Source organism: Floricoccus penangensis (assembly GCF_001832885.1).
Classification (GTDB): domain Bacteria; phylum Bacillota; class Bacilli; order Lactobacillales; family Streptococcaceae; genus Floricoccus; species Floricoccus penangensis.
In genome coordinates this window covers 1-57,671 of record NZ_MKIQ01000030.1, presented here as the reverse complement: position 1 = coordinate 57,671, position 57,671 = coordinate 1, and the positions used below count along the sequence as shown (strand labels likewise).

The 57,671-nt window shown below is 33.1% G+C and carries 60 protein-coding genes (1 of these 60 running past the window's edge); 56 read left to right on the top strand and 4 right to left on the bottom strand.

Annotated features, from left to right (window positions below):
* The 11 genes from BG262_RS09430 to BG262_RS09380 all read left to right on the top strand — a co-directional run.
* Window positions 1-150 carry the 3' end of a VOC family protein gene (locus BG262_RS09430; RefSeq protein ID WP_070788647.1) on the top strand. 318 nt of this gene lie to the left of the window's left edge, so the window shows 150 of its 468 coding nt (coding positions 319-468); the start codon falls outside the window, past its left edge; its stop codon occupies window positions 148-150.
* A gap of 266 nt (window positions 151-416) precedes the next feature.
* Window positions 417-761: a DUF2200 domain-containing protein gene (locus BG262_RS09425; RefSeq protein ID WP_070788655.1), complete on the top strand. Its 345-nt coding sequence runs from the start codon at window positions 417-419 to the stop codon at window positions 759-761.
* Window positions 762-917: 156 nt separating this feature from the next.
* The gene (locus BG262_RS09420) at window positions 918-1,892 is read left to right on the top strand and encodes a glycosyltransferase family 2 protein (RefSeq protein ID WP_070788646.1); all 975 of its coding nucleotides are present in this window, start codon (window positions 918-920) and stop codon (window positions 1,890-1,892) included.
* Window positions 1,882-3,426, top strand: coding sequence for a glycosyltransferase family protein (locus BG262_RS09415; protein ID WP_070788645.1), 1,545 nt, complete (start codon window positions 1,882-1,884; stop codon window positions 3,424-3,426). The genes BG262_RS09420 and BG262_RS09415 overlap by 11 nt, the downstream gene beginning before the upstream one ends.
* A 207-nt stretch (window positions 3,427-3,633) precedes the next feature.
* Window positions 3,634-4,236: a helix-turn-helix domain-containing protein gene (locus BG262_RS09410; protein ID WP_070788644.1), complete on the top strand. Its 603-nt coding sequence runs from the start codon at window positions 3,634-3,636 to the stop codon at window positions 4,234-4,236.
* A 226-nt stretch (window positions 4,237-4,462) separates the two neighbouring features.
* Window positions 4,463-5,059: a helix-turn-helix transcriptional regulator gene (locus BG262_RS09405; protein ID WP_070788643.1), complete on the top strand. Its 597-nt coding sequence runs from the start codon at window positions 4,463-4,465 to the stop codon at window positions 5,057-5,059.
* 268 nt (window positions 5,060-5,327) lie between these two features.
* Entirely contained in the window at window positions 5,328-5,804 is a 477-nt protein-coding gene (locus BG262_RS09400; protein ID WP_158006668.1) for a hypothetical protein, read from the top strand.
* An 8-nt stretch (window positions 5,805-5,812) separates the two neighbouring features.
* The gene (locus BG262_RS09395; RefSeq protein WP_070788641.1) at window positions 5,813-6,022 is read left to right on the top strand and encodes a helix-turn-helix domain-containing protein; all 210 of its coding nucleotides are present in this window, start codon (window positions 5,813-5,815) and stop codon (window positions 6,020-6,022) included.
* 39 nt (window positions 6,023-6,061) lie between these two features.
* Entirely contained in the window at window positions 6,062-6,637 is a 576-nt protein-coding gene (locus tag BG262_RS09390) for a histidine phosphatase family protein (protein ID WP_070788640.1), read from the top strand.
* A 103-nt stretch (window positions 6,638-6,740) separates the two neighbouring features.
* Window positions 6,741-7,100 carry a DUF1304 domain-containing protein gene (locus BG262_RS09385; RefSeq protein ID WP_070788639.1) on the top strand — a complete coding sequence of 120 codons (360 nt, stop codon included), beginning with the start codon at window positions 6,741-6,743 and terminating at the stop codon, window positions 7,098-7,100.
* Window positions 7,101-7,350: 250 nt separating this feature from the next.
* Window positions 7,351-7,548 (top strand): hypothetical protein, encoded by a 198-nt coding sequence (locus BG262_RS09380; protein WP_070788638.1) that lies wholly within the window; start codon window positions 7,351-7,353, stop codon window positions 7,546-7,548.
* A gap of 21 nt (window positions 7,549-7,569) precedes the next feature.
* Here the strand turns inward: BG262_RS09380 and BG262_RS09375 are convergent, their stop codons facing one another.
* A complete protein-coding gene (locus BG262_RS09375; protein ID WP_070788637.1) occupies window positions 7,570-7,944 on the bottom strand; it encodes a nucleotide pyrophosphohydrolase in 375 nt (124 codons plus the stop codon).
* Between the two features lie 341 nt (window positions 7,945-8,285).
* On the opposite strand from BG262_RS09375, the gene BG262_RS09370 reads away from it, so the two are divergent.
* From BG262_RS09370 to BG262_RS09340, 7 genes are all read left to right on the top strand, one after another.
* Entirely contained in the window at window positions 8,286-9,521 is a 1,236-nt protein-coding gene (locus BG262_RS09370; RefSeq protein ID WP_070788636.1) for a quaternary amine ABC transporter ATP-binding protein, read from the top strand.
* Window positions 9,514-11,235 carry an ABC transporter permease/substrate binding protein gene (locus tag BG262_RS09365; RefSeq protein WP_070788635.1) on the top strand — a complete coding sequence of 574 codons (1,722 nt, stop codon included), beginning with the start codon at window positions 9,514-9,516 and terminating at the stop codon, window positions 11,233-11,235. The genes BG262_RS09370 and BG262_RS09365 overlap by 8 nt, the downstream gene beginning before the upstream one ends.
* Before the next feature lie 146 nt (window positions 11,236-11,381).
* Window positions 11,382-12,407 carry an alpha/beta hydrolase gene (locus BG262_RS09360; RefSeq protein ID WP_070788634.1) on the top strand — a complete coding sequence of 342 codons (1,026 nt, stop codon included), beginning with the start codon at window positions 11,382-11,384 and terminating at the stop codon, window positions 12,405-12,407.
* 178 nt (window positions 12,408-12,585) lie between these two features.
* Entirely contained in the window at window positions 12,586-12,942 is a 357-nt protein-coding gene (locus BG262_RS09355) for a DUF1622 domain-containing protein (protein ID WP_070788633.1), read from the top strand.
* 515 nt (window positions 12,943-13,457) lie between these two features.
* Window positions 13,458-14,732 (top strand): O-acetylhomoserine aminocarboxypropyltransferase/cysteine synthase family protein, encoded by a 1,275-nt coding sequence (locus BG262_RS09350; RefSeq protein WP_070788632.1) that lies wholly within the window; start codon window positions 13,458-13,460, stop codon window positions 14,730-14,732.
* Window positions 14,733-14,745: 13 nt separating this feature from the next.
* The gene (solA, locus tag BG262_RS09345; RefSeq protein ID WP_070788631.1) at window positions 14,746-15,900 is read left to right on the top strand and encodes an N-methyl-L-tryptophan oxidase; all 1,155 of its coding nucleotides are present in this window, start codon (window positions 14,746-14,748) and stop codon (window positions 15,898-15,900) included.
* A gap of 59 nt (window positions 15,901-15,959) precedes the next feature.
* Complete coding sequence (locus tag BG262_RS09340; RefSeq protein WP_070788630.1) at window positions 15,960-16,856, top strand: homoserine O-succinyltransferase; 897 nt, start codon at window positions 15,960-15,962, stop codon at window positions 16,854-16,856.
* Window positions 16,857-16,977: 121 nt separating this feature from the next.
* Here BG262_RS09340 and BG262_RS09335 read toward each other — a convergent pair whose 3' ends face one another.
* Complete coding sequence (locus BG262_RS09335) at window positions 16,978-17,901, bottom strand: LysR family transcriptional regulator (RefSeq protein WP_070788629.1); 924 nt, start codon at window positions 17,899-17,901, stop codon at window positions 16,978-16,980.
* Between the two features lie 165 nt (window positions 17,902-18,066).
* Between BG262_RS09335 and metE the strand changes: the two genes are divergently transcribed.
* Both metE and metF read left to right on the top strand, forming a co-directional pair.
* Entirely contained in the window at window positions 18,067-20,313 is a 2,247-nt protein-coding gene (metE, locus tag BG262_RS09330; RefSeq protein WP_070788628.1) for a 5-methyltetrahydropteroyltriglutamate--homocysteine S-methyltransferase, read from the top strand.
* Window position 20,314: 1 nt separating this feature from the next.
* Entirely contained in the window at window positions 20,315-21,232 is a 918-nt protein-coding gene (gene metF / locus BG262_RS09325) for a methylenetetrahydrofolate reductase [NAD(P)H] (RefSeq protein ID WP_083312972.1), read from the top strand.
* A gap of 59 nt (window positions 21,233-21,291) precedes the next feature.
* Here metF and bioB read toward each other — a convergent pair whose 3' ends face one another.
* Entirely contained in the window at window positions 21,292-22,275 is a 984-nt protein-coding gene (bioB, locus tag BG262_RS09320; RefSeq protein WP_070788627.1) for a biotin synthase BioB, read from the bottom strand.
* Window positions 22,276-22,464: 189 nt separating this feature from the next.
* On the opposite strand from bioB, the gene BG262_RS09315 reads away from it, so the two are divergent.
* The 21 genes from BG262_RS09315 to BG262_RS09215 all read left to right on the top strand — a co-directional run bounded on the left by BG262_RS09315 (window position 22,465) and on the right by BG262_RS09215 (window position 41,847).
* Window positions 22,465-22,932 (top strand): DUF3013 family protein, encoded by a 468-nt coding sequence (locus tag BG262_RS09315; protein ID WP_070788626.1) that lies wholly within the window; start codon window positions 22,465-22,467, stop codon window positions 22,930-22,932.
* 16 nt (window positions 22,933-22,948) lie between these two features.
* Window positions 22,949-23,905, top strand: coding sequence for a 50S ribosomal protein L11 methyltransferase (gene prmA / locus BG262_RS09310; RefSeq protein ID WP_070788625.1), 957 nt, complete (start codon window positions 22,949-22,951; stop codon window positions 23,903-23,905).
* A gap of 3 nt (window positions 23,906-23,908) precedes the next feature.
* Window positions 23,909-24,661: a 16S rRNA (uracil(1498)-N(3))-methyltransferase gene (locus BG262_RS09305; RefSeq protein ID WP_070788624.1), complete on the top strand. Its 753-nt coding sequence runs from the start codon at window positions 23,909-23,911 to the stop codon at window positions 24,659-24,661.
* Between the two features lie 257 nt (window positions 24,662-24,918).
* Entirely contained in the window at window positions 24,919-27,141 is a 2,223-nt protein-coding gene (locus tag BG262_RS09300) for a RelA/SpoT family protein (RefSeq protein WP_070788623.1), read from the top strand.
* On the top strand, window positions 27,142-27,594 hold the full coding sequence (gene dtd, locus BG262_RS09295; protein WP_070788622.1) for a D-aminoacyl-tRNA deacylase: 453 nt from the start codon (window positions 27,142-27,144) through the stop codon (window positions 27,592-27,594).
* A 124-nt stretch (window positions 27,595-27,718) separates the two neighbouring features.
* On the top strand, window positions 27,719-28,501 hold the full coding sequence (locus BG262_RS09290) for a TMEM175 family protein (RefSeq protein ID WP_070788621.1): 783 nt from the start codon (window positions 27,719-27,721) through the stop codon (window positions 28,499-28,501).
* Window positions 28,502-28,592: 91 nt separating this feature from the next.
* Entirely contained in the window at window positions 28,593-29,021 is a 429-nt protein-coding gene (gene tagD / locus BG262_RS09285; RefSeq protein ID WP_070788620.1) for a glycerol-3-phosphate cytidylyltransferase, read from the top strand.
* A gap of 172 nt (window positions 29,022-29,193) precedes the next feature.
* Window positions 29,194-30,372 carry an ABC transporter substrate-binding protein gene (locus BG262_RS09280; protein WP_070788619.1) on the top strand — a complete coding sequence of 393 codons (1,179 nt, stop codon included), beginning with the start codon at window positions 29,194-29,196 and terminating at the stop codon, window positions 30,370-30,372.
* A 27-nt stretch (window positions 30,373-30,399) separates the two neighbouring features.
* Window positions 30,400-31,281 carry a branched-chain amino acid ABC transporter permease gene (locus BG262_RS09275; RefSeq protein ID WP_070788618.1) on the top strand — a complete coding sequence of 294 codons (882 nt, stop codon included), beginning with the start codon at window positions 30,400-30,402 and terminating at the stop codon, window positions 31,279-31,281.
* A 1-nt stretch (window position 31,282) separates the two neighbouring features.
* Entirely contained in the window at window positions 31,283-32,236 is a 954-nt protein-coding gene (locus BG262_RS09270; RefSeq protein WP_070788617.1) for a branched-chain amino acid ABC transporter permease, read from the top strand.
* Entirely contained in the window at window positions 32,237-33,001 is a 765-nt protein-coding gene (locus BG262_RS09265) for an ABC transporter ATP-binding protein (RefSeq protein WP_070788616.1), read from the top strand.
* Window positions 33,001-33,705, top strand: a complete 705-nt coding sequence (locus tag BG262_RS09260) for an ABC transporter ATP-binding protein (protein WP_070788615.1) — start codon at window positions 33,001-33,003, stop codon at window positions 33,703-33,705. Before BG262_RS09265 ends, BG262_RS09260 begins: the two co-directional genes overlap by 1 nt.
* A gap of 87 nt (window positions 33,706-33,792) precedes the next feature.
* Window positions 33,793-34,452 carry a CBS domain-containing protein gene (locus BG262_RS09255; protein ID WP_070788614.1) on the top strand — a complete coding sequence of 220 codons (660 nt, stop codon included), beginning with the start codon at window positions 33,793-33,795 and terminating at the stop codon, window positions 34,450-34,452.
* A 393-nt stretch (window positions 34,453-34,845) separates the two neighbouring features.
* Entirely contained in the window at window positions 34,846-35,259 is a 414-nt protein-coding gene (gene rpsL / locus BG262_RS09250) for a 30S ribosomal protein S12 (RefSeq protein ID WP_070788613.1), read from the top strand.
* A 145-nt stretch (window positions 35,260-35,404) separates the two neighbouring features.
* Window positions 35,405-35,875, top strand: coding sequence for a 30S ribosomal protein S7 (gene rpsG / locus BG262_RS09245; protein ID WP_070788612.1), 471 nt, complete (start codon window positions 35,405-35,407; stop codon window positions 35,873-35,875).
* 229 nt (window positions 35,876-36,104) lie between these two features.
* Window positions 36,105-38,231, top strand: a complete 2,127-nt coding sequence (gene fusA, locus BG262_RS09240; protein WP_070788611.1) for an elongation factor G — start codon at window positions 36,105-36,107, stop codon at window positions 38,229-38,231.
* A 107-nt stretch (window positions 38,232-38,338) separates the two neighbouring features.
* A complete protein-coding gene (gene purR, locus BG262_RS09235; protein ID WP_070788610.1) occupies window positions 38,339-39,154 on the top strand; it encodes a pur operon repressor in 816 nt (271 codons plus the stop codon).
* A gap of 141 nt (window positions 39,155-39,295) precedes the next feature.
* Entirely contained in the window at window positions 39,296-39,949 is a 654-nt protein-coding gene (locus tag BG262_RS09230; protein ID WP_070788609.1) for a phosphatase PAP2 family protein, read from the top strand.
* Complete coding sequence (gene mnmL, locus BG262_RS09225; protein WP_070788608.1) at window positions 39,946-40,869, top strand: tRNA modification radical SAM protein MnmL/YtqA; 924 nt, start codon at window positions 39,946-39,948, stop codon at window positions 40,867-40,869. Before BG262_RS09230 ends, mnmL begins: the two co-directional genes overlap by 4 nt.
* Before the next feature lie 7 nt (window positions 40,870-40,876).
* Complete coding sequence (gene mnmM, locus BG262_RS09220; RefSeq protein WP_070788607.1) at window positions 40,877-41,419, top strand: tRNA 5-(aminomethyl)-2-thiouridylate-methyltransferase MnmM; 543 nt, start codon at window positions 40,877-40,879, stop codon at window positions 41,417-41,419.
* A gap of 11 nt (window positions 41,420-41,430) precedes the next feature.
* Window positions 41,431-41,847, top strand: a complete 417-nt coding sequence (locus tag BG262_RS09215) for a hypothetical protein (RefSeq protein ID WP_070788606.1) — start codon at window positions 41,431-41,433, stop codon at window positions 41,845-41,847.
* Window positions 41,848-41,889: 42 nt separating this feature from the next.
* Here the strand turns inward: BG262_RS09215 and mscL are convergent, their stop codons facing one another.
* On the bottom strand, window positions 41,890-42,270 hold the full coding sequence (gene mscL, locus BG262_RS09210) for a large conductance mechanosensitive channel protein MscL (RefSeq protein WP_070788654.1): 381 nt from the start codon (window positions 42,268-42,270) through the stop codon (window positions 41,890-41,892).
* Window positions 42,271-42,534: 264 nt separating this feature from the next.
* On the opposite strand from mscL, the gene BG262_RS09205 reads away from it, so the two are divergent.
* From BG262_RS09205 to BG262_RS10620, 15 genes are all read left to right on the top strand, one after another.
* On the top strand, window positions 42,535-43,629 hold the full coding sequence (locus BG262_RS09205; protein ID WP_070788605.1) for a hypothetical protein: 1,095 nt from the start codon (window positions 42,535-42,537) through the stop codon (window positions 43,627-43,629).
* 27 nt (window positions 43,630-43,656) lie between these two features.
* Window positions 43,657-44,571: an LCP family glycopolymer transferase gene (locus BG262_RS09200; protein ID WP_070788604.1), complete on the top strand. Its 915-nt coding sequence runs from the start codon at window positions 43,657-43,659 to the stop codon at window positions 44,569-44,571.
* A 24-nt stretch (window positions 44,572-44,595) separates the two neighbouring features.
* Window positions 44,596-45,426, top strand: a complete 831-nt coding sequence (locus BG262_RS09195; protein ID WP_070788603.1) for a YveK family protein — start codon at window positions 44,596-44,598, stop codon at window positions 45,424-45,426.
* A 12-nt stretch (window positions 45,427-45,438) separates the two neighbouring features.
* On the top strand, window positions 45,439-46,140 hold the full coding sequence (locus tag BG262_RS09190; RefSeq protein ID WP_070788602.1) for a CpsD/CapB family tyrosine-protein kinase: 702 nt from the start codon (window positions 45,439-45,441) through the stop codon (window positions 46,138-46,140).
* Between the two features lie 19 nt (window positions 46,141-46,159).
* On the top strand, window positions 46,160-46,936 hold the full coding sequence (locus BG262_RS09185; protein WP_070788601.1) for a tyrosine-protein phosphatase: 777 nt from the start codon (window positions 46,160-46,162) through the stop codon (window positions 46,934-46,936).
* A gap of 16 nt (window positions 46,937-46,952) precedes the next feature.
* The gene (locus tag BG262_RS09180) at window positions 46,953-47,651 is read left to right on the top strand and encodes a sugar transferase (protein WP_070788600.1); all 699 of its coding nucleotides are present in this window, start codon (window positions 46,953-46,955) and stop codon (window positions 47,649-47,651) included.
* A gap of 23 nt (window positions 47,652-47,674) precedes the next feature.
* Complete coding sequence (cps2T, locus tag BG262_RS09175; protein ID WP_070788599.1) at window positions 47,675-48,850, top strand: beta 1-4 rhamnosyltransferase Cps2T; 1,176 nt, start codon at window positions 47,675-47,677, stop codon at window positions 48,848-48,850.
* Window positions 48,840-49,673 carry a LicD family protein gene (locus tag BG262_RS09170; RefSeq protein ID WP_070788598.1) on the top strand — a complete coding sequence of 278 codons (834 nt, stop codon included), beginning with the start codon at window positions 48,840-48,842 and terminating at the stop codon, window positions 49,671-49,673. Before cps2T ends, BG262_RS09170 begins: the two co-directional genes overlap by 11 nt.
* Window positions 49,666-50,634 (top strand): glycosyltransferase, encoded by a 969-nt coding sequence (locus BG262_RS09165; protein WP_070788597.1) that lies wholly within the window; start codon window positions 49,666-49,668, stop codon window positions 50,632-50,634. The genes BG262_RS09170 and BG262_RS09165 overlap by 8 nt, the downstream gene beginning before the upstream one ends.
* A gap of 70 nt (window positions 50,635-50,704) precedes the next feature.
* On the top strand, window positions 50,705-51,718 hold the full coding sequence (locus tag BG262_RS09160; RefSeq protein WP_070788596.1) for a glycosyltransferase family 2 protein: 1,014 nt from the start codon (window positions 50,705-50,707) through the stop codon (window positions 51,716-51,718).
* On the top strand, window positions 51,715-52,800 hold the full coding sequence (locus tag BG262_RS09155) for a glycosyltransferase (RefSeq protein ID WP_070788595.1): 1,086 nt from the start codon (window positions 51,715-51,717) through the stop codon (window positions 52,798-52,800). Before BG262_RS09160 ends, BG262_RS09155 begins: the two co-directional genes overlap by 4 nt.
* A 37-nt stretch (window positions 52,801-52,837) precedes the next feature.
* Window positions 52,838-53,713 (top strand): glycosyltransferase family 2 protein, encoded by an 876-nt coding sequence (locus tag BG262_RS09150; protein ID WP_070788594.1) that lies wholly within the window; start codon window positions 52,838-52,840, stop codon window positions 53,711-53,713.
* 27 nt (window positions 53,714-53,740) lie between these two features.
* Window positions 53,741-54,979 carry a hypothetical protein gene (locus BG262_RS09145; RefSeq protein WP_070788593.1) on the top strand — a complete coding sequence of 413 codons (1,239 nt, stop codon included), beginning with the start codon at window positions 53,741-53,743 and terminating at the stop codon, window positions 54,977-54,979.
* A complete protein-coding gene (locus BG262_RS09140; protein ID WP_070788592.1) occupies window positions 54,976-56,403 on the top strand; it encodes a flippase in 1,428 nt (475 codons plus the stop codon). Before BG262_RS09145 ends, BG262_RS09140 begins: the two co-directional genes overlap by 4 nt.
* 112 nt (window positions 56,404-56,515) lie before the next feature.
* A partial coding sequence (locus BG262_RS10620) for a CHAP domain-containing protein (protein ID WP_143602681.1) occupies window positions 56,516-57,671 on the top strand: 1,156 nt, incomplete at its 3' end.

Here is a 57,671-nt window from a genome sequence, read left to right as displayed (position 1 = left end):
CGGGATTCAGGACAGGTAACAGTAACGATGCCATTTCAAGAACAGTTCTGGGGTGGAAAAATGGGAGCTTTTACCGATAAGTACGGTATGAAATGGACACTTCATCTAGCACCACAAAATCCTCTAAGAGCAGCTGTTGAGGAAGGGTAATGCAAGAGAATTATCAAAAACTACTTGATGGTTTATCAAAGCCAGCAAGGAATGCACTACTTGACAAGAACATTGACAGTTTTGTAAAGCTAAAAAAATTTACAGAGAAAGATATTTTAGCCATACACGGTATTGGTCCTAAAACAATCCCGCTACTTGAAGAGTATCTAGTAAAACCAGATAATAAATATGAAAAAAGTAAGACTGTATCAAAAAAATCTACATCTAAATCAACCAACCCTAAAACTGATAGACAAATTGCTAACATGAATAAGCTCTACAAAATGTCTTTTGCAAGTATCTATCTTCTTTATCTAGAAAAAGCAGAAAAAAAAGGACGTACTCGTGAAGAAGTAAATCAAGTTATCGAGTGGTTAACGGGTTACAGTAAAAAGCAGCTTGATAAGCAAGTTGAGTCCCTATGTTCATTGGAAGCATTCTTTAACAAGGCACCTCAAATTAATCCTAACGCGGATAAAATTACAGGAGTAATTTGTGGCTGTAGGGTTGAAGATATTGATGAACCTCTTATGCAGAAAATACGCTATATGGATAAATTAATTGACGAACTTGCCAAAGGAAAGTCAATGGATAAAATATTAAGAACTTAAGTTGCTTAACATATATAATTTATATTTAAGACAAGGTACCTTAATTGATATCTTGTCTTTTAATTGTGATACAATTAATAATTATATTAGTAATTTAGTTTATTAAAATTTGATTTATTGTATAATACAAAATAGGTAAAGAAAAAGGAGGCTTTTATGAAAAAGAACTTAAGTATTATTTTACCTTGTTACAATGAAGAAGAGGTTCTTCCTATTTCTTCAGAAAAGATTATGGGCGTTTTATTAGATCTCATTAATAAAGGGAAAATTTCTAATGATAGTAATATTGTTTTTGTTGATGATGGGAGTTCAGATAAAACATGGACACTTATTGAACGTCTAGTCGATTCAGACTCAAATCATTATAACGGAATCAAACTTTCAAGGAATTTTGGCCATCAAAATGCTCTTATGGCAGGTATGACTTCACAAGTCGATAAAGCAGATATGATCATTACAATTGATGCAGATTTACAAGATGATATTGCTGTGATTGAAGATATGGTGGACGCATATAATAAAGGCTATGATGTTGTTTATGGCGTTAGAAATAACCGGGATTCTGATACAGCTTTCAAAAGGAAAACAGCAGAGACTTTTTATAAACTTATGAATAAAGCGGGCATTGAGATGGTTCCAAATCATGCCGATTTTAGATTGCTAAGTCAAAGAGCCGTAAATACTCTTCTCAGTTTTCCAGAAAAAAATCTTTTTTTACGTGGTTTAGTACCTTTGGTGGGATATCCGAATACCAAGGTCTATTATTCTAGAAAAAAACGAGAGGCTGGAGAATCAAAATATCCTCTAAAGAAAATGATTTCCTTTGCCAAGGAAGGATTGACATCATTTACAATTCTTCCCATTACTTTTGTGAGGAATTTAGGCTATATTGTTCTTTCAATAGGTGTAATTTATACTATATACACTCTGATCCAATGGTCAAAAGGTGCAGTCGAAAATGGTTGGTCATCAATCATTATTACTTTATGGTTATTAGGTGGATTCCAATTAATAAGTATATCTATAATTGGAGAATATATAGGAAAAATTTATTGGGAAGTTAAACATCGTCCTAGATTTATTATTGAAACAAATTTGACAGGTGAGGTTAAAGAAGATCATGAAAGATAAAGATGAAGTTTTCAAACATTTAAAAGTATTGTCGGTATTATTGCTTACATCATTCATAACAATATTCGTTGTTTCCAAGAATTCACCATTTTTCTATATGAACGACTGGGTGGATTTAAATGCATTTTTAACTATGGGAAAATCTTGGGGACACGGAGTGATTCCTTATAAAGATATATTTGAACAAAAAGGGCCAATTTTATATTTTATCTTTTTATTAGCTTCTAAATTATCCCACACAGGTTATATAGGTGTATATATTCTTGAATCGCTATTTTTTACTTTGACATCATTTATGTTATATAAAATAGGTCGATTATTTTTGGATAAGCCAAAATCATATCTTTTTGTATTTTTATCATATATTATATTGACACTGAGTCCATATTTCAAAATGGGAGGTAGTGCTGAGGAATTTTCATACCCTGCTATCTTATTAGGAATTTATTACATTTTTATATTTTCTAAAAATGGAAATAAGCTTTCTAAAACAGCCTATTTTATTGGTGGTTTTGCATTTTCCTATATTTTCTGGATAAAGTATACAATGATTGGTTCATGGTTAGGATTTTATTTAGCCATTGGCTTACTTCTCATTTGGAAAAAAGAGTTCAAGGAACTGACCAGAGCAGTTTTATTGAGTTTAGCTGGTTTTTTATCCTTATCAACCGTAATTTGTTTATATTTTTTCATAGTGGGAGGATTATCGAGCTTATATAAAGTATACTTTTATTCGAATATAGTCCTATATGGCAGTGATGTAAAGGCAAGTTTCGTAATGAAATTAGTAAATGCCTTTAAGATGTTTTATAATGAGTTGAATTCTCAGAATTTATTATTTGTTATTTTCATATTAGGATTTATTTGGTTGTTTGCACAAAAAAGAATTATTGAAAGCTTAGATGAAAAAATAATTCTTATTGTTAGTTTCTTAATGCTAATTATAACTGTGTATTACGGTGGAGCAGATCATATTTACTATATGTTGATTTTACTTCCTTTTATAAGTTTGATTCTCTTATCTCCAATATACTATATGAGCTTTGAAAAAAAAGTAGTTCCAAAACTACTTGGTATTTTTGGGGTTATCATATTTTTAATAATGACAACTAGCTATAATAGATATGATTCAAAACTTTTTCCAAACAACGCAACTGTACAACTAGGAGACTATAAGGATGGACCTGCTCAAAGTAAATTTGCAAAGATTATAAATAAGGAAAAAAATCCTACTCTGTTAAATTATGATTCTCTTGACTTAGGGTTTTTCCAATCATCTGGAATCGTTCCGACAAATTATTATTTCGAACGCCAAAACATTACTGATGAAAAATTACCAGAAATGATGCAAGATCAAAATGATGTAATTAATAATAAGAAAACAGATTTTGTGGTTTTACGAATAGCAAGATTTGCTCCAGCTGATGATAATGTTCCCGAGAATATTAGGAATAATTATGAATTAGTTAGTATGCATGACCAGAAAATTGAAGGACGGGAAGTCTGCTATCTTCTTTACAAAGCAAAAAAATAAACATTACAGGTTAAGGCTAGTGAAAACTAGCTTTTTTTATTAAATAAAACTTTAATAGTTTACATTAAATTGACACTATTTATTGCTATAATATATAAGAGAAAAAAATATAATGCAATTTATCAATTAAAATGTACTGATTATAAGAGGATTTGCTAGAAATTTTTGATTTTATGGTTATTCTAGAGGAAAGGAGGAAGTCAAAAAATGGAATTAAGCAAGAAGATAAAAGCGTATAGGACAGAAATGAATATTTCGCAGGAAGAACTTGCCGAGAAATTGCATATTTCAAGACAAACAGTTTCAAACTGGGAGACTGAACGTAGCTATCCTGACGTAAATAATCTAATTTTACTTTCTACAATTTTTGATGTAACTCTAGATCAACTAGTAAAAGGAGACATTAAAGTCATGAAAGAAAAAATTGCTCAAAAGAAATACTTAAAATATCTATGGATTATCATATTTGATATGTTAATGTGTGGTATTCTTTTAGGAATTTATGCAGCTCTTCCAAAAAGAACAACAATATGGTTCTTTTTTCTATATGCGCTATCTGTAATATCTATGGTATATTCATGGTTTAAAATTATAAAAATACAAAAGTCTGAAGATATTAAAACCTATGAGGAGATTATAGCATTTTTTGAGGGTGGAGATATAGATTCTGCACGTAAAAATAGAATCTCAGACTATCAAATTAAGTTGATTCCTGGGACAATATTTTTCAGTATACTTGGAATTGTATTGATGTTATTAGTAAGTTTTTTTGTAATTATGTTTATTAGAGGTATTAAGATTACATACTAAATATTTAAAAATCTTCAAGATTAATATTTGGAGATTTTTATTTTGTTTTAAAACTTTACACCAAGTTTACACTATTTATTGCTATAATAGAAGGTAATAAAAGCCTGATTTATTAAGATTTTTAGCTTGCCAAAATCTTTTGGCCAAGCAAATTAGTCGATTATAAAATTCTTTGCTAGAGATTTTCAATTAATTCTTTAAGCTAGGGGTATGGAGGGATATCAAAATGGAGTTAAGTAAACAGATAAAGGAGCATCGAGCTAGGCTTGAAATTTCGCAGGAGCAGTTGGCTGAAAAAATGTATGTTTCACGTCAAACTATATCTAACTGGGAAACTGAGCGAAGCTATCCGGACGTGCATAATTTACTTTTGCTTTCTGCAATTTTTGACGTAACTCTTGACCAACTTGTTAAAGGAGACGTGAAAATTATGAAAGAAAAGATTTCTAAATATAATATAAACAAAGATACAAATGGTATGCTAATTTTTAGTGTTCTAGCAGCAGTATCCACAGGTTTTCTTATTCCAATAATAAATAATTTATTTTCTTGGCCAATGCTCATTCCTATTGTCTTTTGGTTAATGGCTATGTATTATGCTATGAAGATTGAAAAGTGGAAAAAGAACGATGACATAAAAACTTATAAAGAAATAGCAGCTTTTATGGACGGTAGAGATGTTGATATAGTACGAAAACAAAGAAATAAAAAGAAAGATTTTGGGACAAAAACTTTAATTGTCATTACATTTAGTTTAGCAGTAGGAATAATAACGCTTATTGTACTTTTTATAACCCAAGGCCTTATTGATTATTTTAAATAAGAGATGAGGAGTGTTGAAACATTTGTTGTACTAATATTTTTTGAATTATTCATTGTGTTTGTATCTCAAGTGGTTGAAAGAAATAGTTAATTAAAGAAACCTGATAGTCTAAGATTATTAGGTTTTATTATATAAATATTATCGATAAACATTAAATAATTATTGTTTTCAATAAAATAATGTTATAATAAATAAAAAATGAGATATTATCATGAAAATAAAAAGATTTCAGAATTTATTATGGTTTCTAAGTTTGATATTCAAACTTATGATATTTGTCGCAATAGGAATGATTGTACTTCTTATATATGATCTAATCTTTGGTCCAATCGATGGTATGATATTCTCTACAATAAATAGTGGTTTCATATCCTTCTCAAAAACTAATGGTAATATTGATAATCAGGAAAGGATAGCGGCAGAGATAGTTACGATTATCATTGCGCTTTTAAATATTTATATTTATAACAAAGCTTCAAAATTATTTAATGGGTTAAGTGGCGGTGAAACACCTTTTAATCCGCATTTCTCAGGTAAAATACGTACTTTTGGCTACCTTTATATAGCACAATCTCTGTTAATTAAACCTCTTTATTCAATAATTTTGAGTGTCTTAATACCTAATGGTTATAAAGTTGTTATAGGTTTTGGTGAAGGACTTCTTATTGGCCTCATTTTATTAATAGCATCCGCAGTGCTTGACTACGGAACAGAGCTTCAATATATTTCAGATGAAACAGTTTAGGTGATATTATGGCTATAATTGTAAGACTTGACCGTGTTATGGCGGATAGAAAAATATCACTTAAGGAACTTTCAGAAGAAGTTGGAATAACCAACGTTAACCTATCAAAACTAAAGACAGGTAACGTGGCAGCAATTCGCTTTTCCACGCTCGAAGCAATATGTAGAGTTTTAGAATGCCAACCTGGAGATATCTTAGAATATAGCCTAGATGAGTGAATAATGGTTTCACGCGAAACAAGTTTAGAGGAGAAACGGATGATTACGACAATCTATTTTGTTAGACATGCTTTACCTGATTACAGCTCTCCTGAAGATAGGGGAATGCCATTGACAGAAGAAGGCAAGCTTGACAGTTTTTCAGTTGCCGAAAAACTCTCGAACATTGAATTTGACTACGTTATTTCAAGTCCTTATCAAAGAACGCTTGACACAATCAGACCTTTAGTTGACAAGCTAAATCTACAAATAGAAACTGATGAAAGATTAGGTGAAAGAAAACGAGGAAGTGCCTCTGATAACACACCTGATATGGTTAAAAAGCGTTGGGCTGATTTTGATTTTCATGAAGTAGGTGGAGAATCTATGAATTCACTACAGTCAAGGAATATGGAAGCATTGAATGATATCCTTGCAAATCATCAAGATCAGACTATTCTAGTATCAACTCATGGAGCAGCCCTCTCATCAATACTTAATTATTATGATCCTACATTTGACTATGAAGATTTCAATCGTATTCGATGCTTTACACCTTATATATTAAAGGCAGAATTTGATAAATCTATGAATTTAGTTGCCAAAGAAGAAATTTGGTGGATTGATAAAAATTGAAGTTAATAAATAATAGTACTTTCTTGTGATAGTTATGGGTCTATGATAGACTAATCAAGCAATGATTATTAAAGATAATCACTATTTATTGAAAGGAAATTATATGTCAATTATTTCTATTATTTTAGTTATCTTATCAGCTTTAGAATGTTTTTATATCATGTATTTAGAAACAGTTATTACAACATCTGAAAAAACTAGTTTAACTTTTGGTGTTGAAAGAGATGAGTTAGGTAGGGAGACAGTATCTTCACTACTTAAAAATCAAGGTGTTTATAATGGCTTTATTGGGTTGATCTTGCTTTTTGCTGTAACTTTTGCTCATGCTAAAGTTGAAATTTCAGCGATAATGCTTACTTATATCGTAGTTATGGCCTTATATGGTGGCTATACTGTAGATAAAAAGATTGTAATCAAGCAAGGGTTACTTCCATTTATTGCTTTGATAAGTTTATTGTTCTAAGTTAATTATAAAAATAAAAACTTCAGTCTTAAGACTGATGAATGAAAAATTTGAAGGATTATTTTGAAGGATTATAATGAATACATAGAGTTAAATATAAACTCCTTAACTTTTCTTTTTCATAAAACTCCTTAAAGCCAGTGCAAGCTGGCTTTTTTTGTATTTATTTATATAATCTATTCTTGTTTAATCTTATAAATAAATATAAAATTAATTTAGTTAAAGGAAAAAGAATAAGGAGAGCAACACTATGAAAAAGTATATACTGCCACTAATTCTCATTATTGCTTCTTGGATATGCCTTGGCTATATCGAAGAGGGCATGTTCTCACAAACAGCAACTGTAAACATTGTTATCCTTCTATTTTTGATTATAGGTTTCAGTTCATGCTATTTAGGTTATAATATAATTTGGAAAAATTTTTTTGGTCATCATGGTAAGAAATAATAGAATTGAAAAACGCTTGATTTAATTCAAACGTTTTTTCTTTAAGCTTTCTTCCATGCGGCTTTTTTCTTTCAGCTCTAAGTAACTAGCATTTCCGTTAATAAGTTCTTTAGCTGGATATCTTTTAGAATTTTTATCAAGTTTTTCTGCAATACTTTTCTTAACATCAATTCCTAAATTTGCTGCAAGCATATAAGAGTAGATTAACACATCAGAAAGTTCTTCTTCAATATTTTTCCTATTACTTTCAAGAGCTTCCGTTGAGTCAATCCACTGAAAGTTTTCTAATAGTTCAGCGGCTTCAATTGATATAGATAATGCTAAATCCTTTTCTTTATTTTCGTGATTCCAATTTCTTTCCTTACGAAATTCTTCAATCATTTTTTCTATTTTCATTTGTACACATTCTTTCCACAGATTTAGGATTAGTATATCAAAAAATATATTTTTTTCCACATGTGGATAAGTGATAATTATTGATAGATTTAGCCGAAAAATATGAAAAAATAGAAGAAATTTCAAAGAAATTTTAAACTGGTCTAGAGACAGTCTATGAGGCGGATGAGATAGTAATGAAATTTTATAATACATGAAAAATATGTGCTAAACGTTTGACAAGGCATGTATGTCCTGTATAATTAATACTTTAAGCTTACATATAACGTATAAGTATTCCTATTTGAGCTCAGACAAATATGTTATTTATTAAAATGGAATCATTATAGAGAGGATGTAAAATGAAAAACGTTAAACTTACAGTAAACAATTTAACTAAGATTTTCGGTAAGAAGCAACAACAGGCTTTGACCATGGTTAAAGAGAACAAAAGTAAGACAGATATTCTTGCTAAAACAGGAGCGACAGTCGGTGTTTACGATGCCAGCTTTGAAGTCAATGAAGGTGAAATCTTCGTCGTAATGGGACTTTCTGGTAGTGGTAAATCAACAATGATACGTCTGCTAAATCGCCTGATTGATCCAACTTCTGGAGAAATCTACATTGACGGGCAAGATATCGCAAAAATGAACAAAGAGGAGTTAAGAGAAGTTCGTAGACATAAAATTAACATGGTCTTCCAGAACTTTGGACTTTTCCCACACAAGACTATTCTTGAAAATACAGAATATGGTCTTGAAGTTAGAGGTGTCCCTAAAGAAGAAAGACAAGAACGTGCTGAACGTGCCTTGGAAAATTCTTCATTATTACCGTTTAAGGACCAATATCCTGATCAATTATCAGGTGGGATGCAACAACGTGTCGGTCTTGCACGTGCTTTGGCAAATGATCCACAAATTCTGCTTATGGATGAGGCTTTTTCTGCTCTTGACCCACTGATTCGTAGAGAAATGCAAGATGAACTTTTAGATCTACAGGCAACAGTTCAAAAGACAATTATCTTTATTACCCATGACTTAAATGAAGCCCTTCGTATTGGAGATAGAATTGCTATTATGAAGGACGGACAAATCATGCAAATTGGTACAGGGGAAGAAATTCTTACTAACCCAGCTAATGACTATGTTCGTGAATTCGTAGAAGATGTTGATAGGTCTAAAGTACTTACAGCACAAAATATCATGGTTCCTGCTTTGACAACAAATATTGAAATTGATGGACCAAACGTTGCTCTTAAGAAAATGCGTGATGAAGAAGTTAGTATGCTGCTTGCCATTGATAAGCATAGAAAACTTCGCGGTAGCCTAACAGCTGATAGTGCTGTGGAAGCTCGTCGTAATCATACACCACTTATTGATGCGATTGATAAAAATGTACGTAAGATTTCTAAAGATACTCTTGTTACAGATATCTTTAATCTTATTTATGATTCACCTGCACCACTTGCTGTTGTTGATGAAAATGACCGCTTAGTTGGTGTAGTAATCCGTGGTAGTGTTATTCAAGCTCTTGCTGATACAGGAGAAACTGATCCACAGGATGAAAATATTGTTGAGGAGGTAATTATCAATGACTAATTTTCTTCAAAAACCATTACCAGTAGCTGACTGGGTAGAGAACTTTACTGATTGGGTAACAAATACCTTCTCAGGCTTCTTCTCTGTAATCCAATCAGGAGGACAATCATTAATTGATGGAGTAATCTCTGTCTTAAATTTTGTACCTCCTTTACTATTCATCGCTGTATTGACAGTTATTGCTTACTTCATTTCAAATAGAAAATGGGGTCTAACAAGTTTCACACTTATTGGTTTACTCTTTATTTACAACCAAGGACTTTGGACAGATTTAATGAGTACACTGACACTCGTCTTACTTGCTAGTTTATTATCGGTAATTATTGGTGTACCGCTAGGTATTTGGATGGCTAAAAGTGATTTAGCTCAAAAAATTATTTCACCAATCCTTGACTTTATGCAAACAATGCCAGGATTTGTATATCTAATTCCAGCCGTTGCTTTCTTCGGTATCGGTATGGTACCAGGTGTGTTCGCATCAATAATCTTTGCTTTGCCACCAACAGTTAGATTTACAAACTTAGGTATCAGACAAATTCCTGAAGAATTGATTGAGGCATCAGATTCATTTGGTAGCACTCCTAGACAAAAATTATTTGGAATTGAGTTACCACTAGCTAAAAATACAATTTTAGCAGGTGTAAACCAAACTGTAATGCTTGCCCTTTCAATGGTAGTTATTGCATCAATGATTGGAGCCCCAGGTCTAGGTCGTGGCGTATTATCTGCTTTACAAAGAGCACAAGTTGGTAACGGATTTGTAAACGGACTTGCTCTAGTAATCCTTGCTATTATCATCGATCGCTTTACACAATACCTTAATAAACCAAAGCGTAAAGCTAAAACGGGTCAAAAATCATCTATGAAAAAATGGGTAATCCCAGCAGCAGTAGTTGCAGCCCTTGCAGCAGGTATTGGATTCTTTGCTCTTGGTAACAAAGAAGATGATCAAAAAACAATAAATCTTGCATACGTTGAGTGGGATACAGAAGTTGCTTCAACACATGTTCTTGGACAAGTCTTTAAGGACATGGGTTACAAGGTAACAATGACACCGCTAGATAATGCTATCATGTGGGAATCAATCTCAAAAGGTGAAGCAGATGCTACAGTTTCAGCATGGCTTCCAAATACTCACAAAGCACAATATGATCAATATAAAGATAGTCTTGATGATTTAGGTCCAAACCTCAAAGGAGCTAAACTTGGATTGGTAGTACCTTCTTATATGAATGTGAACTCAATTGAAGATTTGAAAGGCGAAGCCAACAAAACAATCACAGGTATTGAGCCTGGAGCAGGTGTTATGAATGCCGCAGAAAAGACTTTAAAATCTTATCCAAATTTATCAGATTGGAATCTTTTATCTTCATCATCAGGAGCAATGACAGTAGCTCTTGGTCAAGCGCTTAAGAACAAAGAAGAAATCGTAATCACAGGTTGGACTCCGCACTGGATGTTTGCCAAATATGACCTTAAGTTCTTGGAAGATCCTAAGAAAACAATGGGAGACGATGAAAGTATCCATACAATCGCACGTCTCGGACTTAAAGATGACAAAAAGGATGCCTATAAAATCCTTGGTAACTTTAAGTGGACAAAAGATGATATGGAATCTGTTATGCTAGAAATTAACAACGGAACATCACCAGATCAAGCAGCGAAAAACTGGATTAAAAATAATTCAGATAAAGTAGCTGAGTGGACAAAGTAAACAATAAATAATCAGTTTTTTCCTAGGTTATGTAAGAAAGTATCTAGCTAGAAATTGTTGATTAGCATCTGACTTAATTGCCAGGTGCTTTTCTTTTTAAGTAATTACAACTGTGCTATAATTTATTGAAGAGAAAGGGTAGTAAAATGAAGAAAAAAATTGCAATTATTGTTTCGGTTGCTGTAGCTGCCCTACTATTAATATTTTTTATCTCTGTTGTAGTGACAATGCGCGTGTCCCCTAAGCCAACTGCTGTTGTCTTAAATAAGGCAGTTTTTAAGGAAAAGGGATCAATAACAGATAAAGATTCTCATGAAAAAACCAAAGATCTTGTAGTGGCTAAATATAATTTGGAATATAAATCTAGTCATAAGAACAACACCTTCGATGTCTATTATCCTAAAGAGATTAAAGATAAGGTGCCGGTTTTATTTTGGGTGCATGGTGGTGGATATTTAGGTGGGGATAAGGAAATGGTCAAGGAATTTGCCAGTAAACTTGTAGCCCATAATCAAGTTGCGGTGGTTTCAATGAATTATGAGCTAGCACCAGACTCGCAATACCCTAATCAACTTATCCAACTTGATGAATTTTATAAATATATGGTTAAGAATCAAGATCAGTATCAGCATTTTGACTTTTCTAAGTTATTTTTTGGAGGTGATAGTGCTGGCGCACAAATTGCCCTTCAATATGGATTAGTAGAAACGAATAAAGAGTATGCAGATAGTATGAAGTTTGAGCAATCAATACCTAAAGGTTATATAAAAGGAATGATTTCATATTGTGGACCTGTAAACTTAGTAAATTTAATTGGTCTTTATGGTGAAAATCAAGCAGCTACTTATACCATTTCAAGTATTGCTTGGTCAATTATTGGCACAAGAGAATGGAAGACGAGTTCTCAAATAAAGGAAGCAAGTATTGCTGAACATGTTACCGCAGATTATCCACCAACTTATATAACTGATGGAAATTTTTATTCATTTGAAGATCAAGGAAAAACACTTGAAGAAAAATTAAAGAATTTAAAGGTTCCGGTGAAAACATTATTTTTTGATGATACTAACGAGATGATATTCCATGAGTATCAATTTAATTATACGAAGCCAGCAGCTAAAAAATGTTTTGACGAAACTGAGGAATTTATTAGAGGTTTTTCTAGTGAGTAAAGCTGAGGTTTACACTTATATTTACGTTTGAAATACATAAATATAAGTGTTTATACCGATTTTATGACTTTATATGTAAAAGAAGTAGTTTACGGAAAAGTTTGAAGGATATTTATTAAAATTTTTTGTTTTTTATAATTTATGATAAGATGATTTATATATTTAAGGGAGCTTTTTTATGGATATTTATAAAATTTTAACAGATGCAATCTATCCAGTTTTCAAGATTTTTGTAGTCTTTTTAAATGTAGTTGCAGTTTTAATTCTCATGTATGGATCATTTTTAGGAATCAAAGAATTTATTTCATCTAAAAGAAGTAAAATTTCAACGGATGAAGCAATAATATCAAATCAGCATATAAAAAACCATCTAGCAAGTTATATACTTCTTAGCCTAGAAGTTCTGATAGCTTCTGATATTATCGAATCAGTAATCCACCCAACCTTACAAGATTTATTTAAATTAGGTTTCTTAGTAGTAATCAGGACAGCAATTTCATTCTTCTTAAATAAGGAAATTGAGGAAGAATCATAAAATCTTAAGTCTTTAACGGATGTTAAAGATTTTTTCTCCATTAATTTTTTTAATATCCCTATTAAATTTTTATAACCCACATTTTATTGACTTAAGTTTGTATTGTTATAAAATGAATCTCAAACAAAACGCATGGAAAAAGAGAGTAAGTTTGAAATTCTTTTAAAGAGAGTATCCGTTGGTGAGAGGGAGCAAAGTAATACAAACTGAAAATGACTTTGGAGCGGTTGTCTATTTATATAGCAAACGAATCTTCCCCGTTAAAGGAAGACCATACAAATCTTGTGTGGACTGAGATAATTTATCTATTTTTACTGGCATTAAAATAGATAAATTGTGAACTAAGGTGGTACCATGTGTCGCAGCATCCTTAGAGAGAAATCTCTAAGGATTTTTTTGTATAGTTTTGAAAAATCAAAAGCTATACCAGATAAAGGAGGTTAGTCAAAAGAATAATGGAAGTTGAGATGTGTAGTAGAAGTGAATAAATAATAAATTAAGGAGAGTTAAAATATATGGCTGAACAGGCATTTGAAACCATTCAATTACATGGTGGACAAAAAGTAGACAAGGAAACAGGAAGTCGGGCAGTTCCAATTTATCAAACAACATCCTATGTTTTTGATGATGCAGATCATGCGGCTGCACGTTTTGGTTTAGCAGATGCTGGAAATATCTATACTAGAATTACTAATCCAACAACTGACGTTTTAGAGCAAAGACTTGCTTTACTGGAAGGTGGTGTAGGTGCACTTGCTACTGCATCAGGATCAGCAGCAATCACATATGCCATTCAAAATATTGCCTCAGCAGGAGATCATGTTGTTTCAGCAAGTACTATTTACGGTGGAACTTATAATCTTTTTGCCCATACATTACCTCAATTTGGTATTGAGACAAGTTTCGTGGATGCAAGTGACCCTGAAAATTTCCGTCAAGCTATTCAAGAAAATACAAAAGCAATTTTCGTTGAGTCCTTAGGAAATCCAGATACTATTATTGTTGAATTAGATAAGATAGCAGAAATCGCTCATGAAGCAGGTATTCCAGTAATTGTGGATAATACCTTTGCGACAGCATATCTTTTCAAACCATTTGAATATGGAGCAGATATAGTTGTTTATTCTACAACGAAATTTATTGGAGGACATGGTGTGGCTCTAGGTGGAGCAATCATTGATTCAGGTAAATTTGATTGGACTAATGGTAAATTTCCAGGATTAGTAGAGCCTGATGATAGCTACCATGGAATATCTTGGACAGAGGCGACTGGTCCAGCAGCATATATTACACGAGCAAGGACAATTTTATTAAGGGATACTGGAGCCACTATCTCTCCATTTAACTCTTGGTTAACGCTTTTAGGTCTTGAAACCTTATCACTTAGACTGGAGAGACATGTTGAGAATGCTCAAAAGGTTGCGGAATATCTTGAAAACCATCCTAAAGTATCATGGGTATCTTATCCAGGTCTTGAATCAAGTAAATATCACGATTTAGCTGAGAAGTATTTTCCTAAAGGAACGAGCTCGGTCTTTACCTTTGGTTTGAAGAACGGGGCAGAGGCAGGTAAGGAATTAATTAACAATGTTAAACTCTTCTCACTTTTAGCAAACGTTGGTGATGCTAAGTCGCTCATTATTCATCCGGCATCGACGACTCATTCACAATTAAATGAGGAACAGTTGGCAGAAGCTGGAATTAAACCTGAGACAATTCGCTTATCTGTTGGAATTGAGAATATTGACGATATTATAGCGGATTTAAGTCAAGCTTTAGATGCAATATAAGAGGAAGTGAAATATGGCGCAAAATGAAGATAAAATATACGATCTAGTTGTTTTAGGTTGTGGATCAGTTGGTTCTGCAGTTGGTTATTATGCTAGTAGAGAGGGTGCTTCGGTCCTTGAAATTGATAGCTATCAACCACCTCATGAATTTGGAACACACCATGGGCAAACGAGAATAATTCGCCATGCTTACGGTGAAGGTGACAAATATGTTCCTCTTCTTCTCGAAGCCCAAAGTCTTTGGGAAGAATTACAGGATCAAACTGAGGAAAAATTTCTTCATCAAGTTGGAATAGTAAATATCGCTCCTCAAGAGTCAGATTTTTATAAAAATGTTCTTTCAAGTGCTGAAAGATATAGCTTACAAGTAGATATTTTGACAGCTGAGGAACTGAATGAAAGATTCCCTACTTGGAACTTTGATGATGATTACAATGCGATTTATGAAAAAAATGCAGGTTATTTAAGGACTGATATTATTATCAAAGAGTACCTTGAGAAAGCTAAGGAATGCGGGGCAACTCAGGTTTTTAACCAACAAGTTTTTCAGATAATTAATGAGCCAGATTATATTAGAATAATCACTGATAATGCTGAATATAAGGCAAGAAAACTTGTAGTATCAGCAGGTTCTTGGGTGAAAAGTCTATATCCTGATCTGCCCATTCAGCCTGTAAGAAAAACATTTCATTGGTTTGAAGTCGAGGATGAAAGCCTTCTAGAGAAAAAAGGTTTTCCGTGTTTTACTGTCAATCTTAAATCAAATGAAACATACTATGGCTTCCCAGGATCTGACAACTTAATTAAAATAGGTCGTCATGATGGTGGACAATATATTTCAAATTATCAAGAGCAATATGAATATGATGATAATAAGGATGCAAAGGAAGTTGACAATCTTCTAGGTACTTATTTGATAGGTACTGGGAAACTTGATTTTGGTAAGACTTGTTCATACGACATGTCACCTGATGAAGATTTTATTATTGACTGGCTAGATGATCGAACACAAATTGTTACAGGTCTAAGCGGTCATGGATTCAAGTTTGTTTCAGTACTTGGACACATATTAGCTAATCGTGCTCTAGGAAAAGAAGAAACAAATCTTGATTTAAGTCCATTTGCACTAGATCGTTTTACTAAAATTACAGAAAAAGTTAAAGATTAATAACTCTAAAATAGCTTCTAGTTATTTTGGGTAACTAAAAAAAGATAAGGAGGTGAATAATGCCCATTAAAGTAGCAACTGACCTACCTGCAAAGGCGCTTTTGGAAGAAGAAGGAATATTTTCCCTAACAACTGAGAGAGCCTTAAGTCAGGATATCAGACCGTTGAAAATTGCCATTTTAAACTTAATGCCCAATAAAATAGAAACTGAGTTGCAATTCCTCAGGCTTCTATCTCAAACTCCACTCCAGCTTGAAGTTGATTTCCTTCAGATGGAAAGTCATACATGCAAGAATACTGAAAAAACCTACCTTGATGACTTTTATCTAACTTACGAGGATATAAAAGACAGCTTTTATGACGCACTAATCATAACTGGAGCACCTGTTGAGACTCTACCCTTTGAGCAAGTTGATTACTGGCAAGAATTAAAAAAAGTCTTGGCTTGGAGCCAAACCAACGTTACCTCAAACCTACATATTTGTTGGGGAGCACAAGCAAGTCTTTACTACCATTACGGGGTCGATAAGGTTCAGTTTGACAAGAAAATTTTTGGGCTCTATGAAAATGAAATTAAGGAAGAGGCATATCTTTTCCGTGGATTTAGTGATACTTTTGATAGCCCTCAATCAAGATATACAGGACTTGATTTGGAGCAGTTAAACAAAGCTCCAATTAAGGTGCTATCAACTAATAGTGAACTTGGACCACTAATACTATCATCTCAAGATGATAAAAATATATTCGTTCTCGGGCATATGGAGTACGAGACCGATAGCTTACATAAAGAATATGTGAGAGATAATCAAGCAGGAATAGGTACGGCAAAGCCCCATAATTATTATTTATCAGATACAGCTGATACCATGAAGAACACATGGCGCTCTGAAGCCTATCTCCTCTACCATAATTGGATAAATTGTATTTATCAAAAAACTCCTTATAGATTTAAATAGTGTATGTGAAAATCAAAAAAACGGCGAAAGTTCTCCTCTTTCGTCGTTTTATAGTTTTATAGTTGATTAAAATAGAAATACCTTCGTTTTACTACGTTGTCCATTTTTAAGTGACTATATTTTATTCGTAAATGTGGAAGCCATAACCCCTTATATGTTCCTTAAGAAGGTCTAGATATTTATTCCCCATAGGACTAAGTTCACGCTGCTCTTGTTTGAGCCAACCAAACTGGATAGTGTCCTCATATTCAAGTGGAATGGCCACAATCTTATCATCATTAAGTTCACTTGATATAATCCCTGAACTGATAGTGTAACCATTAAGCCCAACCATAAGATTAAAGATAGTAGCGCGGTCACTAACCTTGATTTCCATCTTGCGATCCCACGTACTCAAAATTTCTTCTGAAAAGTAGAATGAGTTATTCTCACCCTGCTCGTAGGATAGGTAAGTATAGTCTTCCAAATCCTCTAGCTTAATAGATTTCTGCTTGGCAAGAGGGTTGTAACGACTAATGAAAACGTGTGGTTTAGCATCGAAAAGAGGAGTAAAAATCAATCCCTTTTCCTTAAAAAGTTTTGACAGCACCTGCCTGTTAAAGGAATTCAGATAGAGAACTCCGATTTCACTCTTAAAGTTAGTTAAGTCATCTAAGATGTTTTGAGTTTCAGTTTCTCTCAGAGTAAGTTGGTACTCATCACTATTGATTGACTTTACAAGCTCAACAAAAGCGTGAACTACAAAGGCATAGTGTTGGGCAGATACTGAAAAAGCTTGTTTTCTCGGTGATTTATTTTTATATTTTTCTTCTAATAGATTTACTTGGTCAAGAATTTGCCTTGAATAAACAAGGAATTCCCTTCCTTCAGGTGTCAAAGAAACACCGTTTTTAGTTCTTAAAAGTAATTGAATCTCCATTTCACTTTCAAGTTCCTTAATGGCGTTTGAAAGACTAGGCTGTGTTAGAAAGAGTTCTTTGGCAGCTTCGTTGATAGACCCTTTTTCAGCAATTTTTTCTAAATAAATAAGTTGTTGTATTCTCATTTCATACTCCTTTCTATAATTATAGCAAAGGTTATAGCTTTTGACTATAACAATCTATGTTTATTATCAGTTATCCAAAAAAGTTTCTATATGTTAATTTATATGTTATAGCTTTGAAATAAGGAAAAGAAAGCAAATATAGCAAGAGATAGATAGGGAGTTTTTATGACAACAACAATTATTGGTTTTCCCCGTATAGGTGAACATAGAGAATTAAAATTTGCGACTGAAAAATATTTCAGAAAAGAAATTACAGAAGATGAATTTAAACAAATAACAAAAGATATTCGTAAAAAGCACTGGAAGGAAGTTGAGGATGCTGGAATTGATATTATACCTTCTAATGATTTTTCTCTTTATGATAATACTTTAGATGCAGCATTTTTATTAAATATTGTACCTAAAGAAATTGAGACAATTGACCTATCAAACTTAGATAAATACTTTGCTCTTGCGCGTGGTTATCAGGGTGAAAAAGGCGATATCAAAGCTCTTCCGATGAAAAAATGGTTCAACACAAACTACCACTATATTGTTTCAAAGTTTACAAAGGATACAAATATTAAACTTACTGGAACTAAGATTTTCGATGAGTTTGCGGAAGCAAAAGAACTAGGAATTACAAGTCGTCCAGTAATTGTTGGCCCATTCACTCTACTAAAACTTAGTGATTATGCAGAAGGGCTAAGTGCAAAAGATTTTGCTAAGGATTTGACTGCAGCTTATAAAGAAATCTTTACAAGACTTGCTTCATTTGGTGCAGAATGGATTCAAGTAGACGAACCAAGCCTTGTCAAAGATTTAAGTCCTGAAGATATTAATCTTTTCAAAGAAATTTATAGCGAACTTTTAGCGGATAAAAAATTAAAAGTCCTTCTTCAGACTTACTTTGGTGACGTAAGAGATATTTACAGTCAGCTAATTGACTTGGATTTTGATGGAATAGGTCTTGACCTTGTGGAAGGTCCTAAAAATATTGAATTAATCAAAGATAATTTCCCAGCAGATAAAAAGTTATTTGCAGGTATTGTGAATGGGAAATACATCTGGAAAAATAATTACCAAAATAGTTTAGCTACCTTGGAAGATTTAGGAGTTGAGGATTTGGTACTGACTACATCATCATCTCTACTTCATGTACCTTATACAAGTGAAAATGAAAAATTTGAGCCAGAAGTCCTTGAACATTTTGCCTTTGCCAAGGAAAAATTAAAGGAATTAAAGGAGCTTGAAGCAATTTTAAAAGGTGAAGGTCAAGAATATTTGGACCAAAATAAATCCTTATTTGCTAAGGAAAGAATCTCTAAAAATCAAGAACTTGCCACTAAAATTGATGGATTGACAGAGGCTGATTTTACACGTTTACCAGCATTTGCTGAAAGGGAAGCTATCCAAAAAGAAGTATTCAAATTACCTCTTTTACCGACAACAACTATTGGTTCATTCCCACAGACCAAGGAAGTTAAGCAAATTCGTGCCAAGCTTAAGAAGGGTGAAGTTTCACAAGAAGAATATGATACTTTCATAGGTGACCAAATTAAGGATTGGCTTAATTGGCAGGAAGAGATTGGCTTAGATGTCTTAGTTCACGGTGAGTTTGAGCGAAATGACATGGTTGAATACTTTGGTCAAAACTTGTCAGGTTACCTTTTCAGTCAAAATGGATGGGTTCAATCATACGGAACTCGTGGTGTTAAACCTCCAATTATTTGGGGTGATGTGGTGCGCGAGCGACCAATTACTGTTAAGTGGTCAGCCTATGCTCAGGAGCAAACTGACAAGATTGTAAAGGGGATGCTTACAGGTCCAGTAACCATTCTTAACTGGTCATTCCCCCGTGAGGATATAAGTTTGAGAGAGTCAACTTTACAGATTGCTCTTGCCATTCAAGAAGAGGTGCTTGACCTCGAGAAAAATGGTATTAGAATTATCCAGATTGATGAAGCGGCTTTGAGAGAAAAACTTCCGCTACGTAAGAGTGACTGGTTTAAGGAGTATCTTGACTGGGCAATTCCAGCCTTTAGATTAGTTCACAGCAAGGTAGATGAGAAAACGCAGATTCATACACATATGTGTTATAGCGAGTTTACAGATATCATTCCAGCAATCGACCAGCTTGATGCAGACGTTATTTCATTTGAAGCATCACGTTCTAACCTAGACATCTTAGACGAACTAAAAGCTAAGAATTTCCAGACAGAGGTAGGACCTGGGGTTTACGATATCCATTCTCCTCGTATCCCATCAGTCGAAGAAATTACTAAAACAATTCATACCATCTTGACTAAAGTCCCTGTAGAAAAAGTTTGGGTGAATCCTGACTGCGGACTTAAAACACGTGGTATTCCAGAAACAAGGGCGAGCCTTGTAAATCTTACACAGGCGGCTAAAGACGTACGAAAGGAATATTAATATGTCCAATTATCCAAGTCTCTCATTTGAGATTTTTCCACCAAATACACAGGTGGGAGAGGAAAAAATATATACTACACTCAAAGGTCTTCAAGGTTTAAAGCCAGACTTTATTAGTGTTACATGTTCTAATAGACAAAAAAATATTGAGGATACTACCCTTAAGCTGGCTGATTATATTCAAAAAGAATTAGGGATTTCAAGTATAGCTCACCTTCCAGCAGCTTATTTGACAAAGGCACAAGTTGACAAGATATTGACACAGCTTGATGAACTAGGTATTAATCAGTTGTTAGCTCTCAGAGGTGATATAGTTGAAGGTTTTGAGCCAACTCATGATTTCCAATATGCTAGCGATTTGACTTCTTATGTAAAGGAAAAAGCTCCTCACTTTCAAGTTACAGGAGCTTGCTATCCAGAAGTTCATCCAGAATCAATAAACCGCATTGCTGATATTAATAATCTTAAGAAAAAGGTTGATGCGGGTTGTGATAGACTTATTACTCAGTTATTTTTTGATAATGATCTCTTTTATAACTTCCAAGAATCTTGTCAGCTTGCAGGAATTGAAGCTCCAATCCTTGCAGGAATCATGCCCATTGTAAATCGTAATCAAGCTTTACGACTACTTAATACAACGCAGACAAAACTTCCAAGAAAATTCTTAGCAATATTGGATAGATATGAAAATGATCCAGTATCATTAAAAGCTGCAGGCCTTGCTTATGCAATTGACCAAATTGTTGATCTAACAACACAAGGAGTTTCGGGTATTCACCTTTACACCATGAATAATGCTCAAGTTGCTAAACACATATATGAGAACACTGCACCTTTATTTAAGAAGGAAGAAGCAAGTTTACAAGAAAAACAGGACAAAATATTTCTGACAAAGCTTGAAGAATTGTTGGCAGTATAAAAAAAGATCTATAAAAAAGCCAGTCTTCATTAGGTGAGGACTGGCTTTTCTGATCAATCTTATTTTACTGTTACTGCTTCATAAATTTTCAATCCATGTTTGTGAATTGCTTCAATATCTTTTTCAACGGGATCGCCTTTTTCTGTTAGGTAATTTCCTAGGAAGATTGAATCCACAAGGAGCATACCTAGATTTTGCATTTCTGCTAAATGATATTCACGTCCTGCACTGATACGAATCTCTGTACGTGGGAAGAGGTATCTAATCATTGTAACAACTTTTAAGCAACGAAGTGGCGTAAGCTCGTGTCTTCCCTCTAATTTAGTACCATCAATCGGTAGTAAGAAGTTCATAGGAACTGAATAAGGGTTCTTTTCTTTTAGGTCAAAAGCCATCTCTACTAGTTGTTCATCCGTTTCACCCATACCGCAAATAAATCCAGAACAGATATTTACATCATCTTCATTTAATCGATCAAGGGTATCAATTCGGTCTTGATAGCTGTGAGTAGTAGTAATGTTATCGTAATTATCCCTTGGAGTATTAAGGTTATGATTTACACGGTCAACGCCCACTGATTTAAGGTAGTCAATTTGTTCACTATCGAGAAGTCCCATTGATACACATAGCTCTAAGTTCAAGTCTTCCTTAATAGTTCTAAGTGCATCACCCATAACTTTTAGTTCACGCATAGTAGCACGAGTTCCACTCATTGCAATACAGAAAGTACTTGCATGATTCTTTTTAGCAATTAATGCTTTCTTAATAATTTCATCATTAGGAATTAATCCATAAGTTTCTACTTCAGCTTCGCTGTACTTAGACTGTGCACAGTATCCGCAGTCTTCCGCACAAAGTCCACTCTTAGCATTTAGCAAAGTATTGAGTCTAACTTCATTAGCTGAAATTCCATTTTTTAAAGCTACGGCACCAGCATATATAGCCCACCAATCATCAGTACTTTCTAAGACATAGAGCGCTTCATCAGGTGTAATCTCTCTAGTTCCGTCAATAATTTCTTGGGCAAGTTTTAAGTAGTCCATTGATTCTCCTCAGATATTTTTGAATTAGTAACCTATATAAAATTATATAGGTTAACTATGGATGTTGCAAGATGTTTTGAAAATTGTTAAACATCACTTTGAAGAATTTCTTTTCAAATAATATCCCTTATAACTTCTTCCAAATATGTTAAAATAAGGATAATCTAAAGAATAGAATAGGAAATAAAAATGGCAAAATTAGGATTTTTAAGTCAGTTAAATGACGAACTTAATAAAAATTTTTCATATGACTATGAAATTAACTGGGATAAAAAGAATCATGCAGTAGAGCTTGCCTTTCTTTTGGAAGCAGAGAACAAGGACGGTCTAGCTATCGTTGATGCTGATGACGTTGAGTCGGCTGAAAATATCTTGTACGAGGATGCTGTGCTTTTCTATAATCCACAAAAGTCTAGCGTTGATGCTGAAGAATATCTTGCAACGATCCCTTATAGTGAAAAAGGTCTATCTAAAGAATTTATTGCTGCCTTTGTTGACTTTTTACAGGAAACTGCAGATCAAGGCCTTGATGATTTAATGGACTTTTTAGCAGATCCTGAAGCAGAGGAGTTCTCAGCTAAATTTGACGCCGACGCTTTTGGCGAAAAGACTGCTGCTTTGGTTGAAACTGAATTCTTTAAGTACCCAAGATACTAGGAGGTTATGTATAATTATGGATAAATGGCAAGAAGTAACTGTTGAACTTGGTCGTGAGGCTGTTGAAGCTGCTAGTGAAATCATGCTTAATTCAGGAGCTCAAGGTTTGGCGATTGAAGATAGTGCTGACTATTTAGATCACGTGGATAACTTTGGTGAAATTATGCCAGAAATTGAACAATCTGATGTTGTTACGATAGCTGGTTACTACCCTGAAAATCTTGTAATTTCAGAAATTTTAGTGGAAGTAGAAGAAAAAATTAAGAATCTAGCAACTTTTGGAATCGAAGTAGGTGATGTTAAAGTAAGTTCTAACCAACTTTCAGAAGAAGATTGGGCAGATTCTTGGAAAAAGTACTATGAACCAACGAGAATTAGCCATGATTTAACTATTGTACCTTCATGGACTGATTATGAGCCAATCAATGAATCTGAAAAAATTATTAGACTTGACCCAGGTATGGCTTTTGGTACTGGGACGCACCCAACAACTAAAATGTCTTTATACGCTTTAGAGCAAATCCTTCGTGGAGGAGAAACATTGCTTGATGTTGGTACTGGTTCAGGTGTTCTATCAATTGCAGCATCATTACTTGGAGCAAAGGAAATTTATGCCTATGATTTAGATCAAGTGGCTGTAAATGTTGCTCAAGAAAATATTGATTTAAATGAAGGAATGACAAATATCCATGTTGCAGTGGGTGACCTACTAAATGGTGTAGAGAAAAAAGCTGATGTCGTCGTCGCAAATATCTTAGCTGATATTTTAGTCTTAATGACAGAAGATGCTTACCGTATTGTTAAAGATAATGGTTACCTAATCATGAGTGGAATCATTGAGAGCAAGTGGGAGATGGTTAGACAATCAGCTGAAAAAGCAGGATTTTTCCTTGAAACTCGTATGCAACAAGGTGAATGGAATGCTTGCATCTTCAAAAAAACTGACGATGTTATGGGAGTTATCGGAGGATAAATCATGCAACAATACTTTATTAAAAAGAATGCTCCAAAGATTGGTTTTATAATTCAAATTGAAGATAAAGATACCTTTAATCATATGTTTAGCGTCATGCGACTAAAAGAGGGAGATGAAGTTCAGTTAGTATTTAATGAAGAAAAACTTGCTTTGGCTAAAGTCGTTGAAAATCAAAATGTTCAGATTCTTGAATATCTTGAGCGAGATACTGAGCTTCCAGTTAGTGTGACTATCGCAGTTGGTTTCCTCAAAGGCGACAAGCTTGATTTCTTGGCTCAAAAAGTAACTGAGTTAGGAGCTGATAAACTTTGGGCATTCCCAGCAGACTGGTCAGTTACTAAACTTGACGGTAAGAAAATTGCCAAGCGTCAGGAAAGATTGAGTAAAATTTGCCTTGGGGCTGCTGAACAAAGTAAAAGACTAGTGATTCCAGAAGTTACGCTTTTTGAGAATAAAGCTAATTTTCTAGGAGAACTTAAGAATTTTGATCATGTTTTAGTGGCATATGAAGAATCAGCTAAGGAAGGTGAAAATTCAACATTTGTAGAGGCATTGCAAGGAGCTAAAAAAGGACAAAAAATATTAATTATCTTTGGTCCAGAAGGTGGAATCAGTCCTAGTGAAATTGATAGGTTAGTGGGTTTGAGGGCTAAGCTTATTGGTCTTGGTCCAAGAATAATGAGAGCTGAAACTGCTCCTCTTTATACACTTTCATCAATAAGCTTTTATCTAGAATTATTGAACAAAAATTAACAAAGTGGATAATTATTCACTAAAGCATTCATAAAGCACGCATTGTGCTTTTTTTTTCCTATAAATGGTGTTAGAATAATATTTAATAATTTGAAGACTATGCAAAAGAGATATTTAATAACTTTTTTCTTTATTCAAAGATTGGCAGACAAAATAAAGAGTGGCTGGATACAAGTTGGACAATAACAGAAGATTATTACAACTAGTTAAATGTCACATTTTATTTTAGGCAAGATAATTAAACCCTAGGAGAAAACATGGCTACTGAACCAAATTTGACGGGCGCACAGGTTGTACGAATCGCCTCTACTTACATGAATGAAAAGGATGTCCGTATGGTCAATAAGGCTCTTGACTACGCGACAAAGGCCCATGCTAAACAATATAGACAATCAGGAGAACCATATATTGTGCATCCAATTCAGGTTGCAGGTATTTTAGCTGGTTTAAAACTTGATGCTGTCACTGTTTCATGTGGCTTTTTACATGATGTAGTTGAAGATACTGACTATACTCTTGATGATATTGAGCGTGAATTTGGATCTGATGCTAGAAATATTGTTGATGGCGTTACAAAGCTTGGTAAGGTTGAATATAAGTCGCATGAGGAGCAATTAGCGGAAAATCACCGTAAGATGCTAATGGCTATGAGTCGTGATATGCGAGTAATTTTGGTCAAACTTGCTGATCGTCTTCATAATATGCGTACTCTTAAGCATCTACGTCCAGATAAACAAAAGCGTATTTCAACGGAAACAATGGAAATTTATGCACCACTTGCTCATCGTCTAGGAATCAGTAGTATTAAGTGGGAACTTGAAGATTTATCTTTCCGTTATTTAAATCAACCTGAATTTTATCGCATACGCAGTTTAATGAATGAAAAGCGTGCTGATAGAGAGGCTTTAGTTGAAGAGGTTGTTGGAAAACTCACTGAACAATTAGAAAATGTTGGTATTAAGGATGCGGATGTTTATGGGAGACCAAAGCATATTTATTCCATCTATAAAAAAATGCATGATAAGAAGAAGAGATTTGATCAAATATATGATTTAATAGCTATTCGTTGCGTATTAGATACAACTAGTGATGTCTACACCACACTTGGCTATATTCATGATTTATGGAAACCAATGCCTGGGCGTTTTAAAGATTACATTGCAAACCCAAAAGAAAATGGTTATCAATCTATTCATACTACTGTTTATGGACCTAATGGACCAATTGAGTTTCAAATTAGGACTAAAAAGATGCATGAAATTGCTGAGTATGGAGTTGCTGCACACTGGGCTTATAAAGAGGGGAGAAAATCTCCTAAGGCAGAAGAGCTTAATCAGAATTTGAATTGGATTCAAGAATTAGTTGAGCTTCAAGATGCAAGTAACAATGCTCAAGATTTTGTTAAGCAGGTTCAAGAGGATATATTTGCTGAAAAGATCTATGTCTTTACTCCTGATGGAGAAGTTCAGGAATTACCTGCTGGAAGTGTTCCGATTGACTTTGCCTATGCCATCCACACTCAAGTAGGGGATAAAGCAACTGGTGCTAAGGTTAATGGACGTATGGTTCCAATTACTCATGTTTTAAAAACAGGGGATGTTGTTGAAATCATAACAAGTAAATCTTCATTTGGACCAAGTAGAGACTGGCTTAAATTGGTTAAAACTAATAAGGCCAAGAATAAAATTAAGAATTTTTTCAAGAATCAAGACAAAGAATTATCTGTTAATAAGGGTCGTGAGATGCTTCAAGATTACTTGCAAGAACATGATTTTGTAGCTAATCAATACCTTGATAAGAAGCACCTTGACGATGTCTGCGATAAATTAAACTTCAAGAATGCTGATGCACTTTTTGCCTCAATAGGTTTTGGTGAGACAGGGGTTATAAGTGTCTTCAATAAGTTAACTGAAGAAGAACGTCGCGAGCGTGAGCGTGAAAAACAACGCCAAGAAGCTGAAGAGCTTATGCAAGGTGGCGAGGTTAAAAAGACTAATGCTGATGTAATGAAGGTTCACCATGATGGTGGAGTGAATGTTGCTGATATTGATAGTCTCCTAGTTCGTATGAGTAAATGTTGTAACCCAGTACCTGGTGATGATATTATTGGATACATTACTAAAGGTCGCGGAGTGTCAATCCATAGAAGTGATTGCCAAAATGTTAAGGCGCAGCCTGATTATGAAAGTCGTTTGATTGATGTTGAATGGGAAGGTTCTAGTATTTCTAACAGCAAAGAATATGTTGCAAACGTTGACGTATATGGTTTCAACCGTCCAGGTCTTCTAAATGATATTCTACAAGTTCTAAGTAATACAACTAAGAACTTGGTTTCTGTATCAGCTGTACCAAGTAAGGATATGAAGACTGCAAATATCCACGTTTCACTTGGTATCAAAAATCTTAATGAGTTAACTTATGTTGTTGATAAAATCAAGATGGTACCAGATGTTTATTCGGTTAAAAGGACAAATGGATAAATGAGAATAGTAATACAGAGAGTCTCACAAGCCGGTGTATCCATTGATTCGAAAGTTGTGGGACAGATTAAAGAAGGTTTACTTTTACTTGTCGGTGTGGAAGACACAGATAGCGAAGTTGACATAGCCTATGCTGCGCGAAAGATTGCTAATATGCGAATCTTCTCGGACGAAAATGGCAAGATGAATCTATCAGTTAAAGACGTTCAGGGAAGTATTTTATCAATTTCCCAGTTTACCCTCTATGCTGATACGAAAAAAGGTAATCGTCCAAGTTTTACTAAGGCAGGGAATCCAGATTATGCTAGTAAATGCTATCAATCTTTTAATGAGAAACTAAAAGAAGAGGGTATTGAAGATATTCAGACAGGTATATTTGGGGCAGATATGCAGGTCAGTATTGTAAACGATGGGCCTGTGACTATCGTACTTGATACTGCTGAAGCAAGATAAGTAGTTAATCCTTAAGGAAGCGAAAAATGTTTAACCTATAATTTGACAGGTTAGGCATTTTTATTTAAAATAAATTCGTTAGATTGTTGTTTTTTAAACTAAATAAAATGTATAGAGGCAGAAAATGGTTAGAGATAAAAATAATTCTTTAGAAAAAAGAAGAATGAAAAATAAGTCAGAAAAAGAAGCTGAAATTATAAAGACTCGTCAAGAAATGCAAGAAGAATTTTTGCAAAATCATCCAGAATTTAAAGATATGGATGAAAAAGAAGTCCCCAATGAGATGAGGAAGCTGGGTGAAGCGCGTGCTCATAAAAGAAACAAAAGATTACGTGAACACTTGGAATTGTTTAATGATGCAATAATTGCCATAATAACGACAGTTATGTTGCTTGAGATACCCATTCCCACTGGTAATAGCGGTTATAGTGAATTTTTAGAAAGTATTGGGATATTTTTAGTATCATTTTTCCTAATGGCCGACTTCTGGATTACCCATCATAAAATGTACGATGATGTAGATGAAATAACCGATAGTATAGTAGTATTTGACTTTATATTTATGGCAATATTATCAATTATTCCCTTATTGACCAAATGGATAATGGTTGAGCCCACGAGCTTTGCAGTATTGAATTATGGAGTCGCCTTTATCTTAATTAGGCTAAGTCAAGGATTCTTGAACTATGCTATATCTAAAGAAAGATTTAAAGGTATGAAAGTTACTGGTGAACTTTCTAAAAAAATTTCACTAGGCCGTTTGCTTATCTCGCTTATTTGGGCGGTTATTTTAACGATTTTTGGATACATAAATCCAAATATCGGTCGTTGGCTATTTATCACACTTCCAATACTAAGTTTTATATTTATGGCTATTGATAATAGGAAAAGAGAAGAGTATTTATAACACTAAAATATGTAATAGTTGTATATAACACAATTGCTATGACTTGATTTCTATGTTATATTAAATAAAAAAAGATATAAAAGGAAGATTTATGAGTAATAAAGAAAAAATTGTTTTGGTGGCTGGAACTTTTGATATTCTTCATGAAAGTCATATCAACATGTTGCGTAATGCTCGCAATCTTGGAGATAAGCTAATTGTCATGTTATCAACAGATGAGTTTAATGCTGGAAAAGGAAAAAAAGCTTATCAATCATATGATACAAGAAAATATATACTTGAATCATTAAGATATGTTGATTTAGTAGTTCCTGAGCAAAGTTGGGATGATAAGGCACTTTATATAGATATGTTTGACGTGGACATATTTGCTATGGGCGATGACTGGAGAGGAAAATTTGACTTTTTAAAAGAAAATTTTCCAAATTTGAAGATAATGTATTTCCCTCGTGGAGCAACCTCATCATCACAAATTAAGAAAGAACTTGGACTTATATACTCAGAAAAGGAAGATAAATAGTTAATAATTTTTATATAAATATATTTAGAAAGCTACATCTAGCTTTCTTTTTTATTTGTAACAGAAGTATCTGTTTAAAGAATTTTATTATTGACAATTTTCAGACAATTTAATATAATACGATATTATATTTGGAAATAAATAGTATGAATAATTTGGAGAGGTTTAAAATATGAAAAAAGTAGTTAAATCTGCTTTAGCTGTTCTAGCAACGTTATCACTCGCTGGCTGTGCTCAAGCACCAATTGGAGCGCCAGAAGGTGCAGCGAATAATGTTGGTGATACATTTAAAATCGGTTACAATTTAGAACTTACAGGAGCTGTAGCAGCCTATGGATCACAGGAAAAAATGGGAGCTGACCTAGCAGTTAAAGAAATTAATGAATCTGGTGGCATCAATGGTAAAAAAATAGAAGTTGTCTCTAAAGACAACAAATCTGATAATGCTGAAGCTGCCAGTGTAGCAAGTAGTTTGGTATCAAATGATAAAGTAGTAGCAGCAGTAGGACCGGCAACATCAGGAGCTGCAAAAGCAACAATTCCTAATATGACTCAAGCAGGTGTTCCTTTAATTACACCTTCAGGATCAGATGATAGTTTAACATTAATGAAAAACGGTCGTCTTAATGAATTCGCCTTTAGGACGATATTCCAAGATAGTGATCAAGGAAGAATTATTTCAACCTATGTTACTAACAATTTAAAGGCACAAAAAGTTTTAATCTATTATGATAATTCTAGTGACTATGCCAAAGGTATCTATTCTTCATTTAAGAAGAATTTTAAAGGAGATATTGTAGATACAGTAACGTTCCAATCAGGAGATAAAGACTTTCAAGCTACGCTATCAAAAGTTAAAAAACTTAATTATGATGCAATTGTAATGCCTGGTTACTATAATGAAACAGGGTTGATCACAAAACAAGCGCGTGAACTTGGAATCACTGCTCCTATAATTGGAGGCGACGGATTCGCTTCAGACACCTATGTACAGCTTTCAGGTAAAAAGGCAGCAACGGATGTTCATTATGTAGCTGCTTTCTCTCCGAAAGCGCCAGCAAGTAGTAAAACTGAACCTTTTATAAAGAACTTTAAGAAAGCAAATAATCAAGAGCCATCTGCTTTTGCCGCACTTGCTTATGATGCGGTTTACATGATAAAAGAGGCTGCTGAAAAAGGTAAAGTTGAAGACTCAGCTCAGTTAGCTAAAGAATTAGCTCAAATAAAAGATTTTAATGGAGTTACTGGTGTTATGACTATAGATAAGAATCATAATCCAATTAAGTCCGCTGTTATTGTAACTTTAGATAATGGAGTAGAATCTAAAGCAGAAGTAGTAAACCCCGAATAAAAATGAAAAAAGTTTAAAGGAGAATCAATGCAAATAATAGTAAACGGTTTGATTCTTGGTAGTGTCTATGCTCTAATTGCCTTAGGTTATACAATGGTATATGGGATTATCAAGCTTATCAACTTTGCTCACGGTGATGTATACATGATGGGAGCCTTTATAGGTTACTTTCTGATAAATAATTTACATATGAATTTTTATATTGCTCTTATTCTATCGATGATTTTGACAGGATGTTTAGGTGTAATAATTGAATTTCTAGCTTATAGACCACTTAGAAATTCTACTAGAATTGCAGCTTTAATTACTGCAATAGGTGTGTCATTCTTGCTTGAAAATGTGATGATTTACTTTTTTGGATCTTCAGCAAGACAGTTTCCACAAGCAATTGAGGTCAAAAAATACACTTTTGGATCAATAAACATTACAAATATCCAATTAATGATTTTGATAACTTCGCTTGTCTTAATGATTTTACTTCAATTGATTGTACAAAAGACAAAAATGGGTAAAGCAATGCGTGCAGTTTCAGTAGATACAGAGGCTGCTCAACTTATGGGAATCAACGTTGACCACACTATCAGTTTTACATTTGCTCTAGGATCAGCACTTGCCGGAGCAGCAGGAGTTATGATTGGTCTTTACTATGGCTCAATAGATCCACTGATGGGAATGACACCAGGACTTAAAGCCTTTGTAGCTGCTGTTCTGGGTGGTATCGGAATTATTCCAGGTGCAGCATTAGGTGGTATAGTAATTGGTTTATTAGAAACATTTACCCAATCACTTCCTGGAAAGCTTTCATGGCTTGCAGGATATAAGGATGCAGTTGTTTATGCAATTTTAATTATCATCTTACTTGTTAAACCATCAGGAATTCTTGGTAAAGATGTTAAGGAGAAGGTGTAATATGAAAAAGAATTTTAAAATTAACCTTACCTGGTTGGCGCTTATAGTAGCTGGTTATTTATTATTATCTCTGTTAATCGGTGGTGGTGTGATAAATCCATTCGGTGTTCAAACTATTTCATATATTGGTATTCAAATCATTCTTGCAGTTGCGCTAAATTTTATCATGGGTATTAGTGGACAATTCTCATTTGGTACTGCGGGATTTATGGCGGTAGGAGCATATGCTGCTGCTATTGTTGGTATGTATAGTCGTTATTATGTACATTTTTATTTGGCGATGTTTGCTGGAGCGGTTGTAGCTGGCTTACTTGCCTTAATCGTTGGTATTCCAACATTGAGGCTGAAAGGAGATTATCTTGCAATAGCAACATTGGGAGTGTCGGAGATCATTCGTATTTTAATTATGAATGGAGGAGAACTTACAAATGGAGCAGCAGGTCTATCAGGTATTCCAAGATTCACCAACTGGCAAACAGTATATATTTTCGTCGTATTAGCTGTCGTTTTCACTATGAACTTTATTAATTCAACAGCAGGACGTGAGACTCTCTCAATACGTGAAGATGAAATTGCAGCGGAGTCAATGGGTGTCAATACAACTAAAGTTAAGGTTATCGCATTTGTGTATGGAGCAGTATTATCTAGTATTGCCGGATCACTCTATGCTGGTTTAATTGGTACAGTTACACCGAAAGACTTCACTTGGCTCCAGTCAGTAAATATCATTATTATAGTCGTATTTGGAGGTCTAGGCTCAATTACAGGTACAATAATTGCGGCTATTGCCTTAGGTTTCCTAAATGTATTCTTACAAGATTTCGGAAGCTTACGTATGATAATATATTCACTCGCTTTGATTATGGTCATGATTTTCCGTCCAGGAGGATTGCTTGGTACAAAAGAATTCAAATTATCAACTCTATTTAATAAAAAAACAAAGGAGGGCAGATAAATGGCACTTCTTGAAGTAAAAAATTTAACAAAAAACTTTGGTGGACTTACGGCAGTTAGTGATGTAAGTATGGAGCTAGAGAAATCTGAGTTAGTAGGTCTAATTGGACCTAATGGAGCTGGTAAGACTACTCTATTTAACTTATTAACAGGTGTTTATGAACCTACTGAAGGTACTATTGTCCTTGATGGGGAAAAACTAAATGGTCTTCCTCCTTATAAATTCGCACAATCTGGTTTAGGGAGAACTTTCCAGAATATTAGATTATTCAAAGACCTATCAGTAATGGACAACGTTTTGATTGCAATGGGTGCTAAAAAGAGAAATCATTTTCTTGCAACATTTCTTCGTTTACCAGCCTTCTATAATCAGGATGAAGAGCTTAGAAAAAATGCCGTTGAATTATTAAAAATATTCGATTTAGAGGATAAAACTGAAACTCTAGCTAAAAATTTACCTTATGGTCAACAAAGAAAGCTTGAAATTGTTAGAGCGCTTGCTACAAAGCCAAAAATTTTATTTCTTGATGAACCAGCAGCAGGTATGAATCCACAAGAAACAGCAGAACTTACTATTTTGATCAAAGAAATCCAAGAAAAGTTTGATATTACTGTACTCTTGATTGAACATGATATGGGACTAGTGATGAGTGTTTGTGAGCGTATCTATGTACTTGAATATGGTCGTATGATTGCTCACGGTACTCCAGAAGAAATTAGGAATAATAAACGTGTTATTGAAGCATATCTTGGAGGTGAAGCATAATGTTAAAAGTTGAAAATTTGTCTGTTTATTATGGTGTCATCCAAGCTGTAAAAGATGTAAATTTCGAAGTTAATGAGGGAGAAGTTGTATCACTTATTGGTGCTAATGGTGCTGGTAAAACAACAATTCTTCATACAATTTCAGGTCTAGTTCGTCCTAAAGAAGGAATTATTACTTTTGAAGGGCAAGAAATACAAAAGACTGCACCACAAAAAATAGTTTCCTCAGGACTTTGTCAAGTTCCAGAAGGACGTCATGTTTTTTCAGGAATGACGGTATTGGAAAATCTTGAAATGGGTGCTTTTCTCAAGAAAGACCGTGAAGAAAATCAAAGAAACCTTAAAAAAGTTTTTGACCGTTTCCCTAGGTTGGAGGAGCGTAAAAATCAAGATGCCGCTACTTTATCCGGTGGTGAACAACAAATGCTTGCCATGGGTAGAGCTCTGATGGGTACACCTAAATTATTATTACTTGATGAACCATCAATGGGGCTCGCACCAATATTTATTCAAGAAATTTTTGATATAATTCAAGATATACAGAAACAAGGAACTACTGTACTTTTAATTGAACAAAATGCTAATATGGCACTCTCAATTGCGAACAGAGGTTATGTCCTTGAAACAGGACAAATTGTTCTTGCAGGAACTGGGCAAGAACTGCTTGCTAGTGATGAAGTACGAAAAGCATATCTAGGTGGCTAAACAAAAGTTTATCAATTAGTCAAAATAAGAATTTAGTAATTTGGTAGTGAATTTGAATTATAAAAACAAAAATAATAAGGAGAAAAGATGGCAGTTAAGGATTTTATGACAACAGAAGTAGTTAGTGTTACTCCTGATACGAAAGTGGCGAAAGCTACGGATTTGATGCGTGAAAAAAGAATTCATCGTTTGCCAGTACTTGATGGAGGTAAGCTCGTCGGTTTGGTAACGGAAGGTACGATTGCTGAAGCTAGTCCTAGTAAGGCAACTAGCTTATCAGTTTATGAAATGAATTACTTGTTGAATAAGACAACAGTTAAGGCAATCATGATAAAAAATGTTATCACAGTTTCACAATTCGCTTCTCTTGAGGATGCAGTATATTTGATGCGTGAAAACAATGTTAGCGTGCTACCGGTTGTTGATGATGGGAAAGTTGAAGGAATAATTACGGATAAGGATGTATTTGATGCATTCTTAAAGATTGCGGGATATGGAGAACCAGGAATTCGTTTACGTTTAGTCATGAAAAATGAAATTGGAGTTCTTGAGAGAATTTCTGATTTAGTAACTGAAAATGAATTCAATGTTTCTAGTATTATTCAGTTAAACAATAAAGAGGATAAGACAACTATTCTTGAAATCTTGATTGAAGGTAAATTATCAGAGAAAGAAATAAAAGATAAGTTTACAGAAGCAGGTTTCACTGTTGAAGACGTTGAGCAAACAGAAGCTACAGCTAAATAAAATCGCGTGAGCGATTTTTTTGTCAATATATACTTGATGAATAATTATCTAAATATCTAAAAGTACACGAGTGAAATGAAAAATATTTTCTAAAGAAATATATCAATTGTTAATCGTAACATAGAAAAAAATTGAGTATATTTATTGGAATGTATGCAAAATCCTTTAATTACTTATTTTCTAAGTAAATTTTATTGACACTAGTGACTTTAAGTGATATTATTACTAACGGTACTTTTTACATTTGGTCTCTCGAAAGTGTACAGAGACGTGCTGACAAGTTGCAAGGTACACACAACCGTTGTCTGCGTGACCGCGTTGGTAATCAAGTCACCCTTGGTTATCTAAAGACTACAAAACACAAATTATAAAAATAAGGAGTAAGTTAATTAAATGCCTACTATTAACCAATTGGTTCGCAAACCGCGTAAATCAAAAGTAGAAAAATCAGACTCACCAGCATTGAACATCGGATACAATAGCCGTAAAAAAGTTCAAACTAAGCTTTCATCACCACAAAAACGTGGAGTAGCAACTCGTGTTGGTACTATGACACCTAAGAAACCAAACTCTGCACTTCGTAAATACGCTCGTGTACGTTTATCAAACCTTATTGAAGTAACTGCCTACATTCCAGGTATCGGACACAACCTACAAGAACACAGTGTTGTACTTATCCGTGGTGGACGTGTAAAAGACCTTCCAGGGGTACGTTACCATATCGTTCGTGGAGCACTTGATACTGCAGGTGTTACAGATCGTAGACAAAGCCGTTCTAAATACGGAACTAAAAAACCTAAAGCTTAATTTATCAATTTTTATTGAGTTTTGTTCCAGAATTTACTGGTCACAAAAAACAGTGAGACTTACTTAAATTATGAATAAGATACATTAACCGTAAGTAGATTACAGGTTTAAAAGATTAATAAAAATAAGAAGGAGATAACTCGAAATGAGTCGTAAAGGACAAGCTCCAAAACGTGAAGTTTTGCCAGATCCGTTATATAATTCTAAAGTCGTTACACGTCTTATCAACCGCCTTATGTTAGATGGTAAACGTGGTACTGCAGCTAGCATCGTTTATGGTGCGTTTGATCAAATTAAAGAAACAACAGGAAATGAACCATTAGAAGTTTTTGAAGCTGCTATGGAAAACATTATGCCTATTCTTGAAGTTCGCGCTCGTCGTGTTGGTGGATCAAACTACCAAGTACCAGTTGAAGTACGTCCAGAACGTCGTACTACACTTGGACTTCGTTGGTTAGTAACAATTGCTCGTAAACGTGGTGAACACACTATGCAAGACCGTCTTGCAAAAGAAATCATGGATGCAGCTAACAACACTGGTGGATCTGTTAAAAAACGTGAAGATACTCACAAAATGGCAGAAGCTAACCGTGCATTCGCACACTTCCGCTGGTAAGATTTTTCGAATATTATATTCGAAAGCCTTTATTGGCAAAAAACTTTGTAGTCAATTCTTTTAAAAAATTGATATTAAGACAAAGTTATTACCGTCTAGTTAACTAGACAAAAAATATTTATAGATAAACATACAAGACATGACTGGGTGGGCTACTGCCCTTCCAGTTTTGTTTTGGTATTAAAATGTGTTAGAATAAATTTATTAAATAATTAAGGAGAACAACCTAATGGCACGCGAATTTTCGTTAGAAAACACTCGTAATATCGGTATCATGGCTCACGTCGATGCTGGTAAAACAACAACAACTGAACGTGTACTTTACTATACTGGTAAAATTCACAAAATCGGTGAAACTCACGAAGGTGCATCACAAATGGACTGGATGGAGCAAGAACAAGAACGTGGTATCACAATCACTTCAGCTGCAACAACTGCAGAATGGAAAGGTAACCGCGTAAACATCATCGATACACCAGGACACGTAGACTTCACAATTGAAGTACAACGTTCACTTCGCGTACTTGATGGAGCTGTAACAGTACTTGATGCACAATCAGGTGTAGAACCTCAAACAGAAACTGTTTGGCGTCAAGCAACTGAATATAAAGTACCTCGTATCGTATTTGCTAACAAAATGGATAAAATCGGTGCTGACTTCTACTACTCTCTATCAACTTTACATGATCGTTTGAATGCCAATGCTCATCCAATCCAAATTCCAATTGGAGCTGAAGATGATTTCATCGGTATTATTGACCTTGTAACTATGACATCTGAAATCTATACTAACGACCTTGGTACTGATATTAAAGAAACTGTTGTAGGTTCTGATGAATTTAAAGAAGAATTAAAATCATTAAACTTTGATCCTGAAGAATATGAAGCTCTTGCTAATGAATGGCGTGAAAAATTAGTTGAAGCTGTTGCTGAAACTGATGAAGAGCTTATGATGAAATACCTAGAAGGTGAAGAAATTACTGAAGCTGAGCTTAAAGATGGTATCCGTAATGCTACAATCAAAGTAGAATTCTACCCAATGCTTGCTGGTTCTGCCTTCAAGAACAAAGGTGTTCAAATGATGCTTGATGCAGTTATTGATTACCTACCTTCACCACTAGATATTCCTGCAATCAAAGGTATCAACCCAGATACTGACGAAGAAGAAACTCGTCCAGCTTCTGATGAAGAACCATTTGCAGCACTTGCATTCAAGATCATGACTGACCCATTCGTTGGACGTCTTACTTTCTTCCGTGTATACTCAGGTATCCTTGAATCAGGTTCATATACTTTAAACACTTCTAAAGGTAAACGTGAACGTATCGGACGTATCCTACAAATGCATGCTAACACTCGTAAAGAAATCGATGTTGTTTACTCAGGTGATATCGCAGCTGCCGTAGGTCTTAAAGATACTACAACTGGTGATACATTAGCTGATGAAAAACATAAAGTAATTCTTGAGTCAATTGAAATCCCAGAACCAGTTATCCAACTTTCTGTTGAACCAAAATCTAAAGCAGACCAAGATAAGATGGGTGTTGCCCTTCAAAAACTTGCTGAAGAAGATCCAACTTTCCGCGTTGAAACAAACGTTGAAACTGGTGAAACAGTTATCTCTGGTATGGGTGAACTTCACCTTGACGTTCTTGTTGACCGTATGAGACGTGAATTTAAAGTTGAAGCTAACGTTGGTGCTCCTCAAGTATCATACCGTGAAACTTTCCGTGCTCCTACTCAAGCAGAAGGTAAATTCGTACGTCAATCAGGTGGTAAAGGACAATACGGACACGTATGGATTGAATTCACTCCAAACGAAGAAGGTAAAGGATTTGAGTTTGAAAACGCTATTGTCGGTGGTGTAGTTCCTCGTGAATACATCCCAGCAGTTGAAAAAGGACTTGAAGAATCTATGCAAAACGGTGTTCTTGCTGGATACCCAATCGTAGACGTTAAAGCTAAACTTTATGATGGTTCATACCATGATGTCGATTCAAATGAAACAGCATTCCGTGTTGCAGCTTCATATGCACTTAAAGCAGCAGCTAAGAAAGCTAACCCAACAATTCTTGAACCAATGATGAAAGTTACAATCACAGTTCCTGAAGATAACTTGGGAGATATCATGGGACACGTTACTGCTCGTCGTGGCCGTGTTGATGGTATGGAAGCACATGGTAACAGCCAAATCGTTAATGCATTTGTTCCACTTGCTGAAATGTTTGGATATGCAACAACTCTACGTTCTGCAACTCAAGGACGTGGTACATTTATGATGGTATTTGACCACTATGAAGATGTTCCAAAATCTGTACAAGAAGAAATCATTAAGAAAAATGGTGGGAACGCTTAATATATTTAATCGTTCTGAATAACATAATAAAAACACGAATATTCCATTGAATATTCGTGTTTTTTCGTGTAAAATAGAGATAATATAAATTCAGGAAGGATATATTTATGAAAAGAAGCGAACGATTGGTAGATTTTACAAACTATCTTTTAAATAATCCCAATCAATTAACATCATTAACTTTTTTTAGTAATCGCTATAATGCTGCGAAATCTTCAATCTCAGAAGATTTATTAATTATTAAAAAGATTTTTGAGGAAAGTGAAGTTGGAATTATCACAACTTATGCAGGAGTAAGCGGTGGGGTTGTTTTTACACCAGGTATCAGTAATGACTTTAGTCTAGTGCTTGCAAAAGAACTACTTGATGAATTATTAAAGGATAACCGCATCTTACCTGGGGGCTATATTTACCTTTCTGATCTCTTAGGTGATCCAAGAGTTCTTAAAAATATTGGGAAAATTATTGCTCATGAGTTTAGAGATTCAAACATTGATGCAATAATGACAATTGCGACTAAGGGTGTGCCCATTGCTCAATCCGTTGCAGAAATTTTAGGAGTACCTTTTGTTATTGCAAGGCGTGACCCTAAAATCACTGAAGGAGCAACAGTCAGTGTCAATTATATGTCAGGATCAAGTGCTCGAGTAGAAAAAATGACTCTTTCTAAGCGTAGTCTCAAATCAGGAAGCAATGTTCTTCTTGTAGATGACTTCATGAAAGGCGGAGGAACTTTTGACGGAATGCGTAGTCTGGTATCTGAGTTTGACTGTCAACTTGCAGGTATTGCAGTTCTTGCTGAAGGGGTCTTTAATGGAGATCGCCAAGTTGAGGATTATAAATCAATTTTAAAAGTAGAAAAATTAGATATTCAATCAGGCGAAATTCAAGTAAGTCTTGGGAATATTTATAACAATAAATAGAAGATAACTGACATTATTAACAAATGATGTCAGTTTTTAAATGAAATCAACTATCTATATAAACTTATCCACATGTTAATAAGATGAAAGACTATATTTAAAAATCTTGTAAGCTAATTCCAAAATGTTATAATAATCTTTATGAAAAATAAATTATATTACCGATTTACGGCTAGTGTCCTTTTACTAGTCCTTATGTTTTTAGGTTACACAATAAAATTTTACCCAGACACAGTTAAACCATTTGATAGCGCTATTCAAAATTGGGCATTTTCATTACGTAGTGATTCAATGACTAGTTTCCTTAAGTTCTTTACAGGGATTGTTAATCCAATTTCAATTATTATTATAATGATTGTTTTAATATTATTGTTTATCTGGCGTAAGTGGTATAGTGAATCAGTTTTTCTAGCTGGTAATTTTATTTTAGTATCAGGAATATTAAATCCGATTTTAAAATATGTATATAATCGAAGTAGACCAGATGGAGTGCATTTAGTACATGAAACAACACTTTCGTTTCCAAGTGGGCACGCGGCAACTTCAATGGTAGTATTTCTATCTTTGTTTTTTATCTTCTCTGCTAGATTAAAAACAAGATCTTCAAAAACCATACTTGCGATAGCTTTAGGACTAATTGTATTAATCGTTGGTTTTTCACGAATTTATCTGGGAGTACATTATCCTACTGATATTATCGGTGGATATTTGTTGGCAAGTGGGTGTGTATTATATGCGTATCCCTATTATGACGCTTGGCGTTTTCAACTACGATTTAAGGGAGAGCAAAAATGACCCAAAAGTCTTATACTACTTGGAACGAATACTTGCGAGCTAACTTTGGCCAAAAGATATTTAAAGTACCGATTGATGCAGGATTCGACTGCCCTAACCGAGATGGTACTGTTGCTTCAGGAGGTTGCACCTTTTGTTCGGTATCCGGTTCGGGAGATATGATTGTGGCGCCAGAGCAACCTATCCCCGTACAATTTGAGAAGGAAGTTGAATTTCTCCACAAAAAGTGGAAAGGTGTAAAGAAATATATTGTATACTTCCAAAACTTTACTAACACTCATGCTCCAGTTGAGGTATTGCGTGAGCGTTTTGAACAGGCTGTCAGTATGTCAGATGTGGTAGGAATAAATATTGGTACACGTCCTGACTGTTTACCACCAGAAACTATTGACTATCTGGCAGAGCTAAACGAGCGAATGACCGTCTGGGTCGAGCTAGGTCTTCAAACTACTTATCAAGAGACCAGCGACCTTATAAATCGTGCTCACGACTATCAAACTTACCTAGATGGTGTAAAAAATTTACGAGCTAGAGGTATCCTTGTATGCACTCATTTGATAAATGGTTTACCAGGTGAAACTAAGGGAATGATGATTGAGAATGTAAGGCGTACAGTTGAGGATAGTGATATACAGGGAATTAAGTTACACTTGCTTCATTTGATGAGAAATACCCGAATGCAAAGAGACTATCATGAAGGACGTTTACAACTTTTATCACAGGAAGAATATGTGGATATTATATGTGATCAGCTAGAAATTATTCCAAAAGATATAATTATCCACAGATTAACAGGAGATGCACCAAGAGACTCATTAATTGGTCCAATGTGGAGCTTGAAAAAATGGGAAGTATTAAATGCTATTGATTCTGAGATGGAACGACGTGGAAGTATACAAGGATGCAAAATTAGGAGGTAATTAGTATATGTTAAGCCCGCTAAAAATGGCACATTATTGGCTTAAGGAGATAATTGAGCCTGATGATATAGTTATAGATGCTACTATGGGAAACGGTTTTGATACGATTTTTTTAGCTCAGTTAACTAAAAAAGTTTATTCTTTTGATGTCCAGGAGGCTGCAATAGTTTCTACACAAGAAAAACTTGTGGAAAATAAATTAGAAGGCCAACTTATCCTTGATGGGCATGAAAATGTGGATAAGTATGTGGATAAAGTAGTTAAAGCAGCAATATTTAATCTTGGTTATCTGCCTAAAAGTGATAAATCAATAATTACTAAGGCCTCTACAACCCTTGTAGCACTAAGAAAAATTCTTACAATGATGGAAAAGAGCTCACGCTTAGCAATTATGGTATACTATGGACATGAAGGTGGAAGCGAAGAAAAGGTATCTGTGGAAAACTTTGTGGAAAACTTAGAACAAAAAGAATATCAAGTTATGAAATATGGGGCTATGAATCAAAAGAACACTCCCCCTTTTCTAATAATGATTGAAAAACTAAAATAAAGAGGTGTAAAATGAACAAAGAAAAATTCGAAGAAAAAGCAAGTCAACAAGCATTACCTGTAATGATTGAATTTAAGGACCAAGTTTTTCCCTTACTTTTTGAAAAACAAACTCCATATGCATGCTTAACTTTTTCAAAAGAAGCAATTGAATTAAATGATATTAATCCAATTACAAACAAAAAAGGAAAAGCTTTCGGTGGATGGATTTATTCAGACATTAAAAGAATTGAATTTTTATCAGTTCCTAAAAACTTTGGAGTAGTTATTGGTAATCAAGGTGTACCTAATAATTTAGGACTAAAAATTATCTTTAAAAATGGAAATGTTTATGGTGTTGAGTGTGAAGATATGAATGTAGCACCTTTACTTATCGACTTCTTACCAGAACATGGAATTGAAGTAGCAGATAGATTATTAGATAAATAAAAAAATGACTTATCGATTTGATAAGTCATTTTTTTAAACCAATTATTTTTGATTTTTTAACAAATCACGAATTTCAGTAAGAAGGACAGTTTGTTCATCAATCTCTTCTTTTTCTTCTTCTTCCTTACTCTTAGGACCCATAACTTTGTTAACGCCTTTAACAATTATGAAAATTACAAACGCTGTAATTAAGAATGAAACTACACTATTAATGAAATCTCCAATACCAAATGTTGCACCAAGAATCTTAACATTAAATTGTTCAAATGTTTTGTCACCAGTAGAAAATAGTCCAAGAATCGGTGTTAAAATATTTTTTGTAAGTGATTTAACAATATCAGTAAAAGCACCACCAATGATAACCCCAACAGCTAGGTCTAAAACATTACCTTGCATGATAAATTCTTTGAATTCCTGCGCCATCTTTTTAAACATAAAAAATTTCCTCCAAATTATTCCAATAATACGTTAATAGTATCATAATTTAGCTTGCAAAAAAAGTAAAAAGGTATTTAATATAGTTATAGGTCTGTTATTTAATAAATAAAAGATAAAAGATATAAATCCGTATAACCCTTTATTTAATAGAGTATAAGAAAAAGTAAAAAAAAAGTAATTAATAAGGTCTTTAATAGTAATATAGTTTAGTGTATAATAGTAAAGATTTATTGTATAAGGATGGAGAAGATGAAAAATACGTTGTCAAAAACACTACTATTATTAGTAGTAGGTGGAGTTGCACTGGCTGTTTGTTTCTTTGGTTATAAGGCCAAATCAGACTCAGTCAGAAAGCAAAAAATTGAATATGCTCAGGAAACTGCTAAGAAGGAAAGTGCTAATATAAGGGCAATAAAGACTAGAGTTGAAAAATTCTATGTAAATTCCTCTCATGATACATTATTAAATAATGTGACAAAAGAAAATGTCAAAAAAGAATATGATAAGCTTGGTTCAATAAAGATATCAGCTCAAGATTTCGGAGTACCTGAAAATGGATTGACTTCTGATGTTAAAGAGTTGGGTAAAGAAAAGGAAGAAACTCAAAAGCTTATTAATGACGTACAGGATAAATTAAATATGCAAACGAGTATTAGTAATTTATTTGAAGGCGGTGTTAAAGACTGGCAAGCTGAAGCGCCAGCAGAAGTAACTAACAATTTAGCAATAAAAGATAATGTCAAAAAAGACTCACTTACTAGTCTAAAAGATGAGGTAAGTACTAAAGATGGTTTATGGAATAAAATTGCGAACAAATATTTATCAATTGCTCAAACACAAGTTGCTCAAGCAGAAGATGTTGAAAAATTAATTTCTAAAATGATTAAAGATGGCAAAATAACTAAAGATGCAACTACTGAAAACTATAGCTTGCTTTTATCTAAGATTGATAATATTAAAAATACTAAATTAAAAAATAAGTATTCAGAGCAAGCGGCTAATATTTATAGCCAAATGGTGTCAAATGTAGAAGCTACTCCAGTTGAATCAAAAGAACCAGCTGAACCAGTGGTTACTCAACCGACTGAAGCCCCAGTTGTTCAAGAATCTGCAGTTGAACAAAATCAAGCGGTTCAACAGAATAATACAGTCCCTAATGGACAGCCAGTTGAGACACCAAATCAAGGAACGCAAACTGGAAATGTTAATCAGCCAAATACAAATCAACCAAATACAAATCCAGGAAATAATGCGACGGATCCAAATGCAGTTGCACCTACTACACCTGCAAATCCAGTAGTACCGAATCAAGGTAATGCATCAAATGGAAGTGGAACAAATTGATAAGTTTGAAAGGTAAGTTGAAACATAATGTCGAAAACTAAAAAAATAATAATAACACTTTTATCTATTGTTGCAGTAATTCTGATATTTGTTGGTGCTATTTCAGCCAAAATGTATACAGATGTAGCGAAGTCGGTTGACAAAACTTTTGCCAAAGTGGACAGAAAAGACACACGCCAAGTAGACTTGAAAAAGAAGCAACCATTCTCAGTTTTACTGATGGGAATAGATACCGGTGAGCTTGGACGAATTGAACAAGGACGTTCAGATTCAATGATGGTTGCAACTGTTAATCCAAATCAGAAGCAGACAACAATTGTGAGCATCCCTCGAGATACTTATACAGAAATTGTCGGACGAGGTACCATGGACAAAATAAATCATGCCTATGCATTCGGTGGAGTCTCTATGTCTATGGATACGGTTCAAAAATTATTAGATATTCCTATTGATCACTATATTTCAATCAATATGAAAGGATTGGAAGAGCTTGTTGATGCCGTTGGAGGTGTAGAAGTAAACAATACATTAGCTTTTAGTTATGAAGGAAATGACTATCCAGTTGGGACCCTTGAATTGAACGGGCAGCAAGCACTTGGATATACACGAATGCGTTATGATGATCCAAATGGTGATTACGGTCGACAAGAAAGACAACGTAAGGTTATTACAGCAATTGGGAAAAAACTTGCCTCAGTGTCTACTGCTTCAAAATACCAAACTATCTTAAAGTCAATGGAAGATAACGTAAGAACAGATTTAACTTTTGAACAAATCAAAACAATTGTGTTAGACTATTCATCAGCTTTTGATAATGTAGTTGATGAACAGATGAAGGGTGAGGGAGTTATGCGGGATGGGGTTTCGTATCAAGATATTCCGGCATCTGAGTTAAATCGTATTCAAACAGTTTTGAAGAAACAATTGGAAATAGAAAAATAATATAATTAAAAGGAAGAGTGTAAAATGGAAGAAACGATTAGTGTACACGATATTTTTCAAATTTTGAAAAAAAGGGCATTTCTGATTATCATTAGTATGCTTATTGGCTTAGGAATTGCAGGATTTTTAACATTTTTTGTAATGACTCCTAAATATAGTTCGGAGTCGCAATTGATTGTAACTTTACCACAAGATGATAGACAAACAAATAATGCCAATGATGTCAATGGTAATCTACAAATGATTAATACTTATAAGTCATTAATCACTGGTGATTTAGTTATTAATCAAGTGAAGGACCGTATGTCTTCAGACTATGGTATCAACATGACTCAGGAAGAGCTTCGTAAAGCGATTAAAGTAAATCAAACTCAAAATTCTCTAATGTTTGCAATTAATGCTACAACTGACAATGCTTCAAAATCTGAGGAAATTGCTAATTTAACTGCAGAAGTTTTTCAAGAGAATGCAAAGGATGTAATGAATGTCGATAAGATTTCGATTATTTCCAAAGCTACTGCTAATATGAATCCTGTTTCACCAAGTGTTAAGAAAAATCTAGCGATAGGCTTAGCACTTGGAATGATTGTTGGAGTGGGGTTAGCATTCTTATCTGAACAATTTGATAGAACAGTAAAGGACTCTAAATACATTACTGATAATCTGGCATTCACACTTTTGGGTACAGTACCTGAAATGTCTGCTAAGGAGATTGCTGAGACTAATAGAGGAGTTCAGCTTGAAAGAGAAGCTCATTCAATCAATCAAACAGGTCCTCAAAAACCAACAAGAGTTGAACGAGAATCGTCTAGTGACAATGACAACCAAAAACGAAGAAGAAGATCAAGGGTTTAAGGAGAGTAAATAATGGCTAAAAAGAATACTAGAAAAAAAGATACAACGCATGCCGTTAGTTTAATTACTTTAGCTGATGCATCTTCACCAGTATCGGAACAGTATCGTACAATTCGTACTAATATACAATTTGCTTCAACTATTAATAATGAAATTAAAACAATGGTTATTACGTCTTCGGGACCCTCTGAAGGTAAATCTACAACATCAGCTAACTTAGCAGTAGTTTTTGCCAACTCGGGTCAGAAGGTTCTGATTGTCGATGCTGATATGCGAAAACCAACAGTTGCCAAGACATTTGCACTACCAAATATTGGAGGACTGAGTACCCTTCTAACAACTCCACAACATGTAACAGATATTGCGCAATATAGCGGAATTGAGAACCTATATGTTCTTACTAGTGGACCGAAACCACCTAATCCGTCTGAACTTCTTGGATCTATGAGAATGAATGAAATTCTTCAAGAAGCAAGAGATAATTATGATTTTGTAATTTTTGATATGCCGCCAGTTGTAGCAGTTACCGATGCTCAAATTATGGCTTCAAAGGTAGATGGTACACTCTTAGTTGTGCGTGAAAATGTATCAAGAAAAGATGCGCTACTTAAGGCAAAAAATCTATTACAAATGGTTAATGCTAATGTTTTAGGTGTTGTTTATAATGGTGCTAAAAATGTAGCAGACCAAGGATATTATTACTACGGGGCTTAATAATTAAAAAGGAGAAAATATGGGTGATTTAATTGATTTGCATTGTCATATTCTACCAGGGGTAGATGACGGAGCACAAACTATTGAAGATAGTATGGAAATGGCAAAGAAAGCTGTTAGTCAAGGAATTAGCCATATTTTGTGTACCCCTCATCATAACAATGGTAAGTATGATAATCCTTCATATAAGGTAATACCACGAGTCGCTGCTTTACAGGAAGAATTGGACAAGAGAGATATACCACTGACTGTCCTTGAGGGTCAAGAAGTAAGAATTACTGGTACTTTATTGGATGATATTAATCGTGATGAAATTCTTTTTACTGATTTAGATAATACCTATGTACTTATAGAATTTCCAACTATTGATGTTCCAAGTTATACAGAGCAACTTTTTGTAGAGTTATTGCTTAAGGGACATACACCTGTTATAGTTCATCCGGAAAGAAATGCTAAATTTAGGGAAGACCCAAATCGTCTGATAAAATTTTTAGATATGGGTGTTTTAGCACAACTGACTGCTCCAAGCTATGTCGGAACTTTTGGTAAATCTATTCAAAAGACTGCTAAGCAGATGGTGGAAAATAACTTAGTTCAAATGGTTGCATCAGATGCTCATAATTTAAAACATCGTGATTTTTACCTTAAAGAAGCCTTTCAACAAATTGAAAAAGATTTTGGTAAAGAGAAAGCTGATTGTATGAAGCAAGTTGCTAGAGATCTTTTGAATGGTGATAAGGTTCAAATGCCTGAGTACTATGAAATTAATAAGAAGAAAAAATTTGGGATTTTTTGAAAAGTAGGAGACTTTTATGGAAAAAAGTTTAGAGATTGAAAGAGCTAATATGAATAAGGAGAGAAGTTATACTCAGACAATAATAAATACTGAAGACTTAAATTCAAAAAAATTTTTTAAGTTTGTTAAAAGAATTGCTGACATAGGAATAAGTTCTGTTGGTTTGTTAATTTCATTACCCGTAATTGCAATTACTGCTATTGCGATGAAAATTGAGGAACCCAAAGGGCCAGTTTTCTTTTCCCAGACTCGAATTGGTAAAAATGAAAAAGAATTTACTATGTACAAAGTTCGGTCTATGTGTGTAGATGCAGAAAAGAAGCTTCATAATTTACTTGAACAAAATGAACTCCAAGGTGCAATGTTTAAGATGAAGGAAGATCCACGTGTTACTAAAGTTGGAAAATTTATTAGAAAAACAAGTATCGATGAATTACCACAGCTATGGAATGTATTAAAAGGTGATATGTCTATTGTTGGTCCAAGGCCACCTCTTCCTAGAGAAGTTGCTAAATATACTAATTATGATAAGCAAAGATTATTGGTTAAGCCAGGATGTACAGGATTGTGGCAAGTCAATGAAAGAAATTCTACTGGTTTTGATGGTATGCTTAGAAGAGATTTGGAGTATATAGATACTATGTCGGTATCAACAGATACCAAGATAATATTAAAAACATTTAAGGTAATTCTTTTGCCTAATGATGTGTCGTAGATAGGGATATTATGGAGAAAAAAATGAGGAATATATATATTATAGGCTCTAAGGGTATTCCGGCTAAATATGGTGGTTTTGAGACATTTGTCGATAAATTAGTAGAGAATCAACACAGCAAAGATATAAAATATTTTGTTGCTTGTACATCGGAAAATTCTAAGAAATCAAACATAACTGAAGAGTATTTTAACTATAAGGGTGCGAATTGTTTTAATATTGACGTTCCGAATATCGGACCAGCTAAAGCAATATACTATGATATTGAAGCATTAAAAACTTCGATTAAGCTGGCACAGAAAAATAAAGATGAATCTCCTATTTTTTATGTTTTAGCCTGTAGAATAGGCCCGTTTATTGCCAAGTATAAAAAGAAAATTGAAAAATTAGGAGGCACTCTTTTAGTAAATCCGGATGGTCATGAGTGGCTAAGAGCAAAATGGAGTTATCCTGTTAGAAGATATTGGAAGTATTCGGAACAATTGATGGTAAAACATTCTGATATGCTTGTATGTGATAGTAGAAACATCGAAAAATATATTAAAGAAGATTACATGAAGTATAGCCCAAATACTATATATATAGCATATGGTACTGAGACTGAAAAATCCAAATTGATATCTAATTCAAACGATGTAAGGAAATGGTTTAACGAAAAAGAAATAATTGAGGATCAATATTATTTAGTTGTTGGTCGTTTTGTACCGGAGAATAACTTTGAATCAATGATAAGAGAATTTATAAAGTCAGATAGTAAGAAAGACTTTGTTCTTATTACTAATGTTGAACAAAATAAATTTTATGAAAAGCTAAAAAATGAAACCCATTTTGAACAAGATAAACGGATTAAATTTGTTGGAACTGTTTATGATCAAGAACTGCTTAAATATATAAGAGAAAATGCTTTTTCATATATACACGGGCACGAAGTGGGAGGAACTAATCCATCTCTTTTAGAAGCGCTTTCATCAACGAAACTAAATTTATTACTAGATGTTGGCTTCAATAAAGAGGTTGGCGAAGATGGGGCATTATATTGGAAGAAGGATAATCTTCACAATCTTATTAATGATATTGAGGATGAGAAAATAAAAATTGATGGTTTAGAAAATAAAGCAAAAGAAATTATGCATGAAAAATTTTCGTGGGATAAGATTGTTAATTCGTATGAAGAGGTATTTTTAAATTATGGAAGATAACCAAAGAAGAATGCAATTTGTTGAGCTAGATATTTTTAAAGAATTTTGTAAAATAGTTGAAAAGCATAACCTTACATATTATGCACTTGGTGGTTCAATGCTTGGTGCGGTAAGACATGAGGGCTTTATTCCATGGGATGATGATATAGACTTAGGAATGCCAAGGGAAGATTATGAAAAATTCATAAATGAGTACTATAAAGAGCTTCCGAAAAATTTAAAAATTAGAAATTTTAAAACTGATAGTACATATAGATATTATATTACAAGAATTCAAGATACGAATTATAAAGTGATTGAAAAACGAAATAAGGATATAGAATCATTTACCTACATCAGTATTGATATCTTTCCTTTGGATGGTTTACCTAATAATAAAATAAGAAAATTTGTTCATGAAAACAGAGTTATGTATCATAGAATGAAGATGGCGTTAGGAAACTTCGATACTATAGATAAAGAGAGAAAAAGAAATCTAGCTGAAAAAATAATTATTTCAATATCTAAAGTAATTCCTGTAACAAAAATTTTCAATCCTAACAATGAAAAATATAAGATCGATAGTCTATTGAAAAAGTATTCAATTAATGATAGTAATTTTGTTAGCAATATGATGGGTGCTTATAGAAAAAAAGAAATAACTCCCCAAAGTGTAGTTGGTATGGGTGAGACTTATAAATTTGAAGACACATCTATAAGAGGTTTTAAAGATTATGACAAATATTTGACATCATTGTATGGGGATTATATGAAGCTTCCTTCAAAAGAAGAAAGAACTGCAAAAGAACATTTTGAAATTTTGAGGGATGATATTGATGAGTGATATGATTATGCTCTCAATAGTAATACCGGTATATAATGGTAGTGAGTACATCGATAAGTGTCTAATGTCCATAAAAGAGCAACTATTCACTAATTTTGAGGTAATTATTGTAGATGATGGTTCATCTGATAGCTCCTCTCTTATTATTGATAACTTTGTACAAACAGATAATAGATTCCAGTATCACTATCAAAAGAATAAAGGTGTTTCCGCAGCTAGAAATAAGGGAATTTCTTTAGCTAAAGGAAAATATCTGACATTTATAGATGTAGATGATTATTATTCTAATAATCGGCTTTATAATTTTGAAGAGAATATTAATAACTGTGACTATATATTAACTAATTTTAATTATATTCATGTAAATAATGGCAATAAGAATGTAATTAACAAATTTAGTATTGTGAAAGATTTGTATATTGATGATATTTATAGAAATATAATTGAAAACAAGGAAATATATAGTTACTGCTGGAATAAATATTATGTAACGGATATTATAAAAAAAAATAATATTTATTTCAAGGAAAATATAAAGTATGGAGAGGACTTAGTTTTTAATATTGAGTATATACAACATACTAATGATGTTAAGATACTAAATGATTATACATATAACTATGTTTATCAAGCAAGTAGTGCAACGTTTTCGAAAAATTTAAATTCTTTAAGAAATAAAGCCACATACTTAGATGCAATTGAATTAGTGTTAAATTATCAAATACCAAATTCATCTAGGGAAAATTTGAAAACTAGATATTTAATTGAGGGAAGTAAAATATACAGAGACTTGATGGTACTAAATGAGAAAAAAATTGCAAATCAGTTAAGAAAGAGGATAATTTTATTTAAAATAGAAAATTTATCTAGTGATAAATTAAATTTCAAAAATTATGTATATTATTTTCTGAATTTAAATTTTCCTAGATTTTCAAAGTGGTTGGTAAATACTTTAAACTAAATTTAATTATATTATGTTTGGTTTCGAATTAATAAGTATATAATTTTTAATAATACAGTGAGGTAGTAACTTGTTTTCTGATGAAGTGATAATTTCAATAATAATTCCCGTTTATAATTCTGAAAAATATATTTCAAGATGTTTAAAGTCAATTAGTGAGCAAAAATATAAGAATTTTGAGGTTATTGTAGTGGATGATGGATCAACAGATTCCAGTGCTGAAATCATAAAAAAATATACAGAAACTGATGATAGAATTAAATACTTGTACCAGGATAATCAAGGCGTTTCTGTTGCACGTAATAATGGTTTAGGGAATATTACTGGTAAGTATGTTACTTTTTTAGATTCCGATGATTATTATGAATCTGATAGACTCCAAAATTTTATTGATTTTGGGGTAGGGTATGATTTAACTTTTACAGGATATAAATTAACTACTGATCAAGGTAAATTAATAAAAGAATTTAATAGAGAATCATCATCTATAAATAAATCTGAAGTGAATGATTTGCTTGTTAATGATAAGATCGTTTATGGGTATTGTTGGAACAAATATTACCTTGCTGATATTATCAAATATAATAGCCTTTTATTCAAAAAAGAATTGGATTTTGCAGAAGATTTAATTTTCAATCTTGAATTCGCTCAAAAATCTAATAATTATAAATATTTAAAAGATTCTAGTTACATATATGTCAGAAGTGAGAATTCTATTACAAAAGGAGAAACTGTAGATTTATATAGAAAACGTCTGACACATCTTATAGCAATTGAAAAAGCTTTAGAGTTTGATATAAACACTGAATCAAGACAAAAGCTTTATCGAGAATACTTTATCCTAGGAAGTCGTATTTATAAAAATTTTTTTCTTGATGAAAATGTACCTAAAAAAGAGACAACAAATGTAAAAAGAAAATTAGTGCAATATTATAGATATTCTAGCTCTACTACTCAATATAAAATTTTGAGTAATAGGGATTATCTGAAATATTCTATTAATTTACATTTTCCAATTATTGCGTATTACCTTAAACTAATACCTAATAAGCTAAAGAATTTGATGGGAAGAGGTGGACGTTGAATATAGCAGTTTTAATTCCATATATGTCAGGTAAGGGAGGTACTGAAACAGTTGTTAATAATTGGAAAGATAACTTCAGTACCTATTGTCCCAATATAAAATTAGATTTTATATTGCCCGAGGGTTCTATTGATGGGAACTGGATAGAGTATACTGATAATGTTAAAGTAATTGACAAATTTAAATCAAATAAATACAATTATCGCTTTAGAAATATTGGATATATATGGCCACTATATTATTTTTTAAGGAAAGATTATGATGTGGTTGTATGTTTAAGTACAAAGATGATAAAGTATTGTAAACTAATGAAGAGAATTTTCAAATTAAAGTTTAAAATTGTTTCATGGATACATTTTTCTTTAAATCATGAATCTTTAGTGAAAAAAATAGACTTAATAAAATCAGATTATCACTTTGCGATTAGTAAAGGAATTAGTAAGCAATTAACTGAAGAGGGAGTAGAACCAGAAAGAATTTTTTTTGTTGGGAATCCTATTTCCATTAAAAACATTACAATTTCTCCATCAAACAAATTGAATAATAAATTTATTTATATTGGTAGATTACAATTGGATTCTCAAAAAAATTTCCGGCAAATTCTTGACGTTTTTTCAAATAATAATATAGAAGGAAATTGGCAGTTGGATGTTTACGGAACTGGTGATGACTATGTTGAAATAAAAAAAATTATTTCAGAAAATAATTTAGAAGACAGAATAATACTGCATGGTTGGGTATCTTCTCCATTCAATGAAATAAAAGAAGCTGACTATTTGCTATTATCATCAAATTATGAAGGTTTTCCTATGGTGCTCTTAGAGGCAATTTCATATGGAATACCGTGTATTAGTTCAAATTGTCCGACAGGTCCTGAAGATATTATAAATAGTACAAATGGATATCTTTTCCCAGTTGGAGATAACGAGCAATTTGAAGAAATAATACATAAAGTTTTAACAGAACACGAATCAAGTTTCAAAACTAGTGAAGTTAAAAAATCAATTAAGAACTTTTATGAAGAAAGTTATTATAGAAATATTTATATGTTTTTGAACCAAATTACTGGGGAAGATTCGTAATATTAACGTATTTAGCGAAAGGATATAATGGTTAAGAATGAATAATATTGCCGTAGTTGTTACATATAATAAATTAGAGCTACTCAGAGAATGTATAGAAGCTCTTGAGAGTCAAACAATAAAATTGAATAAACTAGTTGTTTTGGATAATGCTAGTACTGATTCAACGAAAGATTATTTACTAAGCAAAAAGTCAGACAATTTTATTCCTATTTTTTCCGAAGAAAATTTAGGAGGAGCTGGTGGTTTTAATTTAGCGATAAAAGAAGCAATGAGGTATGAATCAGATAATATATGGATTATGGATGATGATACAATTGTAAAGAATGATGCACACGAAAAACTAATTAATAAAGCGAAATTTTTACAAGGTGATTATGGATTTCTTGCATCAAATGTTCTATGGGTAGATAATCAACCTTGTCTAATGAATATACCAGCTGTTGCTAGAAAATGGAATTCTAAAGCAATAAACGAGATTATTGAGATTAAAAGTTCCTCATTTGTTTCTTTATTTGTTAATACAAAGTCTATAAAGCAAGTCGGATATCCAATTAAGGAGTTTTTTATTTGGGGCGATGATGTTGAATACACTGAGCGAATTTCTAAAGTATATCCATCTTATTTCGTTGCAGACAGTGTTGCAATTCACAAAATGGCATCCAATGCCACAGTAGACATAATGATAGAGGACAAAGGAAGAGTTCCTAGATACTTTTATGATATTAGAAATAAATTCTATAGAGCGAAAAAAGAAGGTAGTAAAGCAGTCGTAAAATATATCTTTAAAACTCATTTACTAATCTTGAAAATACTATTTTCATCAACTAACAATAAAATACTAAAAATTAAAACTATCTACAAAGGTTTTTTATCTGGTATTTATTTCAACCCCAAGATTGAAAAGTATTAATACAAAATAAATTGGAGATAATTAATTATGAATACTGAAATAAAAAATAGGAGATATTCTTCAAGATATTCAAAACCTGTTTTACTATTTATGCTCGCATATTTTATTGCTTTTTCATCTGATTTTATAAGTATGACTATGTTTGTGCAAAAACTACCAGGTATGTTTTTTAAAGGCATGACCTTGCTTTCCATTGCAATATCAATCTATAAGATTTATTTTTTTGATACATTCAAAAGAAAAGAGATAATTATTTATTTTACAATACTAGTTATACTGTTGGCAGATTACTTTAAGTATGGAGGATTTGTATTTTTGCAATTATTTATACTAGCAATTGCTGCAAGGGATATTGATAGACATACTATTTTGAAATTTTCTGCTGTTTACTTATTTATTTCAATTTTCTTAATTTTCTGTTTAAGTGAACTTGGAGTTGTCGATAATTTATTGTTTATTAGATATTTAAATGGTAGGCAGATTATAAGACAATCTTTTGGAACGATCTACCCAACAGTTTTTGGTTCTATGATTTATTTTTTTGTATTACAATTTGTCTATATAAAAAAAAATAATAGTTACAGTTCTGTTTTTTTTATTGCTATTGTAGCATTAGTTATTAATAAATATACAGATAACAGGCTAGTTTTTTTGTTACTTATTTTCCTTATAGCCTATATAATATTAAATAATATATTTAATATTGAAAAAAACAATAGCAGAGTATTTACTTCAATTATGAAGTATACATTTTTAACATTTTCTATAATTATCCCTATTATATTTGTATACTTATGTTACAATTATAATCCATCTAGTAGATTTTATTATGAACTTAACAAGCTATTGAGTAATAGGGTGTATTTATCTTGGAAAGGATTTCAAGATTATCCCATTACTTTATTTGGACAAAAAGTTGCACAAAATGGTTGGGGGGGATTAAAAGAGGTTTCTGTAGGGTTTGTATATTTTTATTTAGATTCATTACCGATAAAATTATTATTATCAAATGGTATTTTTATGTTTATTATATATATTGTTTATAATTTTAGCTACTTGAAAGTTTTATTTCGAAATAAAAATATTAGATTGGCAGTTATAATCATATTTATCATTGCATACGATATAATAGATGAGAAGTCAATTAGAGTTTCATTAAATCCATTTTTAATTCTTTCACTTGGATATATTTTTGATTATCAAAAAATTAAAAATGATTCATCTGATATAAAAGGATTTGAGGATAAAAAAGGAATTATGTTATGAAACTAATAAAAAATTATATATACAACGTTGGTTATCAAATATTTGTTTTGATATTACCTTTAATAACTGTTCCTTATGTTTCAAGGGTTTTAGGCAGCGAAGGAGTAGGAATCAATGCCTTCACTAATTCAATAATATCGTACTTTATTTTATTTGGTAGTATTGGGATTAATCTGTATGGTAATCGAACAATTGCATACATTAGAAATGATAAAGAAAAGATTAGTCAGACATTCTGGGAAATAGCATTTTTAAGAATGATTACGATAACTTTAAGTTATATTATTTTTCTAATTTTTCTAGCGTTAGTGAGTAACTATAAGGTTTATTATTTTTATCAGTCCTTCTTAATTATTGCAGCAGGTCTTGATATTTCTTGGTTTTTTATGGGTATTGAGGACTTTAAAAAAACTATAACAAGAAATACTATTGTAAAAATTATCTCATTGATGGCAATTTTTACTTTTGTAAAAACAAGTTCGGATGTTGGAATATATATTCTTATTCTCAGTCTTTCGATACTTTTTGGTAATTTAACACTTTGGCCATATATGAAAAAGTTGGTTAATAAGCCAGATTTTTCTAAATTAAATTTAAAAAAACATATCAAGCCCTCATTAGCTCTTTTTGTTCCACAAGTTGCAACTCAAGTATACCTTGTTTTAAACAAAACAATGCTTGGTTTTTATTCTGGTGTTGAAGCCACTGGGTATTATGAGAATACTGATAAAATCGTAAAAATTGTTCTTGCTGTTGTAACAGCAACTGGGACAGTAATGCTTCCGCGTGTAGCAAATATTTTTGCAAATGGAGATAAAGATGGTGTTAAAAGGTATCTGTATAAATCATTTGACTTTGTAAGTGCTATCTGTTATCCAATGGCACTTGGTCTTGCTGCTATCGCACCTAAATTCACTATTTGGTTTCTGTCTGATGAATTTGCTGTTACGGCTAAATTATTACCAGTATTAAGTCTAGTAATTATACTAATTGGTTGGTCTAATGTTTTAGGTACTCAGTATTTATTACCCACTAATCAAAATCGCTACTTTACTACCTCTGTTGTTGTTGGAGCTTTAGCAAATTTAAGCTTAAATTTATTTTTAATCCCATCGCATGGTGTATATGGTGCTATATGGGCAACAGTGATTTCTGAATTTCTTGTAACAGCAGTTCAGGTATATTATGTGCGGACTAACTTAAATATTAAAATTTTATTTGGAGATAATTGGAAATATCTGATTGGCTCATTGATTATGTTTGGTATTGTTAGATTTATGAATATTAATATGAGTGGTACACTTAGTGGATTTTTAATTCAGTTCATGGTTGGTACAGTTATTTACACTTTAATAATCTTTATTATTAAAGCCCCAATTATTATACAGGTAAAAGAACTTTTGGCATCAAGAAATAAATACTAAATAATATTACAATTCAATAATATTTATAATCATTCCTTTTAACATGCTTGATAATATGTTAAATTAGAGGTGTATACGAAATAGTATGCACCAATTTTTTGCGAGGAGTTATATGAAAAATATTAAGAAAATTTTCCTCTCTGGCGTTGTTTTATCAACAATTGGAGTTGGGACAGTATTTATAGATGTACAAGATAGAAATGTAGGAACTATTACTGCTGAGGCAGCAATAGTTGGAGACGATTATCCTGCAAAATGGAAGAATCTCCCTTTAGGTGGAACTTATGATTCATGGGGAATGGCAACAAGATATTGCACTTCTTTTGTCGCGAATCGTTTAAGTGTGATGAATAAATTCAATATCAACCGTGCAGGTATGGATTGGAATGCTATTAATTGGGGATCTAATGCTCAGAGGCAGGGGTTTAAGGTTGATAAAAATCCTGCGGTTGGTTCAGTCGCATGGTGGGGTGCTGGCTATCATGTGGCTTGGGTAGCTGAAGTAAAGGGTGATAAAGTACTCATTGAAGAATATAACTGGGATTACAATGGAAATTATCATAGTAGGTGGATAAATAAATCTGCTGTTGATGGATATATTCATTTTAAGGATATTAATACACCACCTGTTACTCAACCAATACCACCAGCAAAATACAAGGTTGGACAAGAGGTTCAAATAAAGTCAACAGCAGGTGCTGAGACAAATGGGACGAGCTTATCTAATCATCGTAACTGGATTGGAAAAATAACTAAAGTTCAACCTGATAATAAGTGGTCATCACATTATTCATATCGTGTTGAATATAAATCAGGTAATCAAACAGTTAGTAACTGGTATGTCTCAGAGCAAGATTTAGTTTCTGTAAGTGCTTCTAAGTACAAGGTTGGACAGGAGGTTCAAATAAAGTCAACAGCAGGTGCTGAGACAAATGGGACGAGCTTATCAAATCGTCGTAACTGGATTGGAAAAATAACTAAAGTTCAACCTGATAATAAGTGGTCATCACATTATTCATATCGTGTTGAATATAAATCAGGTAATCAAACAGTTAGTAACTGGTATGTCTCAGAGCAAGATTTAGTTTCTGTAAGTGCTTCTAAGTATAAGGTTGGACAGGAAGTTCAAATAAAGTCAACGGCAGGTACTGAGACAAATGGAACTAGCTTATCAAATCGTCGTAACTGGATTGGAAAAATAACTAAAGTACAATCAGACAACAAGTGGTCTTCAGCTTATTCATATCGTGTTGAATATAAATCAGGTA

Bases quoted from the DNA above. Each gene is read 5' to 3' on its own strand.
- BG262_RS09420 (WP_070788646.1), top strand. From the start codon at position 918: ATGAAAAAGAACTTAAGTATTATTTTACCTTGTTACAATGAAGAAGAG.
- dtd (WP_070788622.1), top strand. From the start codon at position 27,142: ATGAGAATAGTAATACAGAGAGTCTCACAAGCCGGTGTATCCATTGAT.
- mnmM (WP_070788607.1), top strand. From the start codon at position 40,877: ATGTTAAGCCCGCTAAAAATGGCACATTATTGGCTTAAGGAGATAATT.
- tagD (WP_070788620.1), top strand. From the start codon at position 28,593: ATGAGTAATAAAGAAAAAATTGTTTTGGTGGCTGGAACTTTTGATATT.
- BG262_RS09275 (WP_070788618.1), top strand. From the start codon at position 30,400: ATGCAAATAATAGTAAACGGTTTGATTCTTGGTAGTGTCTATGCTCTA.
- BG262_RS09375 (WP_070788637.1), bottom strand. From the start codon at position 7,944: ATGAAAATAGAAAAAATGATTGAAGAATTTCGTAAGGAAAGAAATTGG.
- solA (WP_070788631.1), top strand. From the start codon at position 14,746: ATGGCGCAAAATGAAGATAAAATATACGATCTAGTTGTTTTAGGTTGT.
- cps2T (WP_070788599.1), top strand. From the start codon at position 47,675: ATGAGGAATATATATATTATAGGCTCTAAGGGTATTCCGGCTAAATAT.
- mnmL (WP_070788608.1), top strand. From the start codon at position 39,946: ATGACCCAAAAGTCTTATACTACTTGGAACGAATACTTGCGAGCTAAC.
- BG262_RS09265 (WP_070788616.1), top strand. From the start codon at position 32,237: ATGGCACTTCTTGAAGTAAAAAATTTAACAAAAAACTTTGGTGGACTT.
- BG262_RS09215 (WP_070788606.1), top strand. From the start codon at position 41,431: ATGAACAAAGAAAAATTCGAAGAAAAAGCAAGTCAACAAGCATTACCT.
- BG262_RS09165 (WP_070788597.1), top strand. From the start codon at position 49,666: ATGAGTGATATGATTATGCTCTCAATAGTAATACCGGTATATAATGGT.
- BG262_RS09365 (WP_070788635.1), top strand. From the start codon at position 9,514: ATGACTAATTTTCTTCAAAAACCATTACCAGTAGCTGACTGGGTAGAG.
- rpsL (WP_070788613.1), top strand. From the start codon at position 34,846: ATGCCTACTATTAACCAATTGGTTCGCAAACCGCGTAAATCAAAAGTA.
- BG262_RS09145 (WP_070788593.1), top strand. From the start codon at position 53,741: ATGAATACTGAAATAAAAAATAGGAGATATTCTTCAAGATATTCAAAA.
- BG262_RS09230 (WP_070788609.1), top strand. From the start codon at position 39,296: ATGAAAAATAAATTATATTACCGATTTACGGCTAGTGTCCTTTTACTA.
- BG262_RS09260 (WP_070788615.1), top strand. From the start codon at position 33,001: ATGTTAAAAGTTGAAAATTTGTCTGTTTATTATGGTGTCATCCAAGCT.
- bioB (WP_070788627.1), bottom strand. From the start codon at position 22,275: ATGGACTACTTAAAACTTGCCCAAGAAATTATTGACGGAACTAGAGAG.
- fusA (WP_070788611.1), top strand. From the start codon at position 36,105: ATGGCACGCGAATTTTCGTTAGAAAACACTCGTAATATCGGTATCATG.
- BG262_RS09395 (WP_070788641.1), top strand. From the start codon at position 5,813: ATGGCTATAATTGTAAGACTTGACCGTGTTATGGCGGATAGAAAAATA.
- BG262_RS09305 (WP_070788624.1), top strand. From the start codon at position 23,909: ATGCAACAATACTTTATTAAAAAGAATGCTCCAAAGATTGGTTTTATA.
- BG262_RS09300 (WP_070788623.1), top strand. From the start codon at position 24,919: ATGGCTACTGAACCAAATTTGACGGGCGCACAGGTTGTACGAATCGCC.
- BG262_RS09410 (WP_070788644.1), top strand. From the start codon at position 3,634: ATGGAATTAAGCAAGAAGATAAAAGCGTATAGGACAGAAATGAATATT.
- BG262_RS09405 (WP_070788643.1), top strand. From the start codon at position 4,463: ATGGAGTTAAGTAAACAGATAAAGGAGCATCGAGCTAGGCTTGAAATT.
- BG262_RS09370 (WP_070788636.1), top strand. From the start codon at position 8,286: ATGAAAAACGTTAAACTTACAGTAAACAATTTAACTAAGATTTTCGGT.
- BG262_RS09360 (WP_070788634.1), top strand. From the start codon at position 11,382: ATGAAGAAAAAAATTGCAATTATTGTTTCGGTTGCTGTAGCTGCCCTA.
- BG262_RS09290 (WP_070788621.1), top strand. From the start codon at position 27,719: ATGGTTAGAGATAAAAATAATTCTTTAGAAAAAAGAAGAATGAAAAAT.
- BG262_RS09355 (WP_070788633.1), top strand. From the start codon at position 12,586: ATGGATATTTATAAAATTTTAACAGATGCAATCTATCCAGTTTTCAAG.
- metE (WP_070788628.1), top strand. From the start codon at position 18,067: ATGACAACAACAATTATTGGTTTTCCCCGTATAGGTGAACATAGAGAA.
- purR (WP_070788610.1), top strand. From the start codon at position 38,339: ATGAAAAGAAGCGAACGATTGGTAGATTTTACAAACTATCTTTTAAAT.
- rpsG (WP_070788612.1), top strand. From the start codon at position 35,405: ATGAGTCGTAAAGGACAAGCTCCAAAACGTGAAGTTTTGCCAGATCCG.
- BG262_RS09380 (WP_070788638.1), top strand. From the start codon at position 7,351: ATGAAAAAGTATATACTGCCACTAATTCTCATTATTGCTTCTTGGATA.
- BG262_RS09280 (WP_070788619.1), top strand. From the start codon at position 29,194: ATGAAAAAAGTAGTTAAATCTGCTTTAGCTGTTCTAGCAACGTTATCA.
- BG262_RS09150 (WP_070788594.1), top strand. From the start codon at position 52,838: ATGAATAATATTGCCGTAGTTGTTACATATAATAAATTAGAGCTACTC.
- BG262_RS09190 (WP_070788602.1), top strand. From the start codon at position 45,439: ATGGCTAAAAAGAATACTAGAAAAAAAGATACAACGCATGCCGTTAGT.
- BG262_RS09200 (WP_070788604.1), top strand. From the start codon at position 43,657: ATGTCGAAAACTAAAAAAATAATAATAACACTTTTATCTATTGTTGCA.
- BG262_RS09390 (WP_070788640.1), top strand. From the start codon at position 6,062: ATGATTACGACAATCTATTTTGTTAGACATGCTTTACCTGATTACAGC.
- BG262_RS09255 (WP_070788614.1), top strand. From the start codon at position 33,793: ATGGCAGTTAAGGATTTTATGACAACAGAAGTAGTTAGTGTTACTCCT.
- BG262_RS09195 (WP_070788603.1), top strand. From the start codon at position 44,596: ATGGAAGAAACGATTAGTGTACACGATATTTTTCAAATTTTGAAAAAA.
- BG262_RS09315 (WP_070788626.1), top strand. From the start codon at position 22,465: ATGGCAAAATTAGGATTTTTAAGTCAGTTAAATGACGAACTTAATAAA.
- prmA (WP_070788625.1), top strand. From the start codon at position 22,949: ATGGATAAATGGCAAGAAGTAACTGTTGAACTTGGTCGTGAGGCTGTT.
- BG262_RS09425 (WP_070788655.1), top strand. From the start codon at position 417: ATGAATAAGCTCTACAAAATGTCTTTTGCAAGTATCTATCTTCTTTAT.
- BG262_RS09335 (WP_070788629.1), bottom strand. From the start codon at position 17,901: ATGAGAATACAACAACTTATTTATTTAGAAAAAATTGCTGAAAAAGGG.
- BG262_RS09350 (WP_070788632.1), top strand. From the start codon at position 13,458: ATGGCTGAACAGGCATTTGAAACCATTCAATTACATGGTGGACAAAAA.
- BG262_RS09415 (WP_070788645.1), top strand. From the start codon at position 1,882: ATGAAAGATAAAGATGAAGTTTTCAAACATTTAAAAGTATTGTCGGTA.
- BG262_RS09140 (WP_070788592.1), top strand. From the start codon at position 54,976: ATGAAACTAATAAAAAATTATATATACAACGTTGGTTATCAAATATTT.
- mscL (WP_070788654.1), bottom strand. From the start codon at position 42,270: ATGGCGCAGGAATTCAAAGAATTTATCATGCAAGGTAATGTTTTAGAC.
- BG262_RS09340 (WP_070788630.1), top strand. From the start codon at position 15,960: ATGCCCATTAAAGTAGCAACTGACCTACCTGCAAAGGCGCTTTTGGAA.
- metF (WP_083312972.1), top strand. From the start codon at position 20,315: ATGTCCAATTATCCAAGTCTCTCATTTGAGATTTTTCCACCAAATACA.
- BG262_RS09270 (WP_070788617.1), top strand. From the start codon at position 31,283: ATGAAAAAGAATTTTAAAATTAACCTTACCTGGTTGGCGCTTATAGTA.
- BG262_RS09385 (WP_070788639.1), top strand. From the start codon at position 6,741: ATGTCAATTATTTCTATTATTTTAGTTATCTTATCAGCTTTAGAATGT.
- BG262_RS09180 (WP_070788600.1), top strand. From the start codon at position 46,953: ATGGAAAAAAGTTTAGAGATTGAAAGAGCTAATATGAATAAGGAGAGA.
- BG262_RS09185 (WP_070788601.1), top strand. From the start codon at position 46,160: ATGGGTGATTTAATTGATTTGCATTGTCATATTCTACCAGGGGTAGAT.
- BG262_RS09170 (WP_070788598.1), top strand. From the start codon at position 48,840: ATGGAAGATAACCAAAGAAGAATGCAATTTGTTGAGCTAGATATTTTT.
- BG262_RS09400 (WP_158006668.1), top strand. From the start codon at position 5,328: ATGATATTTGTCGCAATAGGAATGATTGTACTTCTTATATATGATCTA.
- BG262_RS09205 (WP_070788605.1), top strand. From the start codon at position 42,535: ATGAAAAATACGTTGTCAAAAACACTACTATTATTAGTAGTAGGTGGA.